The 57,671-nt window shown below is 61.1% G+C and carries 49 protein-coding genes, 1 other RNA gene and 1 riboswitch (2 of these 51 cut by a window edge); of the genes, 27 read left to right on the top strand and 23 right to left on the bottom strand.

Annotated features, from left to right (window positions below):
* From HDC32_RS15725 to HDC32_RS15715, 3 genes are all read right to left on the bottom strand, one after another.
* A protein-coding gene (locus HDC32_RS15725) for a TMEM165/GDT1 family protein (protein WP_092487038.1) crosses the window boundary here: on the bottom strand, positions 1-76 show its 5' portion. Its footprint begins 509 nt before the window's first position; the window shows 76 of its 585 coding nt (coding positions 1-76); the start codon lies at positions 74-76; its stop codon lies off the left edge, out of view.
* 89 nt (positions 77-165) lie between these two features.
* Positions 166-285: riboswitch (yybP-ykoY riboswitch) on the bottom strand.
* A gap of 51 nt (positions 286-336) precedes the next feature.
* Entirely contained in the window at positions 337-1,335 is a 999-nt protein-coding gene (locus tag HDC32_RS15720; protein ID WP_184744635.1) for a class I SAM-dependent methyltransferase, read from the bottom strand.
* 30 nt (positions 1,336-1,365) lie between these two features.
* On the bottom strand, positions 1,366-2,331 hold the full coding sequence (locus HDC32_RS15715; RefSeq protein WP_184744633.1) for a 2-hydroxyacid dehydrogenase: 966 nt from the start codon (positions 2,329-2,331) through the stop codon (positions 1,366-1,368).
* An 84-nt stretch (positions 2,332-2,415) separates the two neighbouring features.
* Between HDC32_RS15715 and HDC32_RS15710 the strand changes: the two genes are divergently transcribed.
* The 5 genes from HDC32_RS15710 to HDC32_RS15690 all read left to right on the top strand — a co-directional run bounded on the left by HDC32_RS15710 (position 2,416) and on the right by HDC32_RS15690 (position 11,433).
* Complete coding sequence (locus tag HDC32_RS15710; protein WP_131698398.1) at positions 2,416-3,048, top strand: LysE family translocator; 633 nt, start codon at positions 2,416-2,418, stop codon at positions 3,046-3,048.
* Positions 3,049-3,179: 131 nt separating this feature from the next.
* Positions 3,180-4,862: a fatty acid--CoA ligase gene (locus HDC32_RS15705; protein WP_131698397.1), complete on the top strand. Its 1,683-nt coding sequence runs from the start codon at positions 3,180-3,182 to the stop codon at positions 4,860-4,862.
* Between the two features lie 330 nt (positions 4,863-5,192).
* On the top strand, positions 5,193-7,067 hold the full coding sequence (locus tag HDC32_RS15700) for a DUF1302 domain-containing protein (protein WP_131698396.1): 1,875 nt from the start codon (positions 5,193-5,195) through the stop codon (positions 7,065-7,067).
* 29 nt (positions 7,068-7,096) lie between these two features.
* Positions 7,097-8,461 (top strand): DUF1329 domain-containing protein, encoded by a 1,365-nt coding sequence (locus HDC32_RS15695; RefSeq protein ID WP_131698395.1) that lies wholly within the window; start codon positions 7,097-7,099, stop codon positions 8,459-8,461.
* A 242-nt stretch (positions 8,462-8,703) separates the two neighbouring features.
* Entirely contained in the window at positions 8,704-11,433 is a 2,730-nt protein-coding gene (locus HDC32_RS15690; RefSeq protein WP_184744631.1) for a LuxR C-terminal-related transcriptional regulator, read from the top strand.
* A 12-nt stretch (positions 11,434-11,445) separates the two neighbouring features.
* Here HDC32_RS15690 and HDC32_RS15685 read toward each other — a convergent pair whose 3' ends face one another.
* Genes HDC32_RS15685 through HDC32_RS15670 form a run of 4 tightly spaced genes read right to left on the bottom strand, consistent with a single transcriptional unit; the run spans position 11,446 to position 14,891 of the window.
* A complete protein-coding gene (locus HDC32_RS15685) occupies positions 11,446-12,006 on the bottom strand; it encodes a membrane integrity-associated transporter subunit PqiC (RefSeq protein WP_131698393.1) in 561 nt (186 codons plus the stop codon).
* A 17-nt stretch (positions 12,007-12,023) separates the two neighbouring features.
* Entirely contained in the window at positions 12,024-13,679 is a 1,656-nt protein-coding gene (locus tag HDC32_RS15680; protein ID WP_131698392.1) for an intermembrane transport protein PqiB, read from the bottom strand.
* Positions 13,660-14,304 carry a paraquat-inducible protein A gene (locus tag HDC32_RS15675; protein ID WP_145335315.1) on the bottom strand — a complete coding sequence of 215 codons (645 nt, stop codon included), beginning with the start codon at positions 14,302-14,304 and terminating at the stop codon, positions 13,660-13,662. The genes HDC32_RS15680 and HDC32_RS15675 overlap by 20 nt, the downstream gene beginning before the upstream one ends.
* A complete protein-coding gene (locus HDC32_RS15670) occupies positions 14,301-14,891 on the bottom strand; it encodes a paraquat-inducible protein A (RefSeq protein WP_131698390.1) in 591 nt (196 codons plus the stop codon). Before HDC32_RS15670 ends, HDC32_RS15675 begins: the two co-directional genes overlap by 4 nt.
* A gap of 144 nt (positions 14,892-15,035) precedes the next feature.
* Between HDC32_RS15670 and HDC32_RS15665 the strand changes: the two genes are divergently transcribed.
* On the top strand, positions 15,036-15,680 hold the full coding sequence (locus HDC32_RS15665) for an MBL fold metallo-hydrolase (RefSeq protein WP_145335313.1): 645 nt from the start codon (positions 15,036-15,038) through the stop codon (positions 15,678-15,680).
* 215 nt (positions 15,681-15,895) lie between these two features.
* Entirely contained in the window at positions 15,896-16,669 is a 774-nt protein-coding gene (locus HDC32_RS15660) for an OmpA family protein (protein ID WP_131698388.1), read from the top strand.
* 68 nt (positions 16,670-16,737) lie between these two features.
* On the opposite strand, the gene HDC32_RS15655 is transcribed toward HDC32_RS15660, so the two are convergent.
* The 4 genes from HDC32_RS15655 to HDC32_RS15640 form a co-directional block, all read right to left on the bottom strand.
* A complete protein-coding gene (locus tag HDC32_RS15655; RefSeq protein WP_027604770.1) occupies positions 16,738-17,319 on the bottom strand; it encodes a BON domain-containing protein in 582 nt (193 codons plus the stop codon).
* Positions 17,316-17,909 (bottom strand): phosphoheptose isomerase, encoded by a 594-nt coding sequence (locus HDC32_RS15650; protein ID WP_007904374.1) that lies wholly within the window; start codon positions 17,907-17,909, stop codon positions 17,316-17,318. Before HDC32_RS15650 ends, HDC32_RS15655 begins: the two co-directional genes overlap by 4 nt.
* Positions 17,910-18,001: 92 nt before the next feature.
* The gene (locus HDC32_RS15645) at positions 18,002-18,373 is read right to left on the bottom strand and encodes a YraN family protein (protein WP_074843924.1); all 372 of its coding nucleotides are present in this window, start codon (positions 18,371-18,373) and stop codon (positions 18,002-18,004) included.
* Positions 18,373-20,184, bottom strand: coding sequence for a penicillin-binding protein activator (locus HDC32_RS15640; RefSeq protein ID WP_131698387.1), 1,812 nt, complete (start codon positions 20,182-20,184; stop codon positions 18,373-18,375). The genes HDC32_RS15645 and HDC32_RS15640 overlap by 1 nt, the downstream gene beginning before the upstream one ends.
* 209 nt (positions 20,185-20,393) lie before the next feature.
* Here HDC32_RS15640 and rsmI point away from each other — a divergent pair, with 209 nt between their 5' ends.
* The 18 genes from rsmI to lpxC all read left to right on the top strand — a co-directional run bounded on the left by rsmI (position 20,394) and on the right by lpxC (position 39,881).
* Complete coding sequence (rsmI, locus tag HDC32_RS15635; RefSeq protein WP_078731724.1) at positions 20,394-21,266, top strand: 16S rRNA (cytidine(1402)-2'-O)-methyltransferase; 873 nt, start codon at positions 20,394-20,396, stop codon at positions 21,264-21,266.
* A gap of 96 nt (positions 21,267-21,362) precedes the next feature.
* Positions 21,363-21,716, top strand: an RNA gene (gene rnpB / locus HDC32_RS15630) — RNase P RNA component class A.
* Positions 21,717-22,070: 354 nt separating this feature from the next.
* The gene (gene mraZ, locus HDC32_RS15625) at positions 22,071-22,526 is read left to right on the top strand and encodes a division/cell wall cluster transcriptional repressor MraZ (protein ID WP_003171868.1); all 456 of its coding nucleotides are present in this window, start codon (positions 22,071-22,073) and stop codon (positions 22,524-22,526) included.
* Positions 22,523-23,470, top strand: a complete 948-nt coding sequence (gene rsmH, locus HDC32_RS15620; RefSeq protein ID WP_010213048.1) for a 16S rRNA (cytosine(1402)-N(4))-methyltransferase RsmH — start codon at positions 22,523-22,525, stop codon at positions 23,468-23,470. The genes mraZ and rsmH overlap by 4 nt, the downstream gene beginning before the upstream one ends.
* Entirely contained in the window at positions 23,467-23,760 is a 294-nt protein-coding gene (ftsL, locus tag HDC32_RS15615; RefSeq protein WP_003216203.1) for a cell division protein FtsL, read from the top strand. Before rsmH ends, ftsL begins: the two co-directional genes overlap by 4 nt.
* On the top strand, positions 23,760-25,502 hold the full coding sequence (locus HDC32_RS15610) for a penicillin-binding protein 2 (RefSeq protein WP_167654876.1): 1,743 nt from the start codon (positions 23,760-23,762) through the stop codon (positions 25,500-25,502). Before ftsL ends, HDC32_RS15610 begins: the two co-directional genes overlap by 1 nt.
* Positions 25,502-26,965, top strand: coding sequence for a UDP-N-acetylmuramoyl-L-alanyl-D-glutamate--2,6-diaminopimelate ligase (locus tag HDC32_RS15605; RefSeq protein ID WP_167654743.1), 1,464 nt, complete (start codon positions 25,502-25,504; stop codon positions 26,963-26,965). Before HDC32_RS15610 ends, HDC32_RS15605 begins: the two co-directional genes overlap by 1 nt.
* Complete coding sequence (gene murF / locus HDC32_RS15600; RefSeq protein ID WP_184744629.1) at positions 26,958-28,328, top strand: UDP-N-acetylmuramoyl-tripeptide--D-alanyl-D-alanine ligase; 1,371 nt, start codon at positions 26,958-26,960, stop codon at positions 28,326-28,328. Before HDC32_RS15605 ends, murF begins: the two co-directional genes overlap by 8 nt.
* Entirely contained in the window at positions 28,328-29,410 is a 1,083-nt protein-coding gene (gene mraY, locus HDC32_RS15595; protein ID WP_003171875.1) for a phospho-N-acetylmuramoyl-pentapeptide-transferase, read from the top strand. The genes murF and mraY overlap by 1 nt, the downstream gene beginning before the upstream one ends.
* A 6-nt stretch (positions 29,411-29,416) precedes the next feature.
* Positions 29,417-30,763, top strand: coding sequence for a UDP-N-acetylmuramoyl-L-alanine--D-glutamate ligase (murD, locus tag HDC32_RS15590; RefSeq protein ID WP_184744627.1), 1,347 nt, complete (start codon positions 29,417-29,419; stop codon positions 30,761-30,763).
* Positions 30,760-31,983 carry a putative lipid II flippase FtsW gene (gene ftsW, locus HDC32_RS15585; RefSeq protein ID WP_053131437.1) on the top strand — a complete coding sequence of 408 codons (1,224 nt, stop codon included), beginning with the start codon at positions 30,760-30,762 and terminating at the stop codon, positions 31,981-31,983. The genes murD and ftsW overlap by 4 nt, the downstream gene beginning before the upstream one ends.
* Positions 31,973-33,043 (top strand): undecaprenyldiphospho-muramoylpentapeptide beta-N-acetylglucosaminyltransferase, encoded by a 1,071-nt coding sequence (gene murG, locus HDC32_RS15580; protein ID WP_184744625.1) that lies wholly within the window; start codon positions 31,973-31,975, stop codon positions 33,041-33,043. The genes ftsW and murG overlap by 11 nt, the downstream gene beginning before the upstream one ends.
* Positions 33,036-34,481: a UDP-N-acetylmuramate--L-alanine ligase gene (gene murC, locus HDC32_RS15575; RefSeq protein WP_184744623.1), complete on the top strand. Its 1,446-nt coding sequence runs from the start codon at positions 33,036-33,038 to the stop codon at positions 34,479-34,481. Before murG ends, murC begins: the two co-directional genes overlap by 8 nt.
* The gene (locus tag HDC32_RS15570; protein ID WP_012722298.1) at positions 34,478-35,434 is read left to right on the top strand and encodes a D-alanine--D-alanine ligase; all 957 of its coding nucleotides are present in this window, start codon (positions 34,478-34,480) and stop codon (positions 35,432-35,434) included. Before murC ends, HDC32_RS15570 begins: the two co-directional genes overlap by 4 nt.
* A gap of 4 nt (positions 35,435-35,438) precedes the next feature.
* The gene (locus tag HDC32_RS15565) at positions 35,439-36,308 is read left to right on the top strand and encodes a cell division protein FtsQ/DivIB (protein WP_131698380.1); all 870 of its coding nucleotides are present in this window, start codon (positions 35,439-35,441) and stop codon (positions 36,306-36,308) included.
* A gap of 15 nt (positions 36,309-36,323) precedes the next feature.
* Positions 36,324-37,586 (top strand): cell division protein FtsA, encoded by a 1,263-nt coding sequence (ftsA, locus tag HDC32_RS15560; protein WP_027604757.1) that lies wholly within the window; start codon positions 36,324-36,326, stop codon positions 37,584-37,586.
* Positions 37,587-37,660: 74 nt separating this feature from the next.
* Complete coding sequence (gene ftsZ / locus HDC32_RS15555) at positions 37,661-38,857, top strand: cell division protein FtsZ (protein ID WP_053131424.1); 1,197 nt, start codon at positions 37,661-37,663, stop codon at positions 38,855-38,857.
* Positions 38,858-38,969: 112 nt separating this feature from the next.
* A complete protein-coding gene (gene lpxC / locus HDC32_RS15550) occupies positions 38,970-39,881 on the top strand; it encodes a UDP-3-O-acyl-N-acetylglucosamine deacetylase (protein ID WP_003171886.1) in 912 nt (303 codons plus the stop codon).
* Between the two features lie 113 nt (positions 39,882-39,994).
* Here the strand turns inward: lpxC and HDC32_RS15545 are convergent, their stop codons facing one another.
* The 6 genes from HDC32_RS15545 to HDC32_RS15520 all read right to left on the bottom strand — a co-directional run bounded on the left by HDC32_RS15545 (position 39,995) and on the right by HDC32_RS15520 (position 49,512).
* The gene (locus HDC32_RS15545) at positions 39,995-41,488 is read right to left on the bottom strand and encodes a sensor domain-containing diguanylate cyclase (protein ID WP_184744621.1); all 1,494 of its coding nucleotides are present in this window, start codon (positions 41,486-41,488) and stop codon (positions 39,995-39,997) included.
* Between the two features lie 85 nt (positions 41,489-41,573).
* A complete protein-coding gene (locus HDC32_RS15540) occupies positions 41,574-42,902 on the bottom strand; it encodes an OprD family porin (protein WP_184744619.1) in 1,329 nt (442 codons plus the stop codon).
* A gap of 288 nt (positions 42,903-43,190) precedes the next feature.
* Positions 43,191-44,555, bottom strand: coding sequence for a heavy metal sensor histidine kinase (locus HDC32_RS15535; protein WP_145335297.1), 1,365 nt, complete (start codon positions 44,553-44,555; stop codon positions 43,191-43,193).
* Positions 44,545-45,222 carry a heavy metal response regulator transcription factor gene (locus HDC32_RS15530; RefSeq protein ID WP_027604753.1) on the bottom strand — a complete coding sequence of 226 codons (678 nt, stop codon included), beginning with the start codon at positions 45,220-45,222 and terminating at the stop codon, positions 44,545-44,547. The genes HDC32_RS15535 and HDC32_RS15530 overlap by 11 nt, the downstream gene beginning before the upstream one ends.
* Positions 45,223-45,253: 31 nt before the next feature.
* Positions 45,254-48,349, bottom strand: a complete 3,096-nt coding sequence (locus HDC32_RS15525; RefSeq protein ID WP_184744617.1) for a multidrug efflux RND transporter permease subunit — start codon at positions 48,347-48,349, stop codon at positions 45,254-45,256.
* Positions 48,346-49,512, bottom strand: a complete 1,167-nt coding sequence (locus HDC32_RS15520; protein ID WP_131698375.1) for an efflux RND transporter periplasmic adaptor subunit — start codon at positions 49,510-49,512, stop codon at positions 48,346-48,348. The genes HDC32_RS15525 and HDC32_RS15520 overlap by 4 nt, the downstream gene beginning before the upstream one ends.
* A 213-nt stretch (positions 49,513-49,725) precedes the next feature.
* On the opposite strand from HDC32_RS15520, the gene HDC32_RS15515 reads away from it, so the two are divergent.
* Positions 49,726-49,959: a hypothetical protein gene (locus HDC32_RS15515; RefSeq protein WP_131698374.1), complete on the top strand. Its 234-nt coding sequence runs from the start codon at positions 49,726-49,728 to the stop codon at positions 49,957-49,959.
* Between the two features lie 166 nt (positions 49,960-50,125).
* Positions 50,126-50,908 (top strand): transporter substrate-binding domain-containing protein, encoded by a 783-nt coding sequence (locus HDC32_RS15510; RefSeq protein WP_145335291.1) that lies wholly within the window; start codon positions 50,126-50,128, stop codon positions 50,906-50,908.
* Positions 50,909-50,938: 30 nt separating this feature from the next.
* On the opposite strand, the gene HDC32_RS15505 is transcribed toward HDC32_RS15510, so the two are convergent.
* The 6 genes from HDC32_RS15505 to HDC32_RS15480 all read right to left on the bottom strand — a co-directional run.
* Entirely contained in the window at positions 50,939-51,682 is a 744-nt protein-coding gene (locus HDC32_RS15505) for a YkgJ family cysteine cluster protein (RefSeq protein WP_184744615.1), read from the bottom strand.
* A 108-nt stretch (positions 51,683-51,790) separates the two neighbouring features.
* Positions 51,791-52,273 carry an N-acetyltransferase gene (locus HDC32_RS15500; RefSeq protein ID WP_184744613.1) on the bottom strand — a complete coding sequence of 161 codons (483 nt, stop codon included), beginning with the start codon at positions 52,271-52,273 and terminating at the stop codon, positions 51,791-51,793.
* Between the two features lie 3 nt (positions 52,274-52,276).
* Positions 52,277-53,179, bottom strand: a complete 903-nt coding sequence (locus tag HDC32_RS15495) for a chemotaxis protein CheV (protein WP_131698370.1) — start codon at positions 53,177-53,179, stop codon at positions 52,277-52,279.
* A 99-nt stretch (positions 53,180-53,278) separates the two neighbouring features.
* A complete protein-coding gene (locus tag HDC32_RS15490; protein WP_090409267.1) occupies positions 53,279-54,253 on the bottom strand; it encodes a 2-hydroxyacid dehydrogenase in 975 nt (324 codons plus the stop codon).
* A 213-nt stretch (positions 54,254-54,466) separates the two neighbouring features.
* On the bottom strand, positions 54,467-55,435 hold the full coding sequence (locus HDC32_RS15485) for a LysR family transcriptional regulator (RefSeq protein ID WP_027604744.1): 969 nt from the start codon (positions 55,433-55,435) through the stop codon (positions 54,467-54,469).
* A 96-nt stretch (positions 55,436-55,531) separates the two neighbouring features.
* Positions 55,532-57,671 carry the 3' portion of a hypothetical protein gene (locus HDC32_RS15480; protein WP_184744611.1) on the bottom strand. It continues 50 nt past the right edge of the window, so the window shows 2,140 of its 2,190 coding nt (coding positions 51-2,190); its start codon lies off the right edge, out of view — the gene reads right to left on this strand; it ends in the stop codon at positions 55,532-55,534.

Raw genomic sequence — 57,671 nt, 5'->3', positions numbered from 1 at the left:
GCGCGAGCAGTTGCGTCTTGTCGCCGATTTCGGCCAAGGCAACGATTGCGGTAGGAACGAGTAATGAATCCAGCATCAGGTAGGCTTCCAGGGGCGGGTCGACACGGCTATGACACGTACAGCCTTCCCGCCCCGGGTAAGGTGTGCGTGTCATAGGTCTTGTCAAACCCCGGTCCGTCTGTGCGGACTCCTGGGTCGCATACGCCATGGCCTGTTGACCAAGTATGTTGACGTATGCCGGACGAGCGTGGCGCTCGTGGGAGACTACTCCCCTAGGACGGAGCGGATTCTGCCTAGGCAAAATCCATTCGGCAAGCCTTCTTTTTCAAATAGCCATCAGCCTCGCTTGGCGCGGTAGATGCGAAAACCATTGCCCTCGGCCTTGACTGCACACACGCCCAGGTGCTCCTCGATCAACGGCTGGTACTTAAGGAAACTGTTGGCAACCAGGCGAAGTTCGCCACCTTTTGCCAGATGTTTCGCCGCTTTTCGCAGCAGGTTCTCTGTGGCGAAATAGTCGGTGTGCACGCCGACATGGAACGGTGGGTTGCTCAAGATTGCATTCAACCCCATCGGCGCGGCGTCGATGCCGTCACCGGTCAATACCTCCGCTTCCAGGCCGTTGGCGGCCAGGGTCAAGCGGCTGCTGGCGGCGGCGAAAGCATCCACATCCAGCATCGTCACGGTATTGTGCGGGTAGCGACGTTTGACCGCCGCCCCCAGTACACCAGCGCCGCAACCGAAGTCGAGCAAATGGCCGCTCGGCAGTTTGTCCAAGTGCTCCAGCAATAACTCGGTGCCGCGATCCAGACGGCCGTGGCTGAACACGCCCGGCAGGCTCACCACCTTCAGCGGTCCCTCCGCCAGGGGCACCTCAAACACCTGCGCCAGGCTCTCCAGCTCGACCGCTTGCGGCGCGTTGGCCACGGTGATTTGCCACAGCTGGCAATGCCGCGCGCTGTCGAGCTTGCGTGGTTTGCCGAAGGGAATCATCTGTTTGGCGGCACTTTCGATACCGCCTTTTTTCTCCCCCACCAGGAACAGCTCGGCGCCGGGCAGGCGTGCGGCCACGGCGTTGAGCAGGTAGTCGGTGAGCTCCTTGGATTTGGGCAGGAAGATCACCGCTGCATCAAACCCACGCTCGGGCACGTTCACGCCGAATTGGCTGCGCTCCGGGAAGCGTGCTTCGAGCGCCGCCTGGTCGCCGGCATGCCAGCACCAGCCGTGGGCGTTGGGCAGCCGACCCAGCAGGTCATCGGCGGGCAAGCCCACCAGCAGCAGGTTGCCTTGAAAAAGTTCGGCCTGACGAAGCAGTACTTCACTGCGCGGATCCATGGTCTGCTCCTTGAAAAGGGGCGCAGTTTATCAACTGACGACGCGCAGCGGGGCGCCGCTGAAAAAGCCCCGGGCGTTTTCTGCCAGTTGGCCGACGATACGCTGGCGCGCTTCACGGCTGCCCCAGGCATTGTGGGGCGTGACGATCAATCGAGGAATATCGCCGGCCAGCAACGGGTTGCCATTGACCGGAGGCTCAACACTCAGCACATCGGTCGCTGCGCCGCCCAGGTGGCCGCTGCGCAAGGCATCGACCAGGGCTTGTTCGTTGATCAAACCACCACGGGCGGTGTTGACGATAAACGCGCCGGGCTTGAGCAGCGCCAATTCACGGGCGCCGATGAAGTCACGGGTGTGTTCATTGAGCGGGCAGTGCAAGGTGAGTGCGTCCACCTGCGCCAGCAATTCATCCAGCGGCACGCGGTCGGCACGGGCAGGGCGCCCGGGAATCGCGCCGAGTAGCACGCGCATCCCGAAGGCTTCGGCCAGGCGCGCCACGGCACTGCCCAACTCGCCATGGCCCAGCAGGCCGAGGGTCTTGCCTTCCAGCTCGACAATCGGGTGGTCCAGCAGGCAGAACTGCTTGGCCTCCTGCCATTTGCCGGCAGTCACATCCCGCTGATAGTCCTTCAGCCGCGTCGCCAGGTGGAGCAACAGCATGATCGTGTGCTGCGCCACCGACGGTGTGCCGTAGCCCTGGCAGTTGCTCACGGTGATGCCATGGGCGCGGGCGGCTTCCAGGTCAATGTTGTTGGTGCCGGTGGCCGAAACCAAGATCAACTTGAGTTCCGGGCAGGCCGCCAGGGTTTCGCGATTGAGTGGGATTTTGTTACTGATCGCCACCTGCGCGCCTTGCAGGCGCTCGACCACATTCTGCGGCGTGGTGCCCGTCAACAGCTGCAAGTCGCTGAAACTGTCCCGCAACTCGCTGAGGTCGAGGTCGCCCAGATCCAGGGAGGGGTGATCAAGGAAGACGGCGCGGCGATTGTTCGTCATCAACTGTACCTTTTGCGACAGGGTTCGAAGGCGTAATCTGCCGAGCCTATCAGATGAAATAATCCGTTACTTAATGGAGTGAGTATGTACGCCGCCGAGTTTTTGACCGTAGCCCTGATTCACTTGCTGGCGGTGGCCAGCCCCGGCCCGGATTTCGCGGTGGTAGTGCGCGAGAGTGTGACCCACGGCCGCCGCGCCGGAACCTGGACTGCGTTGGGCGTGGGCTCGGCGATTTTCCTGCACGTGGGCTATTCGTTGCTCGGCATCGGCCTGATCGTGTCCCAGTCCATCGTGTTGTTCAACGCACTGAAATGGGCGGCGGCCGCCTACCTGCTGTACATCGGCTTCAAGGCCCTGCGCGCCAAACCAGCCAAGCCTGCCGCCGAGGGCGAGTTGCACCGCGAAGCGGGCGAGCGTACCCCGCGTGGCGCGTTTACCGCAGGCTTCGTCACCAACGGCCTGAACCCCAAGGCGACGTTGTTCTTCCTGTCGCTGTTCACCGTGGTGATCAACCCGCACACGCCGCTGGCGATCCAGGCCGGTTACGGCGTGTACCTGGCGGTGGCGACGGCGTTGTGGTTCTGCCTGGTGGCCATGCTGTTCAGCCAGCAACGCGTGCGCGCGGGTTTTGCGCGGATGGGGCATTGGTTTGATCGGACCATGGGAGCGGTGTTGATTGCGATTGGGGTGAAGTTGGCGTTTACCAGCGTGAAATAGGGCGGATGCTGGCGCAAAGCTAGCATTTGCGGCGGTCTGCAAATCATTCCTTTGGCTGATTTAGCTGAAACATAACCTCTCTACAGTGCAGGTCTTCAAGCCAAGACCGTGCAGTCATAAAAGGGATTCGTATGTTGCAGACCCGTGTTATTCCGCCCGCCGAAGGTGCGTATCAATACCCGCTGTTGATCAAGCGCCTGTTGATGTCCGGTACCCGTTACGAGAAGACCCGGGAAATCGTCTACCGCGACAAGCTGCGCTACACCTACCCGACCTTGATCGAGCGGGTCGCGCGCTTGGCTAACGTGCTCACCGAAGCCGGAGTCAAGGCCGGTGACACGGTGGCGGTGATGGATTGGGACAGTCATCGTTACCTGGAATGCATGTTCGCCATCCCGATGATCGGCGCGGTAATCCACACCATCAACGTGCGCCTGTCGCCGGAACAGATTCTCTACACCATGAACCACGCCGAGGACCGCTTCGTACTGGTCAACAGCGAGTTCGTGGGGCTCTACCAGGCCATTGCCGGGCAGCTCACCACCGTCGATAAGACCCTGCTGCTCACTGACGGCGAAGCCAAGACCGCCGAGCTGCCCAACCTGGTGGGTGAGTATGAAACCCTGTTGGCTGCCGCCAGCCCGAAGTACGACTTCCAGGACTTCGACGAACACTCCGTCGCCACCACCTTCTACACCACCGGCACCACCGGTAACCCCAAGGGCGTGTACTTCACTCATCGCCAGTTGGTGCTGCACACCATCGGCGTGGCGACCATCATGGGCAGCGTCGACAGCGTGCGCCTGCTGGGCACCAACGACGTGTACATGCCGATCACGCCGATGTTCCACGTGCATGCCTGGGGCCTGCCGTATGTGGCGACCATGCTCGGCCTGAAACAGGTCTACCCCGGCCGCTACGACCCGGAATACCTGGTGGAGCTGTGGCGCAAGGAGAAGGTCACCTTCTCCCACTGCGTGCCGACCATCCTGCAAATGGTGCTCAACGCCAAGGCCGCCCAAGGCGTGGATTTTGGCGGTTGGAAAATCGTCATCGGTGGCAGCGCCCTCAACCGTACGCTGTATGAGGCGGCAAAGGCCCGTGGGATTCAACTGACCGCCGCGTACGGCATGTCCGAGACCGGTCCGCTGGTGTCCTGCGCCCACCTCAACGAAGAACTGATGGCCGGCACCGAGGACGAGCGCATCACCTACCGCATCAAGGCCGGTGTGCCTGGGCCATTGGTGGAGGCGGCGATCATGGACGCTGAGGGTAACTTTCTGCCCGCCGACGGCGAGTCCCAGGGCGAGTTGGTCCTGCGCGCGCCGTGGCTGACCGAGGGTTATTACAACGAGCCGCAGAAGGGCGCCGAGCTGTGGGCGGGCGGCTGGATGCACACGGGCGACGTGGCCACCCTCGATGCATTTGGCGTGATCGATATTCGCGACCGCATCAAGGATGTGATCAAGACCGGCGGCGAGTGGATCTCCTCCCTGGCCCTCGAAGACTTGGTAAGCCGTCACCCGGCGGTACGCGAAGTAGCGGTGGTGGGCATCGCCGACCCGCAGTGGGGCGAGCGCCCGTTTGCGTTGTTGGTGGTGCGTGATGGCCATGAGATTGGGGCTCGCGAGCTCAAGGAACATCTCAAGCCTTTTGTCGAATTGGGCCATTTGAGCAAGTGGGCGATTCCGAGCCAGATTGCCGTTGTTACGGAAATTCCCAAGACCAGTGTCGGCAAGCTCGACAAAAAACGTATCCGCGTTGACATCATTGAATGGCAGGCCAACAACAGCACCTTCCTGTCCACCCTCTGAGCTGATTTGCCGTGCCCTCGTGGCACGGCGATGCTCTATCTCGCGCCTTCACTTGTGATTTGCCAATTTTCAGCCATCCTTGCCGCGTCGGCCTTCGCCGACATGGCGAAAGGACTGTGGCAGACGGGTTGGTGATGCAAATCACACTTTAGAGGGATCAAGCGGTACCCCCTGCTGGCTATAGTCCCACCCAGAGTTTTTCAAGGATGCGTCGCTTCGGGCCATGGAGGTTCAGTTGCCAGGCGGCATTGGAATCGTTGTATTCCGGCCGTTACAAGCATCACAGAAAGAACTCACTGCCATAACAATAATGCACATGGAGTAGCGTCGATGACCTCAGTAAACCAGTTCTGGCGCCGGGCAAGACTGCCCCTGGCCGTCAGTCTCGCCTCTACGCTCGCCGGGCCCGCATTCGGCGTCAGTTTCAATATCGGTGAAATCGAAGGGAGTTTTGACTCGTCGCTGTCTGTGGGGGCGAGCTGGTCGACAGCCAAGCCCAACCGTGACCTCATTGGCGTCAACAATGGTGGCAAGGGATTGTCCCAGACCTCCGATGACGGCCACTTGAACTTCAAGCGTGGGGAAACGTTTTCGAAGATATTCAAGGGTATCCACGATCTGGAACTGAAGTACGGCGATACCGGTGTGTTTGTGCGCGGCAAGTACTGGTATGACTTCGAACTCAAGGATGAAAGCCGTGAGTTCAAGGACATCAGCGATAACAACCGCAAAGAGGGCGCCAAGTCTTCTGGTGGGCAGATTCTTGATGCGTTTATCTACCACAACTATTCCATTGCCGATCAGCCCGGCAACGTGCGGTTCGGTAAGCAGGTAGTGAGCTGGGGTGAAAGCACCTTCATCGGCGGCGGCATCAACTCCGTCAACCCGATCGACGTGTCCGCATTCCGTCGTCCGGGTGCCGAAATCAAGGAAGGCTTGATTCCGGTCAACATGTTCTATGTGTCGCAAACCCTGACCGATAACTTGTCGGCAGAAGCGTTTTATCAGTTGGAATGGGACCAGACCGTTACGGATAACTGCGGGACGTTCTTCTCTCAGCCTGATGTTATTTCCGATGGCTGTACGGACAACCTCCGACTGCTCAGCAAACGTTCGTTCCTCGCGACTCAGCCTGGCGCGTTACCGCTGCTGAACAACTTTGGGGTCAACGTTAACGAAGAGGGCGTGCTGGTCAAGCGTGGGCCTGATCGTGATGCGCGCGACAGTGGTCAATTCGGCGTGGCGTTTCACTATAACTACGAACCGCTGGACACCGAGTTCGGCGCCTACTTCATGAACTATCACAGCCGGGCTCCGATTTTCAGTGCGCGGGGGGCGTCGGCTGCGACTTATGCAGCGGCCAACTCTCTGACACCTACGCCGGCGGTGGGCCTGCGTCCGCTCATTGTCGCGGGTAACTCCAGCTACTTTGTCGAGTACCCAGAGGATATCCGCCTTTATGGCTTGAGCTTCTCCACGACGTTACCTACCGGCACGGCATGGAGCGGAGAACTCAGCTACCGACCAAACGCTCCGGTGCAACTCAATACCACTGACATCCTCTACGCGGGCGTCACGCCGCTGATTGGTCTGGGCGCTGCTTCTCCGCTCAAGGGTGCTGCCGACACGGACCTGAACGGCTATCGCCGTAAGGAAATCACTCAGTTCCAGACAACCTTCACGCACTTTTTCGATCAGGTCATGGGTGCCAGTCGTCTTACGCTGGTCGGCGAAGTGGGCGTGACGCATGTGGGGGGCTTGGAAAGCCGCGACAAAGCGCGTTACGGGCGTGACCCTGTGTACGGCCCTGGACAAGGTGCTCTCTGTGCAACGCTTAACTCCGGCACGATCACCGGTGCCGGTCCTGGTGCCGATGCCAGCAACCGTACGGCTAACTGCAACAATGATGGCTTCACCACCTCCACTTCCTGGGGCTACCGTGGCCGCGCAATCTGGGAATACCCGGATGTCTTTGCCGGTGTGAATCTCAAACCCAACGTGGCGTGGTCCCATGACGTGAGCGGTTATTCGCCAGGTCCTGGTGGCAACTTTGAAGAGGGTCGCAAAGCGGTGAGCCTGGGGTTGGATGCTGAGTATCAGAACACCTACACAGCGAGCCTTGCCTATACCAACTTCTTTGGGGGCGACTTCAATACCTCGAGTGACCGCGACTTCGTCGCCCTGAGCTTCGGCGCGAACTTCTAAGCACACTGTATTTTCAGGAAGACCAGAACATGAAAATAACCAAAAGTCTGTTGCACGTGGGTGTGCTTGGACTGTCGATCCTGGCGAGCAATGTCATGGCGGCAGTGTCGGCGGATGAAGCCGCCAAGCTGGGCACGACCCTGACACCGATGGGTGCGGAAATGGCCGGTAACGCCGCCGGCACCATCCCGAAATGGTCGCCGATGCCGACCAACGCCGGCGCCGTGGATGCCAAAGGTTTCCTCGCCAACCCTTACGCCAGTGAGCAGCCGCAGTTCACCATCACCGCGCAGAACGTCGAGCAGTACAAAGACAAGCTGGCACCGGGGCAGTACGCGATGTTCAAGCGTTACCCGGAAACCTTCAAGATGCCGGTCTACCCAACTCATCGCGGCGCTACCGTGCCGGCCGATGTGTTCGCATCCATCAAGAAGAACGCCACCACCACCAACCTGGTGTCTGGCGGCAACGGCCTGGAGAACTTCGAAACCGCCATACCGTTCCCTATCCCGAAAAGCGGTGTGGAAGTGATCTGGAACCACATCACCCGTTATCGCGGGGGCAGCGTGACTCGTCTGGTGACCCAGGCCACGCCGCAAACCAACGGTTCCTACAGCTTGGTGTACTTCCGCGACCAGTTCGTGTTCCGCGACAAGATGAAGGACTTCGACCCGAAAAACCCAGGCAACATCCTGTTCTACTTCAAGCAGCAAGTGACCGCGCCGGCACGTCTGGCCGGTGGTGTGCTGCTGGTGCACGAAACCCTGGACCAGGTGAAGGAGCCGCGTTCGGCGTGGGTCTACAACGCCGGCCAGCGCCGTGTGCGCCGGGCACCGCAAGTGTCCTATGACGGGCCGGGTACCGCCGCCGATGGCCTGCGGACCTCCGACAACCTCGACATGTACAACGGTGCGCCGGACCGCTACGACTGGAAACTGGAAGGCAAGAAGGAAATCTACATCGCCTCCAACAGCTACAAGATCGACGATCCGAAGCTCAAGTACGCCGACATCATCAAGGCCGGCCACATCAACCAGGACCTGACACGCTACGAGCTGCGCCGTGTCTGGCACGTGGTCGCCACCTTGAAGGAAGGCCAGCGCCATATCTATGCCAAGCGTGACTTTTACATCGACGAAGACACCTGGCAAGCCGCAGTGATCGACCACTACGACGGCCGTGGCCAACTGTGGCGCGTTGCCGAGGCCCATGCCGAGAACTACTACGACAAGCAAGTACCGTGGTACGCCCTCGAAACCCTCTACGACCTGCAGTCCGGCCGTTACCTGGCACTGGGCATGAAGAACGAAGAGAAACAGGCCTATGACTTCGGCTTCACCGCCACCACCAGCGACTTCACCCCAGCGGCCCTGCGCCAGGAAGGTGTTCGCTAAATTCCACTAGCGCCTCAATGTGGGAGGGGGCTTACCCCCGATAGCGATGTGACAGTCAGCGCATGCATTGACTGATCCGCCTCTATCGGGAGCAAGCCCCCTCCCACTTTTTGTTTGTGGCGATATTTCTTGTCTCAGTTCTTTTTCAGGCAAATGTTGCAAAGATCTACAAACTCGCCGCTTTTACCGCTAGTCTGCGGTCATCTGCAATGCCGACAACAGCCTTCTACAAGAGCCCGGCGATGACTGATCTGTCCCGAATCCAAGGGCCCGCCAGTGCGGTAATCCCGACCCTGGAAGGCCGCTTCTACAGGCCTCCTCTACCCGACGGCTACGTGCTGCGCCCGCGGCTGTGTGAACGGCTGAGCGCCGGCCTGGAAGGGCGGTTGCTGCTGGTCAGCGCACCGGCTGGGTTCGGCAAGAGTTCGTTGGCGGTGGAGTTCTGCCAGGGCCTGCCGGCTCACTGGCAAAGCCTGTGGCTGGGCCTGAGCCCCCGGGACAACGAGCCCGGGCGTTTTCTTGAGCGTCTGCTCGAAGGGTTGCAGCACTACTTCCCGGCACTCGGCACCCAATCCCTGGGCCTGCTGAAAATGCGCCAGCGGCACCAACCCTTTGCATTTGAAGAATGGCTCGATGGTCTGCTCGATGAGCTGACCGTGCACCTGTCCACCTGTGCGCCTTTATTGCTGGTGCTGGATGACTACCATCTGGCCCAGGGACCGGTGCTGGACCGTTGCCTGCAATTTTTCCTCAACCATTTGCCCGATGGCCTGGTGCTGCTGGTCACCAGCCGCCAGCGCCCGGACTGGCATCTGGCGCGCTTGCGGTTGTCACGGCATTTGCTGGAGTTGCACGAGCAAGACCTGCGCCTGACCCATGCCGAATCCCAGGCCTTGCTGGATCGCCACAGCAATTCCTTGAGTGGTGAAGCCCTCGACAACCTCATCCGCCGCAGCGAAGGCTGGGTGGCCGGCCTGCGCTTTTGGTTGCTGGCGGCCTCCGAAGCCGGCAACGAGGACGCCCTGCCGCAAAGCCTGCACGGTGGGGAAGGGCTGATCCGCGACTACCTGCTGGAAGAAGTGATCGACTGCCTGCCGCCCGAAGTGCAAGCGTTCCTGTTCGACACCGCGCCCCAGGACCGTTTTTGCAGCGAGTTGTGCGATGCCGTGCGCGAAGCTCATGACAGCGCCGAGATCCTGCGTTACCTGCAAGCCCACCAGGTGTTCCTGGTGCCCTTGGACGAACAGGGGCATTGGTACCGTTATCACCATTTGTTCTCCGACCTGCTGCGCACCCGCCGCGCGAGCAGCAATGTATTGCCGGCCGCCAGCCTGCACCTGCGCGCGTGCCGTTGGTTCAACGCCCAGGGCTTGATCGACGAGGCGGTGGAGCAAGCATTGCGCGCCGGGCACCTCGACGTGGCGGCCAACCTGGTGCAGAACCTGTCCGAAGAACAACTGCTGGCCGAGCAGAATGTCGGCATGTTGCTGCGCTGGAAAATGGACTTGCCCGACAGCCTGCTGATCAGCACGCCGCGTCTGATTGTGCTGTACAGCTGGGCATTGGGGTTGGCCTGCCAGTTGGATGCGGCGGAGGAGTTATCCGCGTACCTCAGTCGCTTCCTGCCGGCGCCCTCGGCCACTGCACAGCGCTCGATGCTGGCCCAGTGGCTGGCGCTGAGCGGGATTATCGCCCGCGGCCGAGGTGAGCGTGAGTTGACTCAGCGCTATTGCAGCGAGGCGTTGGAAAGCCTGCCGCAACGGCGTTACGGCCAGCGCCTGGTGTGCCTGTCGACCCTGTCCAACCTGGCCATCGCTGATGGCGATTTGTGGCGTGCCCGTGGTCTGAACCGTGAATCCCTGGAACTGGCGCAGCGCGTCGGCAACCCATTGTTCGAAGCCCTGGCCCATTACGACCGTGCACGGGTACTACAGGCCCGTGGCGAAATCCTGCGCGCCCTCGATGAGGTGCGCCAGGGCCAGCAGCGCCTGCACGGCCTGGCACCGCAGCGACTGTATGCGGTGCGTGCGCGGCTGTCGCTCTACGAAGGCTACTTGCTGTTGGTGCGTAACCAGTCCGAAGCCGGCATCGCCCACCTGCGCGCGGGCGTGGCCGAGGCGCGGGCCTGTCGCGATATCAGCGTGCTGATCGGCCATTGCGTGATCGCCAGCTTCGAAGGGCGGCGCCATGACTTTCCCAGAGCCTTCGCCGAACTCGCCGAAGCCGAGCGTTTGATGCATATCTGGGATGTGCCGCCGATCTACTACCTGGCGATGATTACCCTGATCAAATGCGAACTGTGGCTGGCCCAAGGCCGCACCGACCTGGCGGATGCCTGGCTGACGCGGCTGGGCCAGACCTACAACGGCGAAAAAGCCGCCGCTGCACCGGAATTCCACCCGCACCTGCCGCAACATATCGGGCTGCAACAAGCCGCCCTCGATGCCGTGCGCCATCAGCCCCAGGCGGCGCTGGAGCGGCTTGAAGAATTGGCGCAACAGGCCCGCAACAGCGGGCGCCAGATGATTGCTCTGATGGCGCTGACCCAGCAGGCCCAGTTGCTGCTCGAGTGCGGTCAGGAAGCCAGGGCGCGGCCGGTGCTGGCCCAGGCGTTTGAGGCGGGCGCCGGGGGCGCGTTACAGCCGTTCCAACGCTTGTTGGACGGGTATCCGGACTGGATGCGCGAGCAATTGGGCAAAGACCCGCAAGGTCCGCTGCACCAGAGGCTGCTCGCACTTCTCCCGGCGGTTGTGACGCCCGAGGTCACGACCAGCCACGAAACCCTGAGCACGCGCGAGCTGGCGGTCTTGCAACTGATCGCCCAAGGCTGCTCTAACCAGGAGATCAGCAACCAGCTGTTTATCTCCCTGCACACCGTCAAGACCCACGCCAGCCACATCAACAGCAAACTTGGGGTGGAGCGGCGCACCCAGGCCGTGGCGCGAGCCAAGGCGATGGGCTTGCTGGCGTAAGTGCTGGGCGGTTTACGGTGCCGTCGGGCACTGGCCGGCTGACCTGTCGACCGCCTGCCTGACCTGAGCGGCAAAGCGCTTGATATTGTTTTGATGGGCGAGCACCACGTCATCGATGCTCGGCCCGGCGGGCGACTGCAATGTGGTCCGGCAGGTCAGCGGCGGGCGCTCGGTGCCGCCGGCCGGGCGTAGGCGCCATTTGACGTCGAGCAGCGCGTACTGGCCGGGTACGGAGTCAAAGCGCTGTACTTCAAGACGCAGCAACATCGATTGCCGAGGTTTGCTGTTGGCCAGTTGGTCCACCAGCGCACTCCTCAACTCATCCGCGAGGCTCGCGGCCCACCACTGGGTTTCCAGGATCGCCACGCCACTGTCGCCCTGGCGGATCACAATCTGCGGTCGGTCGACCTGGGGTGGAACGGTGATGCTTTCAATCCGGAGGGTGCCTGCGTCGGCTCCAGTGGCCGTATTCCAGTGCGCCGGGGTCAGCGTATGAAAGGTAATCGGAGTACTGCTGCACGCCGCCAGCAACATGAACATGCCGATCAAGGTGATTTTCAACGGAAACGTCATGGCGCTTGCTCCAGGGGTCATTTGCGCGGAGGTCCTTGCAGGTCCAGGGGCGCGGCGTTGTCGGGGCGACCGCGTATCAGCGATTCCGGGTGACGGCCCAGGTAGTCCGACAGTTCGCGCAGCGAGCGCGACATACGGCCCAGTTCATCCAGGGTCTGGGTCAGCTGCTCGCGCTGCGGTGAATCCTCGGCCAGGGTCGAGCTGGCCGATTGCAGCGTCTTGCTCACGTCAGCCAGGGTGTTCTGAACGCCGGGCAGGGTTTTGGCGTTGAATTGGGTCAGGCCTTTGCGCAGCTCGACCAGGTTGCTGTCGAGGTTGCCGGCAATGCGTTCGATCGGCAGTTGGTTGATCTTGTTGACGATGCTCTCGAGTTTTTCCTGCAACTGCTCCAGGTTGCCGGGAATGGTTGGAATGCTGACTGGGCGCAGGCTGGGGTCAAATTTGACCTTCTCGGCTTTCGGGTAGAAGTCCAGCGCGATGTATAACTGGCCGGTCAGCAAGTTGCCACTGCGCGCCTGGGCGCGCAGGCCATTTTCGATGAACGAACCGATCAGCCGTACGCCGGCGGCCTCGTCGTTGGGATTATGGTTCATGACCTTGAGCAGCTTGGTGTGGGCCTGCCCGAGCAACTGTGGATAGATCACGATGCCGACGTTGAGTGGGAAGCTGCGTTTATTGGCATCGAAGTCCAGGTTGATCGACACCACTTTGCCAAACTCGACACCGAGGAATTCCACTGGCGCACCGACCTTGAGCCCGCGCAAAGCCTGGTCGAATCGCAGGACCATGTATTGGCCCTCGCCGCTGGGTGGGGCGAGGGCGCTGTCTTGATCGTCGAAGAGCTCAAAGGTACGTGCTTCGTCGGCCGGTTTGTCGTTCGGGCTGTACGGCGGCGCCCGAAAGGCGATGCCACCGACCAGCATGGACGAGAGCGATTCGGTCTTCAGCGCAAAGCCATTGGCGCCCACGCTCAGGTCAACCCCGCTGGCATTCCAGAAACGCGTGTTTTCGGTGACATAGGCATCATTGGGCGCATGCACGAACACCTCGACATTGACACCCTTGCCTTCGGCATCCAGCTCGTAGGCCACCACCTGGCCGACCTCGATTTTGCGGTAGTACACCGGTGAGCCGATATCCAGCGAACCAAGGGTCTGCGTGTGCAGCGTGAAACGCTTGCCCGGTTCGCCGTAGGTGATGGGCGGCGGGTTTTCCAGGCCTTTGAACTGCTTGGCACGTGTCTCCGATTGGCCTATGTCGGCACCGATGTAGTCGCCGGAGAGCAGGGTGTCGATGCCGGATACACCGCCGGCGCCGATACGCGGGCGCACCACCCAGAACTGCGAGTCGGCGCGGGTGAAGCTTTCGGCCTGCTTGGCCAGTTGAACGGTGGCGTTGACGCTTTTCTGGTCGTCACTCAAGGCGACGTCGGTCACTTGGCCGATCACCACGTTGCGGTACTTGACCTCGGTTTTATTCGCGGTCAAACCGCTGCCGGTCTTGAAATTGAGGGTGATGGTCGGGCCCTGCTGGAGGACGCTGTGTACCACCAGCGAAATCCCCACCAGCACCGCGACGATCGGCACGATCCACACCAGCGAAACGCTGAAGCGCCGTGTCTTGATCGCAGGTGACCCTGGGGCTTGGGGGGTGTCAGTGGGATGTGACGTCATCCGAGGTCTCCTTGTTGTGCGGGTTTTCCCAGATCAGCCTCGGATCGAAGCTCATGGCGGCCAGCATGGTAAACACCACCACCAGGCCGAAAAACAGGATGCCCAGGCGCGGCTCGATGGTGCCCAGGGCCTGGAACTTCACCAGTGCGGCCACCAGCGCAACCACGATGACATCCAGCATGGACCAGTAACCAATCAGTTCGACGAAGCGGAACAGCTTCGAACGTTCCTTGCGTGCCCAAAGGCTATTGCGCTGCACGGTGACCAGCAGCAGGGTCAGGGACACAAACTTGATGCCGGGCACAGCGATGCTGGCGATGAAAATAATCAGCGCAATGTCCCACGCGCCATGCTGCCAGAACTCCAGGACCCCGCTCATGATGGTGCTGTCCGCCCCTGAGCCGAGCATGGTGGTGTTCATCACCGGCAGGAGGTTGGCCGGCACATAGAACGCCAGCGCGGTGAGCATGTAGGCCCAGGTGCGTGTCAGGGAACTGACCTTGCGCCGGTGCAAGGGCGCACCGCAGCGTTCGCATTCGGTCGGCCCGGCGCGCATGTCGCAGGACAATCCGCAGCTGTGACAGAGGCACAGATCGAGCTCACTGGCCGTCGGTGGTGTGTTCATACGGTGTCCCATAGGTCGCGCACATCACGTCCGGCAATGCGGATCAGCAACAGGCTGAGCACGGCCAGGGCAAACAGGCCGGTGCCGGGTATCACATCAAGCATGCCGGCCAGCTTGAACACCGCCACCATTGCCCCGAGCAGGCACACCTCCAGCATGCTCCAGGGCCGGAGCGCCTCCAGCCAACGCATGCACAGCCGGAACGCCGGTGAGCGCTTGCCCGCGAGGGCGAAACTCAAGACCCACGTCAATAGCAGCAACTGGAACACGGGCGCGATGATGATGGAAATGGCCGCCACCAGCGCGATAAAGGTGATCGGCCCCAGGCTCAGCGCTACTACCGAATCCCATAACGTGGCGCTGCTTTTCAGGCCTTGCAGGCTGATACTCATCACGGGATAGAAATTGGCGAAAGTCCACAGCACCGCAGCCGTCAGCGTCAGGGCGAGGCGCTGTTGCACCGACAGGCCGTTGTAGCGCTGGAGTACGCCAGCGCACCGTATGCAGTGGGCTTTTTGATGTCTGGCGAGCGTGACTTTTTCGTAAACACAGTCGCAGTGCTCGCAGATGATCAGTTGATTCGCCATGGAGATCGCTCCAACGCGGCACAGTGGCGGGGGGCTGGGTTGTTTTTCGATGGTGTGGGCAAGCTTAGCAGTCGCTGCTCTTCAGGTCTGGCACCTCGTCAACCATACTGTGCGGAATATGCCATAGAGCCCGCAGGAGCACCGATGAACATTGAAAAAGCCGCGTTGATCCGCGAAACCTTTCCGGTCGGCCCGTTGCAGTGCAACTGCACGATCATTGGCGACCCCATCACCAAAAAGGCCATCGTGGTCGACCCGGGTGGCAATCATGAATTGATCCTGGCACGTCTCGATGCACTGGGCCTGAAAGTGGTGAGCATCATCCACACCCATGCCCATCTCGATCACTTCCTGGCCTCGGGGCAATTGAAGGAGAAGACCGGTGCCACCCTGCACCTGCACAAGGAAGACCAGTTTCTCTGGGACAACCTGGAGATGCAGTGCCAGATGTTTGGTGTGCCCTACACTCCGGTGCCGTCGCCGGATCGCTGGCTGGCCGATGATGAAGAGTTGGCCTGTGGGTGCGGTGTGGCGCTGCATACACCGGGGCATACGCCAGGCTCGATGAGCTTCTGGTTTGCCGATGCCCAACTGCTGATTGCCGGGGACACGCTGTTTCGGCGCGGGGTAGGGCGTACGGATTTGTGGGGCGGGGACCAGGCGACGATCGTGCGTTCGATCAAGCAACGGCTCTACACGCTGGATGAGGGCGCGACGGTGGTGACCGGGCATGGCCCGGACACGCGCCTGGGTGACGAGATGCGTGAGAACCCGTTTGTGCGGGCGTGAAGCAATGGTTCAAACGGCAATCCGCTGTAGCAAAAACACAGGCCGCGTTCAGCATGTGTCTGCTACGGTTTCTGTAGCAACGCAAGTCCCGAACGTTTTGTTACAGGTCGGGGCGTGTACACGGAATTTTTACCGTTTGTCGCGTTCCAAACTCGGCACGGGTCCATTGCCAATGTCCTTTGCACCACAGAATGCAAAAAGTAGGAGCTCCCTTCATGTTCACTCCGCGTCGTCTGCTTGTTGTCGCTACCGCCGTAGCCTTGTTGTCCGGCTGCGCTTCACCTAATCCTTATGACGGCAGCAGCCAGGGACAGGCGAATAATGAATCCAGCGGTATGAGCAAGACCGCCAAGTATGGTGGCCTGGGTGCCCTGGCCGGTGCATTGGCGGGGGCTGCCATCGACCATAACAACCGTGGCAAGGGCGCGCTCATTGGTGCAGTGGTTGCGGGTGCCGGCGCCGCGGGCTATGGCTACTACGCCGACCAGCAGGAAAAGAAACTGCGCGAAAGCATGGCCAATACCGGGGTTGAAGTTCAGCGCCAGGGCGACCAGATCAAGCTGATCATGCCGGGTAACATCACCTTCGCCACCAACTCGGACGCGATCTCCAGCAGCTTTTACCAGCCGCTGAACAACTTGGCCAACTCCCTCAAGCAGTTCAACCAGAACACCATCCAGATCGTGGGTTACACCGATAGCACCGGCAGCCGCCAACTGAATATGGACCTGTCCCAGCGCCGTGCCCAGAGCGTGGCCAACTACCTGACTTCCCAAGGCGTCAACGGTGCGAACCTCAGCGCACGCGGTGCCGGCCCGGATAACCCGATTGCCAGCAACGCCGACGTCAATGGCCGTGCCCAGAACCGTCGGGTAGAAGTGAACCTCGGTCCGATCCCGGGCCAGCAGTACGGCCAACCTGGCGCGCAGCAACAAGTGCCGCAGCAGAACAACCAGTTCCAGGGCAACCCGTACCAGCAGTACCAATAAACGCTGCTCACTAAAAAGGGCGCCATGCAGTGAATGCATGGCGCCCTTTTTTATAGCTGCCGCTTACATCAATCGATGTATTCGAACACCTTCACGATCTTCTGCACGCCGGACACGCCCTGAACCAGGTTGGCTGCGCGCGTGGCTTCCGCCTGGGTCAGCAGGCCCATCAGGTAGACGATGCCGTTATCGGTAACGACTTTGATCCGCGAGCCGGGAATCGCGTTGTCGGTCAGCATCTGCGCCTTGATCTTGGTAGTCAGCAGGGCGTCGTTGCTGATGGCCAATAGGGTGATCGGGTCCATCACCTGCAATTCGTTGTGGACCTTCTTGACTCGTTGTACGGCCGAGGCGGCTTGTTCGGCCTGGGCCTTGAGGTCGGCGCGTGGCGTTTGGCCTGCGAGCAGTACCACGCCGTTGAAGCTGGTCACGACGATACGTGAAGCACCGTTGCCCAGGTCCGTGGCGGCTTTGGCAATGTTGACTTCGACCTTGGTTTCGATCAGCGAGTCGTCAATCTTGCTACCGAAGGTGCGGGTGCCCTTGTCATCCTGAATAGGGGTGTCACGTGTCGCAGTGATTGCCGTGCTGCAGCCGCTGATGCCGAGGCACAACGTAATGGCCAAAAGGCCGAGGCGGTTAACGGTCATTCTTCACTCCCAAACAGTTGGCTGTCGATCAGATCGCACAGGCAGTGGATCGCCAGCAGGTGGACTTCCTGAATACGTGCGGTGACATTGGCCGGGACGCGAATCTCCACATCTTCGGGCAGCAGCAGCGAGGCCATGCCGCCACCGTCGCGTCCGGTCAATGCTACGACAATCATTTCGCGATCATGTGCGGCCTGGATCGCTTGAATAATATTCGCCGAGTTGCCGCTGGTGGAAATCGCCAGCAGCACATCGCCTGGTTGGCCCAGGGCGCGGATCTGCTTGGAGAAAATTTCGTTGTAGCTGTAGTCGTTGGCGATCGAGGTGATCGTCGACGAATCGGTGGTCAAGGCGATGGCCGGCAGGCTCGGGCGCTCACGCTCGAAGCGGTTGAGCAGCTCCGACGAAAAATGCTGGGCATCGCCGGCCGAACCGCCGTTGCCGCACGAAAGCATTTTGCCCTCGTTGAGCAAGGCATTGACCATGACCTGACTGGCTTGCTCGATGTGCGGTGCAAGTACGTCCATCGCCTGTTGCTTGGTGTCGATGCTGGCCTGGAAAAGCTGGCGAATTCGGGATTGCATGTCCATCTGTGTGACCTTAAGTAGCGCGGCTGTTTGGCACAGAAATGTGCAGCCCGCAAAGCAAAGAGCAAAAGTGTGTGATGAAGGTGTCCGGCGAATCAGCTGTCGAAGGCATTTTGCAGCCAGTTCAGATCAACTTGACCAGACGGTGTGCTTTCCATGGCAACCACATCGAAACGGCAGGGGGCGTCGGCCCAGCGATGCTCTTTTTGCAGGAAAAACTGCGCAGCGAGTATCAGCTTCTGACGCTTGCGCCCGTCGATACTGGCGAGCGCGCCACCCCATTGTGCGTGTTTTCTGTAGCGGACTTCGACGAATACTACTGTATCGCCGTCAAGCATGACCAGATCAAGCTCGCCGCGTTTACACAACCAGTTCTGCGCCAGCAGGCGCAGACCCTGTTGTTGCAAGTGTTTCAGCGCTTGAAGTTCGGCATCCTTGCCGCTTTGTGCAGTGGACCGCTCCGGCATCAGCGCGGGGTGTCCGGCAGGCGTTGGATCTCGCCACCGACGAACTTCGCCCATGGCATCTGGCGATCGACGCGCTGGTTGGTGCTGATGCCCAGGTTGCCCGAGAGACCGTCAACCCGTGTATCCGGCAGCGCCTTCAACTGGCCCAGGCGCGGTGCCAGGCGGTAGGCGTCGACGCCCATCGCATACAGGCGGCCAAGGCTGCCATTGGCTTGCGGCCATTGTGCGGCAACCTGGTTGCGCAGCGGGTCGGTGGTGTTGAGCAGCCAAGGGGTTTCGCAGAACATCACGTTGGTCATGTCCAGGTACTGGTTCTTGTCGCCGCTGGCGCTGAACACATGGGACGTGGCGTACACCGGCACATCACCGGCGTACTGGAAGTTCAGGGTCGGCTTGATCTGCTGGGCCAACTGCGGGGTAACGGCCAGGAAGATGAACTCGATGTCCTGGCGACGTGACGGCTGTGCCGCTACGTCTGTGCCCACTGTGCTTTGCAGGCTCTTGGCGCGACCTTCGCTTTTACGCAGTTGGAACAGGTCGGCGATTTGCTGGGCGAGGGCGACCGGCTGGTCGACATACTCAACACCGACAACCGTGCCACCGTTGGCTTCCCAATCCTGGCGGAAGGCCTTGTAGACACGCTCGCCCCATTCGCCACGGGGCACCATGGCAGCAGCGCGATGCAGGCCATCGGCACGGGCGCGGCGCGACACTTCGCGGGCTTCGTCTTCAGCGGCCAGGCCGAACTGGAACAGTTGCGGTGGGCTCTGGTCGGTTTCGCTGTAGTTCAGCGCGAGGGTGGTGATCGGCAATTGAGGGCGCGCACTGAGTTGTTTGACCAGCGGCTTCTCCAGCGGGCCGACCACCAGTTGCACGCCGGCGGCCTGGGCCTTGGCGTAGAAGTCGTCGATGGAGGTCAGGCGCGAACTGTCATAGAACTCGATGGCCGGTGGCTTCTGCCCGGCTTGTTCAGCCTGGTAGTGCGCCGCCATGAAGCCTTCGCGCAGCGCCTTGCCGACGGAGGCCAGTGGGCCTTCCTGCGGCAGTAGCAGGGCGATCTTGTTTAAGGGCTGGCTGGCCAGCTCCTTGAGCTTGGTCAGCGGGGTTGGCAGTTGCACGGCAGCCGGGTGGCCTGGGTTCTGTGCGCGCCAGGTGTCGATAGCGGCCTGTTGTTGCTCGAGCGTACCGGCGCCCTTGACCGCCTGGGCCAGGGTGATCCAGCCGTCCAGGGTCGGGTTGCCGCTGGCTTGCAGTTGTTCTGCAGGCAGTGCGGCAATCAAGGTCCAGATGGCGTCGTGATTGCTTTTGGCGGCATCGCCGCTGAGCAGTGACGCCATGGCAACGCGCTCGCGAGCAGCGGCCAGGGTCTGGCCATCGGCTTCATAAGCGCGGGCGTGCACGGTGCCGGTGCGGATCTGCTGTTCGGTCGGCAGCTCCTTCAGGCTTTGCAGGCTCGGATGGTTCAAGGCGGTCAACGCGGCCTTGGGCTGGTTGCGCGTCATGGCCAATTCGGCGGCCAGGGTGCTGGCAAAGACTTGCGCGGCTGGCTTGAGGACATCCAGGGACACTTGCGCAAGAATCTGCGACGAGCGGCCGGGGTTGTTCTGGCGGTAGGCCATGTCTGCCGCACTCAGGCGCAGCAATGCGGCCTTTTCTGGTGTCTTGGCGGTGGTGGCCTGTTCGAGCAGTTGCTCGATACTGGCGTCCGGGGTCCGTGGAAGGTCGCCAAGGCTGGACGAGGGCGAGCTGGCGCAAGCGGCCAGTAAGGCAGCGAGGCAGAGGGCGGAGAGCAGCCGCAGGCAAGCGATCATGTAAGTGTTCCTGATACCGATCAAATTAGCGTGGAATTGTACCCAAGCACTGGCCCAGGCGCGATGTTACTGGCGTGAAACCTTTGATTTAGGTCGTGCAAATGTTGCTGTTGGCAATTGATGGCAGAAAAGGCATCGGCCGTGATGGCATATTTTCAAGGCGCCTACGCGCTACAATATGGCTTTTGCCAACCATCGAGGTGTGCGCTTTGACTGCTCCAGGTCCTTTGAATTCCACTGCAGGCTCGCTTTTTGTCGTGGCGACGCCCATTGGCAACCTGGACGACATCAGTGCCCGAGCACTGAAAGTGTTGCGCGAGGTTAAATTGATCGCGGCCGAAGACACCCGGCACTCCCAGCGCTTGATGCAGCATTTTGGTATCAGCACACCACTGGCGGCCTGCCACGAACACAATGAGCGCGAAGAAGGCAGCCGCTTTATTGTCCGCCTGTTGGCCGGTGACGATGTCGCACTGATCTCCGATGCGGGGACGCCGCTGATCTCCGATCCGGGCTATCACCTGGTTCGCCAGGCGCGGGCCGCAGGTATCAATGTAGTACCTGTTCCCGGGGCGTGCGCGCTGATAGCGGCGTTGTCGGCGGCGGGCCTGCCCTCGGATCGCTTTATCTTCGAAGGTTTCCTGCCGGCCAAGGCGGTGGGGCGCCGTGCCCGTCTCCAGGCGGTAAAGGAAGAACCGCGCACCCTGATCTTCTACGAAGCCCCGCACCGTATCCTCGAATGCCTGCAGGACATGGAGCTGGTGTTTGGTGGCGAGCGTCTTGCGTTGCTGGCGCGTGAACTGACCAAGACGTTCGAAACCCTCAAGGGCTTGCCGCTGGAAGAACTGCGCGCGTTTGTCGAAGGCGACAGCAATCAGCAGCGTGGAGAGTGCGTGGTGCTGGTGGCAGGCTGGACAGCACCGGAGGCGGAAGACGCAGTCGGCAGCGAGGCCATGCGTGTCCTCGACCTGTTGCTCAAGGAGATGCCCCTCAAGCGCGCGGCGGCGTTGGCGGCGGAAATTACCGGTGTACGCAAGAATGTGCTGTATCAAGTTGCGCTGGATAAACAGAAAGCCGAATAGTTCCGGGGTTAAACCGGTATTCCGTCCGAACGTGATGGCAATGCTGCACTTTTAATACTTGTCCTGAGGCCGCCGTGCCGTTAACCTGCGCGGCGGAGAGTCGATTGGACAGTCGCTGCCCTCTATGAAAATTAGGGGGGGGAGGAAAGTCCGGGCTCCATAGGGCGAAGTGCCAGGTAATGCCTGGGGGGCGTGAGCCTACGGAAAGTGCCACAGAAAATAACCGCCTAAGCATTTCGGTGCCGGTAAGGGTGAAAAGGTGCGGTAAGAGCGCACCGCACGACTGGCAACAGTTCGTGGCTAGGTAAACCCCACTTGGAGCAAGACCAAATAGGGTCCCAAGGCGTGGCCCGCGCTGGGACCGGGTAGGTTGCTAAAGATGTCCAGTGATGGCCATCGTAGACGAATGACTGTTCAAGACAGAACCCGGCTTATAGATCGACTCTCCACCTTTTTCCTTCTGTGCGAATCTCGGACAGAAAACCGGTAGTAACGCAAGAAACCCTCCCTGCCAAATCATTGGCAGATGCATCTTCGTAATACCAAAAAAATCTTACTCTTAATAAATTACTTTAACTTTGAGCTGTAGCTCTTTGAGCTATTTGTGCTTATCGAGCCAAAAACACCGCCGAACTCTGGTTTCTCCTCCTTTTACGCTCCTAAATCTCCGATCTGTAAGGCTTTTCCTTGAATCCGCGCCTTGACGGTGTGGTGGGCGCATTCCTATAGTGTGCGCAAGTGGCGGAAAGTGGCACAAAGTGGGTTTTTTGAACGTAAAACGCTAAAATTTGGAGAAACGCATCTGTGTTTCGCGGAGCTAACGCTATCAGTCTCGATGCAAAAGGCCGTCTCGCCATGCCGAGCCGGTATCGTGACGAGCTGATTTCGCGAAGTTCCGGGCAGTTGATCATCACCATTGATGCCGTTGACCCTTGTTTATGTGTTTACCCCCTCGATGAGTGGGAGTTGATTGAGACCAAGTTGCGTGCCCTGCCTTCATTGCGTGAAGAAAACCGCCGCCTGCAGCGTTTGCTGATTGGTAATGCCGTCGACCTCGAGCTCGATGGCAGTGGTCGTTTCCTGGTGCCCCCGCGTTTGCGCGAGTACGCCAAGCTGGATAAGCGCGCGATGCTGGTCGGCCAACTGAACAAGTTCCAATTGTGGGACGAAGATGCCTGGGATGCTGTTTCTGCAGCTGACCTGGCTGCTATTCAACAACCGGGCGCCATGCCTGATGAACTGCGTGATTTGATCCTGTGACTATTGATAGCGGCTTTAACCACATCACCGTACTGCTTGACGAAGCCGTTGAGGCTCTCGCCGTACGCGCGGATGGCTGCTATTTGGACGGTACCTTCGGCAGGGGCGGGCATAGCCGGTTGATACTCAGCCAGCTCGGGCCCGACGGCAAGCTCCTCGGGTTTGACAAAGACCCCCAAGCGATTGCCACCGGGCAAGCGCTAGCGGCCGAAGACGGCCGCTTTGTCGTTGTGCAGCGCAGCTTTGCCGAGCTGGGTGCCGAAGTCGCCGAGCGCGGCATGGCGGGCAAGGTGGCCGGGGTTTTGCTCGACCTGGGCGTGTCTTCGCCGCAGCTCGATGACCCGGAGCGCGGGTTCAGCTTCATGAACGACGGCCCCCTCGACATGCGCATGGACCCTACCCGTGGCGTCAGTGCCGCGCAGTTCATTGCCACCGCGCCGGTGGAAGAAATTGCCCGCGTGTTCAAGGAGTACGGTGAAGAACGCTTCGCCGGCCGCATGGCCCGTGCCGTGGTGGAGCGCCGCGAAATCCAGCCGTTCGAGCGCACCGCCGACCTGGCCGAAGTGCTTAAAGTCGCCAACCCAGCGTGGGAAAAGGGCAAAAACCCGGCGACCCGTGCGTTCCAGGGCCTGCGTATTCACGTCAACAACGAATTGGGCGACCTGGAGGCTGGCCTTGAGGCTGCCCTTGAGGCGCTGGAAGTGGGCGGTCGCCTGGTGGTGATCAGTTTCCACTCCCTGGAAGACCGCATCGTCAAGCTGTTCATGCGCCGCCTGGTCAAGGGCGAGTCCGATAACCTGCCGCGCAACCTGCCGGTACGTTTCGAAGCCTTTGTGCCGAAAATCAAAATCCATGGCAAAGCGCAGTTCGCTTCCGAAGCCGAACTCAAGGCCAACCCACGTTCCCGTAGCGCCGTCATGCGCGTTGCGGAGAAGCTGCGGTGAGCAAGCTTTTCGCCAAGCCCCTCCCGGGCGGCAGCTTCTTTATGTTGCTGCTGTTTGTCGGCGTGCTGGTGTCCGCAATTGCGGTGTCCTACAGCGCCCACTACAACCGTCAACTGCTCAATACCCTCTATGGGGAATTGAGCGTGCGTGACAAAGCGCAGGCGGAGTGGGGCCGGTTGATCCTCGAGCAAAGCACCTGGACGGCCCATAGCCGTATCGAAGTGCTGGCCACCGAACAGCTGAAAATGCACATCCCGGGCGCGGCCGAAGTTCGCATGGTGGCGCCATGATGAAACTTGAAGGTGCACTCTACCCATGGCGCTTCCGCCTGATGCTCGGCTTGCTGGCATTGATGGTGGGGGCGATTACCTGGCGGATCATCGACCTGCAAGTGGTCGATCGTGACTTCCTGATCGGCCAGGGCGATGCCCGTAGCCTGCGTCATATTCCGATCCCTGCGCACCGCGGCCTGATCACCGACCGTAACGGCGAGCCGTTGGCGGTGAGTACGCCGGTGACCACCCTGTGGGCCAACGCCAAGGAATTGCAGGTTGCCAAGGACAAGTGGCCGCAACTGGCTGCCGCCCTGGGCCAGGACCCGAAAGCCTTGGCCGAGCGCCTTGAAGCCCAGGCAAATAAAGAATTTATCTACCTCGTTCGCGGCCTTACCCCCGAGCAAGGCCAGCAAGTGCTCGACCTTAAAGTCCCCGGTGTCTACGGCATCGAGGAATTCCGTCGTTTCTACCCGGCCGGTGAAACCACTGCCCATATGGTGGGTTTTACCGACATCGATGATCACGGTCGTGAAGGCGTGGAACTCGCCTACGATGAATGGCTCGCCGGGGTTCCCGGCAAACGACAAGTCATCAAGGATCGGCGCGGCAGACTGATCAAGGATGTCCAGGTCACCAAGAACGCCAAGGCCGGTAAGCCCTTGGCGTTGTCGATTGACCTGCGCCTGCAATATCTGGCCAACCGCGAGCTGCGTAACGCGATCATCGAGAACGGCGCAAAGGCCGGTAGCCTGGTGATCATGGACGTGAAGACCGGCGAGATCCTCGCCATGGTCAACCAGCCGACCTACAACCCGAACAACCGTCGCAACCTGCAACCGGCGATGATGCGTAACCGCGCAATGATCGACGTGTTCGAGCCGGGTTCGACCATGAAAGCCATCTCCATGAGTGCCGCCCTGGAAACCGGTCGCTGGAAGCCCAGCGACAAGGTCGAGGTGTATCCGGGTACTTTGCAGCTGGGTAAATACACCATTCGTGACGTGTCCCGTACTGAAGGTCCGGTGCTGGATTTGACAGGTATCCTGATCAACTCCAGTAACGTGGGCATGAGTAAGGTCGCCTTCGATATCGGTGGTGAAACCATCTACCACCTCGCGCAGAAGATCGGCCTGGGGCAACCCACCGGCCTGGATTTTCCAGGTGAGCGCGTCGGCAACCTGCCCAACTACCGCGAATGGAAAAAAGCCGAGACCGCCACGCTTTCCTACGGCTACGGCCTGTCGGTGACCGCGATCCAACTGGCCCATGCCTTCTCCGTGCTGGCCAACAACGGTCGCATGGTGCCGCTGAGCCTGATCCACGTCGATGAGGCGCCGAAAGCAACCCAGGTGATCCCTGAAAACGTCGCCAAGACCATGCAAGGCATGCTGCAACAAGTGATCGAAGCGCCGCGCGGTGTATTCCGCGCCCAGGTGCCGGCGTATCACGTGGCGGGCAAGTCCGGTACCGCGCGTAAAACGTCGGTCGGCACCAAGGGCTATGCCGAAAACTCCTACCGCTCGCTGTTCGCCGGATTCGGCCCGATGAGCGACCCGCGCTACGCCATCGTCGTTGTGATCGATGAGCCGAGCAAAGCCGGTTACTTCGGTGGCCTGGTATCGGCGCCGGTGTTCAGCAAAGTGATGTCCGGCACCCTGCGCCTGATGAACATCACGCCGGATAACCTGCCGCCGACCCAACAAGCGAATGCCGGACCACCGGCCGCTGCAGTAAAAGCCAATGGAGGGCGCGGCTGATGTCTCTTAGCCTGAACAAGATTTTTGCCCACGCCGGCCGCGATCTGCTGATTCGCGAGTTGACCCTGGACAGCCGTAACGTGCGCGCTGGCGACCTGTTCCTGGCGGTGCCGGGCGGCAAGTACGATGGCCGTGCGCACATCGCCGACGCCTTGCAGCGCGGCGCGGCTGCCGTGGCGTATGAAGTGGAAGGCGCCACCGTGCTGCCGATCACCGACGTGCCGCTGATTCCGGTCAAGGGTCTGGCCAAGCAGCTGTCCGATATTGCCGGGCGCTTTTATGGTGACCCTAGCCGTCACCTCAATCTGGTGGGCGTGACGGGCACCAACGGCAAGACCAGCGTGACCCAGTTGGTTGCCCAAGCCCTTGATCTGCTGGGCCAGCACTGCGGCATTGTCGGCACCCTGGGCACCGGTTTTTATGGCGCGCTGCAAAGCGGCCTGCACACCACGCCGAACCCTATCGCCGTGCAAGCGACCCTGGCCGACCTGAAGAAGGCCGGTGCCAAGGCGGTTGCCATGGAAGTGTCGTCCCACGGCCTGGACCAGGGCCGCGTCACCGCCCTGGCCTTTGATGTGGCGGTGATGACCAACCTGTCCCGCGATCACCTGGATTATCACGGCACCATGGAGGCGTACGCCGCCGCCAAGGCCAAGCTGTTTGCCTGGAATGACCTCAAGTGCCGGGTGGTCAATCTGGATGACGCCTTTGGTCGCCAACTGGCCGCCCAAGACAGCGAAGCGCGCCTGATCACCTACAGCCTGGAAGACTCCAGGGCGTACCTGTATTGCCGTGAAGCCCAATTCAATGACGAAGGCGTGCGCGCCACGCTGGTGACGCCTCAGGGCGAGCACCACTTGCGCAGCACCCTGCTCGGGCGTTTCAACCTGAGCAACGTACTCGCCGCCATCGGCGCGTTGCTCGGCCTGGATTACGCCCTCGACGAAATCCTCAAGGTACTGCCGAAGCTGGACGGCCCGGCCGGTCGCATGCAGCGCCTGGGTGGGGGTACTCAACCGTTGGTGGTGGTCGATTACGCCCATACCCCGGACGCCCTGGAAAAAGTCCTCGAAGCCTTGCGCCCTCACGCCAAGGGCAAATTGCTTTGCCTGTTCGGCTGCGGTGGTGATCGTGATCGCGGCAAGCGTCCGTTGATGGCCGAGATCGTCGAGCGTCTGGCCGATGGTGTAGTGGTCACCGATGACAACCCACGCAGCGAAGATCCGAGCCGGATTTTCGATGATATCCGCACCGGCTTCAAAGACGCGTCCAAGGCCACCTTCGTTGCCGGTCGCGGCGTGGCAATTGCCCAGTTGATCGCCAGTGCCGGCGCTGACGACGTGGTCGTGTTGGCCGGTAAAGGGCACGAGGATTACCAGGAAATCAACGGCGAGCGTCATGCCTTCTCCGATCTGGTCGAGGCCGATCACGCCTTGACCGCCTGGGAGGTCGCCCATGCTTAAGGCGATGACGTTCAGCGAACTGACTCAAGCCCTGTCGGCACGCTTACTGTCGAGCGATTGCAGCTTCAGCGGCGTGAGCATCGACAGCCGTGCTATCAAACTGGGGCAACTGTTTGTCGCCCTGGCCGGCCCGCGTTTCGACGGTCACGACTACCTGAACGAAGTCGCCGCCAAAGGTGCCGTAGGTGCCTTGGTACAGCGCGAAGTGGCCGATGCCACCTTGCCGCAACTGCTGGTCGCCGATACTCGCCTGGCCCTCGGCCAATTGGGGGCGCTGAACCGCGCCGCTTTCGATAAGCCCGTTGCCGCCATCACCGGCTCCAGCGGCAAGACCACGGTCAAGGAACTGCTCGCCGGTGTCCTGCGTACGCGCGGCCCCGTGTTGGCGACCCGTGGCAACCTGAACAATGATTTCGGCGCTCCGCTGACCCTGCTCGAACTGGCCCCGGAACATACGGCGGCGGTGATCGAACTGGGGGCTTCGCGCATCGGCGAAATCGCCTACACCGTGGCGCTGACCAAGCCCCACGTTGCAATTATCAACAACGCCGGTACTGCCCACGTTGGCGAGTTCGGCGGCCCGGAAAAAATCGTTGAGGCCAAGGGTGAAATCCTTGAGGGCCTCGATGCATCGGGCACCGCAGTCTTGAACCTGGACGACAAGGCCTTCGAGACCTGGCGTGTACGCGCCGCCGGTCGCAAGGTCCTGACGTTTGCGGTGCTTAACGCAGCGGCTGATTTCCATGCCTCCAACATCACCGTCGATGCCCGTGGCTGCCCGTCCTTCACCTTGCACACCCCGCAAGGTGACGAACACGTACAACTGAATTTGTTGGGCAACCATAACGTCGCCAATGCCTTGGCCGCCGCCGCTGCCGCCCATGCCTTGGGCGTGTCGCTGTTCGGCATCGCCACAGGCCTGGGCGCGGTGCAACCGGTCAAGGGTCGTACCGTGGCGCAGTTGGCAACCAACGGCATGCGTGTGATTGATGACACCTACAACGCCAACCCATCCTCCATTAATGCCGCTGTAGACCTGCTCAAGGGTTTTGACGGTCGCAAGGTGCTGGTACTGGGTGATATCGGCGAATTGGGCGACTGGGCTGAACAAGGCCACCGCGAAGTCGGCGCGTATGCCGCAGGCAAAGTCGACGCCCTCTACGCCGTTGGCACGAACATGGCCCATGCGGTAAGCGCCTTCGGCCCCGGTGCGCGACATTTCGCAACCCAGGCCGAGTTGATCCAGGCGCTGGGCGTGGCAGAACAAGACAAACACACAACCATTTTGATCAAGGGATCGCGCAGCGCGGTGATGGAAAACGTCGTCGCGGCCTTGTGTGGCTCAAGTACGGAGAAACATTAATGCTGCTGCTGCTGGCTGAGTATCTGCAACAGTTCCACAAAGGCTTCGCGGTCTTTCAGTACCTGACCCTGCGCGGGATCCTGGGTGTGCTGACCGCGCTGTCTTTGTCGCTGTTTTTGGGGCCGTGGATGATCCGCACCCTGCAGAACCTGCAAATTGGTCAATCGGTTCGTAATGACGGCCCGCAGTCGCACCTGTCCAAGTCCGGCACCCCGACCATGGGCGGCGCGCTGATCCTCTCGTCCATCGGTATCAGCACCTTGCTGTGGGCTGACCTGCACAACCGCTACGTGTGGGTGGTGTTGCTGGTGACCCTGCTGTTCGGCGCCATCGGCTGGGTCGATGACTACCGCAAAGTGATCGAGAAAAACTCCAAGGGGCTGCCAAGCCGCTGGAAGTATTTCTGGCAGTCGGTGTTCGGCCTGGCCGCCGCGATCTTCCTCTACACCACCGCGCCAAGCGCCGTGGAAACCACCTTGATCATCCCGATGCTCAAGGACGCCAGCATCCCACTGGGCATCGGCTTCGTGGTGCTGACCTACTTCGTGATCGTCGGCTCAAGCAACGCGGTGAACCTGACCGACGGCCTCGACGGCCTGGCGATCATGCCGACGGTGATGGTAGGCGGCGCGCTGGGCATTTTCTGCTACCTGTCGGGTAACGTGAAATTCGCTGAGTACCTGCTGATCCCTTACGTGCCGGGCGCGGGTGAGCTGATCGTGTTCTGCGGTGCCCTGATCGGTGCCGGGCTGGGGTTCCTGTGGTTCAACACCTACCCCGCACAAGTCTTCATGGGTGACGTCGGCGCACTGGCGCTGGGCGCCGCCCTGGGCACCATCGCGGTGATCGTTCGCCAGGAAATCGTGCTGTTCATCATGGGCGGTGTCTTCGTGATGGAAACCCTGTCGGTGGTCATCCAGGTGGCGTCCTTCAAGTTGACCGGGCGCCGCGTGTTCCGCATGGCGCCGATTCACCACCACTTTGAACTCAAGGGCTGGCCTGAGCCGCGTGTGATTGTCCGTTTCTGGATCATCACCGTGATTCTGGTCCTGGTCGGCCTTGCCACCCTGAAACTGAGGTAGAAACGAGTGTCCCTGATCGCTTCAGACCACTTCCGCATCGTTGTCGGCCTCGGCAAGAGCGGCATGTCCCTGGTTCGCTTCCTGGCGAACCGGGGCACGTCGTTTGCCGTGGCCGATACGCGGGAAAATCCACCGGAGCTGGTCACGCTGCGCCGTGACTACCCGCACGTGGAAGTGCGTTGTGGCGAGTTGGATGTCGAGTTTCTGTGCCGCGCTGATGAGCTCTACGTGAGCCCCGGCCTGGCCCTGGCGACTCCGGCCCTGCAAGCCGCAGCGGCGCGTGGCGTGAAGCTGTCCGGCGACATCGACCTGTTCGCACGTAATGCGAAGGCGCCGATCGTGGCCATCAGCGGTTCCAACGCGAAAAGCACCGTGACCACCCTGGTCGGCGAGATGGCGATGGCGGCCGGCAAGCGCGTGGCCGTGGGCGGTAATCTCGGCACGCCGGCGTTGGACCTGCTCAGCGACGACATCGAGCTGTACGTGATGGAGCTGTCGAGCTTCCAACTGGAAACCACCCACGACCTGGGCGCTGAAGTGGCCACCGTGTTGAACGTCAGCGAAGACCACATGGACCGCTACAGCGGCCTGCCGGCGTACCACCTGGCCAAGCACCGGATCTTCCGCGGCGCCAAGCAATTTGTTGTCAATCGCCAGGACGCGCTGAGCCGTCCGCTGATGGGCGATGGCATGCCGTGCTGGACCTTCGGCCTTAGCAAACCCGACTTCAAGGCCTTCGGCATTCGTGAAGAGAACGGCGAGAAATACCTGGCCTTCGAATTCCAGAACCTGATGCCGGTGCGCGAGCTGAAAATTCGTGGCGCCCATAACCAGTCCAACGCCTTGGCCGCATTGGCGTTGGGGCATGCCGTGGGTTTGCCGTTCGACGCCATGCTGTCGAGCCTGCGCACCTTCGGCGGCCTTGAGCATCGTTGCCAGTGGGTACGCGACCTTAATGGTGTCAGTTACTACAACGACTCCAAAGCCACCAACGTGGGGGCCGCATTGGCCGCCATCGAAGGCCTGGGTGCCGATATCGACGGCAAACTTGTGCTGATCGCCGGTGGCGACGGCAAGGGTGCCGATTTCAAAGACCTCAAGGCACCGGCGGCTGCGCATTGCCGCGCCGTGGTGTTGATGGGCCGCGACTCCGATTTGATCGCCGCCGCGCTTGGCGACGCCGTGCCACAGGTGCGTGCCACCTCCCTGGGCGACGCCATTGCCCAGTGCCAAGCCCTGGCCCAACCAGGCGATGCGGTACTGCTGTCGCCGGCGTGCGCCAGTTTCGACATGTTCAAGAACTACGAAGAGCGTGGCCAGTTGTTCGCCCGCGCCGTGGAGGGCTTGGCATGAGCATTGATTTCAGAAACATCATCAAGCCGTACCCGTCGCCGATTATCACCGGGCGTGGCATCGACCTTGATTTCCCAATGCTCGCCGGTTGCCTCGCGCTGCTGGGCCTGGGCCTGGTGATGATCACCTCGGCCTCTTCCGAAGTGGCCGCCGTGCAGTCGGGCAACACCCTGTACATGATGATCCGTCACCTGGTGTACCTGATCATCGGCCTGGGCACGTGCATCGTGACCATGATGATCCCGATTGCCACCTGGCAGCGCCTGGGTTGGCTGATGCTGATCGGCGCGTTCGGCTTGCTGATCATGGTGATCCTGCCCGGCATCGGCCGTGAGGTGAACGGCTCCATGCGCTGGATCGGTTTCGGCGCGTTCAACGTGCAGCCGTCGGAAATCGCCAAGGTCTTCGTGGTGATCTACCTGGCCGGTTACCTGGTGCGTCGCCAGAAAGAAGTGCGCGAAAGCTGGATGGGCTTCTTCAAGCCATTTATCGTGCTGCTGCCCATGGCCGGCCTGTTGCTGATGGAACCCGACTTCGGCGCGACCGTCGTGATGATGGGCGCGGCGGCGGCGATGCTGTTCCTCGGTGGCGTGGGCTTGTTCCGCTTCAGCTTGATGGTGGTGCTGGCGGTGGCTGCGGTGACCATCCTGGTGCAGGCGCAACCCTACCGGATGGCGCGTCTGATCACCTTTACCGACCCTTGGTCCGACCAGTTCGGCTCCGGCTACCAATTGACTCAGGCATTGATCGCCTTCGGTCGCGGCGAATGGCTGGGCGTCGGCCTGGGCAACAGCGTGCAGAAGCAGTTCTACCTGCCGGAAGCGCACACCGACTTCGTGTTCTCCGTACTCGCCGAAGAACTCGGCGTGGTGGGGTCGCTGTGCACCGTCGCGCTGTTCGTATTCGTGTGTGTCCGCGGCATGTACATCGGCTTGTGGGCCGAAAGGGCTAAACAGTATTTCGCCGCTTACGTGGCGTACGGCTTGTCGTTCCTGTGGATCGGCCAGTTCCTGATCAACATCGGGGTGAACGTCGGCCTGCTGCCGACCAAGGGCCTGACCTTGCCGTTCCTCAGTTACGGCGGCAGTTCGTTGGTGATCTGCTGCGCCTGTCTTGGCTTGTTGCTGCGCATCGAGTGGGAGAGTCGAACCCACCTGGGCAGCGAAGAGATGGAGTTCAGCGAAAGCGACTTCGCCGAGGAGCCGACCCATGGGCGCTAACGTGCTGATCATGGCCGGCGGCACCGGGGGCCATGTGTTCCCGGCCCTGGCGTGCGCGCGGGAATTCCAGAACCGTGGCTACACCGTGCACTGGCTGGGTACACCGCGCGGCATCGAAAACGAGTTGGTACCGAATGCCGGTCTGTCGTTGCATCTGATCAACGTCACGGGCCTGCGCGGCAAGGGCAAATTGTCCCTGCTCAAGGCACCGTTCGTGTTGCTCAAGGCGGTGTGGCAGGCGCGCAAGGTCATCCGTGACTTGCAGCCGGTGTGCGTGCTCGGCTTCGGTGGTTATGTGACTGGCCCGGGTGGCGTCGCCGCCAGACTTGCTGGCGTGCCGGTGATCGTGCACGAGCAGAACGCCGTGGCCGGTACCGCCAACCGTTTGCTGGTGCCGTTGGCTGCGCGGGTGTGTGAAGCGTTTCCCAACACCTTCAGTGTGTCGGAAAAGCGCCGTACCACCGGCAACCCGGTGCGCACCGAGCTGTTTATGGACATCGCCCGCGAAGCACTCGCAGGGCGTAAGGCGCACCTGCTGATCCTGGGCGGAAGCCTGGGCGCCGAGCCGCTGAATAAATTGCTGCCGGAAGCCGTGGCGCAACTCCCTGTGGAATTGCGCCCGGAGATTTTCCACCAGGCCGGCAAGAACCACGATGAAGTCACCGCCACGCGTTATCGCGACGCGGGTGTGGAGGCCAATGTGCAGCCCTTCATCAAAGACATGGCCCATGCCTATGGCTGGGCCGACCTGGTGGTCTGTCGCGCGGGTGCGCTGACCGTCAGTGAACTGGCCGCCGCCGGTCTGCCGTCCTTGCTGGTGCCTTTGCCCCACGCCATCGACGATCACCAGACCCGCAACGCCGAATATTTGGCCGGGGAGGGCGCTGCCTTCCTGCTGCCGCAAAGAACGACTGGCGCCGCCGATTTGGCCGCACGCCTGACTGAGGTTTTGATGCAACCGGAACGACTCAACAACATGGCGAGCACTGCAAGCCGCCTGGCCAAACCTGACGCAACCCGCACCGTGGTCGATATCTGCCTGGAGGTGGCCCATGGTTGAGAATCAGAAAGCCATGCCACAACCGGAAATGCGCCGCATCCGTCGCATCCACTTCGTCGGTATCGGCGGCGTGGGCATGTGCGGTATCGCCGAAGTGTTGCTGAACCTGGGCTACCAGGTGTCCGGCTCGGACTTGAAAGAGTCGCCGGTCACCGAGCGCCTGAAGTCCTTTGGCGCGCAGATCTTTATCGGCCACCGCGCCGAGAACGCCGCCGACGCTGACGTGCTGGTGGTGTCGAGCGCCGTGAACACCTCCAACCCGGAAGTGGCCACCGCCCTCGAGCGCCGCATTCCCGTGGTGCCACGCGCCGAGATGCTCGCCGAGCTGATGCGCTATCGCCACGGCATCGCCGTCGCCGGTACCCATGGCAAGACCACCACCACCAGCCTGATCGCTTCGGTGTTCGCCGCCGGTGGCCTGGACCCGACCTTCGTGATCGGTGGCCGCCTGAATGCAGCCGGTACCAATGCCCAGCTCGGTACCAGCCGCTACCTGATCGCCGAAGCCGATGAAAGCGACGCCAGCTTCCTGCACCTGCAACCGCTGGTCGCCGTCGTCACCAACATCGACGAAGATCACATGGCTACCTACGACGGTGACTTCAACAAGTTGAAGAAAACCTTCGTCGAGTTCCTGCATAACCTGCCGTTCTACGGTTTGGCCGTGGTGTGCCTGGACGACCCGGTGGTGCGTGAAATCCTGCCGCAGGTCAAGCGTCCGACCGTGACCTACGGCTTCAGCGAAGACGCTGACGTGCGCGCAATCAATGTGCGCCAGGAAGGCATGCAGACCTACTTCACCGTGCTGCGTCCCGACCGTGAGCCGCTGGATGTGTCGGTGAACATGCCGGGCAACCACAACGTGTTGAATTCCCTGGCGACCATCTGCATCGCCTCCGATGAGGGCGTCAGCGATGAGGCCATCGTCGAAGGCCTGTCGCGCTTTGCTGGTGTCGGCAGGCGCTTCCAGGTCTACGGCCAACTGCCGGTGGAAGGCGGTGACGTGATGCTGGTGGACGACTACGGCCACCACCCGACCGAAGTCGCCGCAGTCATCAAGGCCGTACGGGGTGGTTGGCCGGAGCGTCGCCTGGTGATGATTTACCAGCCGCACCGCTACAGCCGCACCCGCGATTTGTACGACGATTTCGTCAATGTATTGGCCGATGCCAACGTACTGTTGTTGATGGAAGTCTATCCGGCCGGTGAAGAACCGATCCCGGGCGCCGACAGCCGCAAGCTGTGCAACAGCATTCGCCAGCGCGGCCAGTTGGACCCCATCTACATCGAGCGCGGTGTGGACCTGGCTCCGATCGTCAAACCGCTGCTGCGTGCTGGCGACATCCTGCTGTGCCAGGGTGCCGGTGATATCGGTGGCCTTGCCCCTAAACTATTGGCGAGCTCGCTGTTTGCCGCCGAAAAGGGGAGGTCGAAATGACCACTGACTACGGCTCCCTGTTCTCCACCATCACGCCTGCCGATTTCGGCCGCGTGGCCGTGCTGTTCGGCGGCAAGAGCGCCGAGCGCGAAGTGTCGCTCAAGTCCGGCAATGCCGTGCTCGAAGCGCTGCAAAGCGCCGGTGTGAATGCGTTCGGTATCGACGTGGGCGATGACTTCCTCGCCCGCCTGCAGGCCGAGAAGATCGACCGTGCCTTCATCATTCTGCACGGCCGTGGCGGTGAAGACGGCAGCATGCAGGGCCTGTTGGAGTGCGCCGGTATTCCTTATACCGGCAGCGGCATCCTTGCTTCGGCACTGGCCATGGACAAGTTGCGCACCAAGCAGGTGTGGCACAGCCTGGGCATTCCAACGCCGCGTCACAGTGTTCTGTGCAGTGAAGACGATTGTATTTCTGCAGCCAAGGAACTGGGCCTGCCTTTGATCGTCAAACCAGCCCATGAAGGCTCCAGTATCGGCATGGCTAAAGTGAACTCGGCCGCCGAATTGATCGACGCATGGAAAGCGGCAAGTACCTACGATTCGCAAGTGTTGGTGGAACAGTGGATCCAGGGTCCCGAGTACACCATCGCCACCCTGCGTGGCCAGGTATTGCCGCCTATCGCATTGGGCACACCCCACACCTTTTACGACTACGACGCCAAGTACGTGGCTTCCGATACTCAGTACCGGATCCCGTGCGGCCTGGACGCAACCAAAGAACAGGAATTGATGGACCTCACGGCGAAAGCCTGTGAGGCGTTGGGTATTGCCGGTTGGGCACGGGCAGACGTGATGCAGGATGACCAAGGGAATTTCTGGTTCCTGGAAGTCAACACTGCGCCGGGTATGACCGACCACAGCCTGGTACCTATGGCCGCTCGCGCAGCCGGCCTGGATTTCCAGCAGTTGGTGCTGGCAATTCTTGCCGCCAGCATTGAGCCAAGAGGCTAAGGACATGAAAGGCGCATCGCTTCGTCATCAGCCCCCACAAGCACCGAGCCGCAAGCCGGTGCCACGGGGTGCCAGTCGAATGGTGGCTAAAGAGCCGATGTCGGCGCGCCTGCCGAAAGCCAACTTTGGTTTCCTCAAGGCGCTGTTCTGGCCGGTGTTGCTGGTGGTGTTGGGCTTCGGCACTTACGAAGGTGCACAGCGTCTATTGCCCTATGCCGATCGGCCAATCACCAAGATCAGCGTGCAGGGCGACTTGAGCTACATCAGCCAGCAAGCGGTGCAGCAGCGTATTGGTCCATTCCTGGCCGCGAGCTTCTTCACCATCGACTTGGCCGGCATGCGCCGGGAGCTGGAACAGATGCCGTGGATCGCCCACGCCGAAGTCCGCCGCGTATGGCCGGACCAGGTGACGATCCGCCTGGAAGAACAACTGCCCGTGGCCCGTTGGGGCGAAGAGGCGCTGTTGAACAACCAGGGCCAGGCGTTCACCCCGCGTGAGCTGGCCAACTACGAGCACCTGCCGCAGCTGTTCGGGCCGCAGCGGGCGCAGCAGCAAGTGATGCAGCAGTACCAGGCCCTGAGCCAGATGCTGCGGCCAATGGGCTTCTCCATTGCACGCCTGGAATTGCGTGAACGGGGCAGCTGGTTTTTGACGACCGGGGCAGGCAGTTCCGGCCCGGGCATCCAGTTGTTGCTGGGACGCGACCGCTTGGTGGAAAAGATGCGCCGCTTCATCGCCATCTATGACAAGACCTTGAAAGAACAGATTACGAACATTGCGAGCGTCGACCTGCGTTACGCCAACGGCCTTGCCGTCGGCTGGCGTGAACCGGCTGCGCCCACGGCAGCGCAACCCGCTGTCGCGAAGAATTAAGAAGAGGCAGGACCCATGGCAAACGTGCAAAGCGGCAAAATGATCGTCGGTCTCGATATCGGCACCTCCAAGGTGGTGGCGCTGGTAGGCGAGGTCGGGGAAGACGGCACGATCGAAATCGTCGGTATTGGCACGCATCCGTCCCGTGGCCTGAAGAAGGGCGTGGTGGTCAACATCGAGTCCACCGTGCAATCGATCCAGCGCGCCATCGAAGAAGCGCAGCTGATGGCCGGTTGCCGGATTCACTCGGCGTTCGTCGGCGTGGCGGGCAACCATATCCGCAGCCTGAACTCCCACGGCATCGTGGCGATTCGCGACCGTGAAGTCAGCGCAGCCGACCTTGAGCGCGTCCTCGACGCCGCCCAGGCCGTGGCGATCCCGGCTGACCAGCGCGTGCTGCACACCCTGCCGCAGGACTACGTGATCGATAACCAGGAGGGCGTTCGTGAGCCCCTGGGCATGTCGGGCGTACGTTTGGAAGCCAAGGTCCACGTGGTGACCTGTGCCGTCAATGCCGCGCAGAACATTGAAAAATGCGTGCGCCGCTGCGGCCTGGAAATCGACGACATCATTCTCGAACAACTGGCTTCGGCCTACTCGGTACTGACCGACGACGAAAAAGAACTGGGCGTTTGCCTGGTGGACATCGGCGGCGGCACCACCGACATCGCGATCTTCACCGAGGGTGCGATTCGTCACACCGCGGTGATCCCGATTGCCGGCGACCAAGTCACCAACGATATCGCCATGGCGCTGCGTACGCCGACCCAGTACGCCGAAGAAATCAAGATCCGCTACGCCTGCGCCCTGGCCAAGCTGGCTGGTGCAGGTGAAACCATCAAGGTGCCAAGCGTGGGCGACCGTCCACCGCGCGAGCTGTCGCGCCAGGCCCTGGCCGAAGTGGTCGAGCCGCGCTACGACGAGCTGTTCACCCTGATCCAGGCTGAACTGCGTCGCAGCGGCTACGAAGATTTGATCCCGGCCGGCATCGTGCTGACCGGTGGCACCTCGAAGATGGAAGGCGCGGTCGAACTGGCCGAGGAAATCTTCCACATGCCGGTACGCCTGGGTGTTCCCCATGGCGTGAAAGGCCTGGGCGACGTGGTGCGCAACCCGATTTATTCCACCGGTGTGGGCTTGCTGTTGTACGGGCTGCAGAAGCAGACCGACGGCATTTCCCTGTCGGGCCCGAGCAACCGTGACAGCTACCGCAGCGACGACGAGGCCAAGGCGCCGTTGTTCGAGCGGTTGCAGGCTTGGGTAAAAGGCAATTTCTAAAGATTTACCGCAACACCGCAGCACCGAAACAAGCAGTAGGCGAAAAAACTAGAGAAAATGAAAGGAGAGGGAACATGTTCGAACTCGTAGACAACATCCCCGCCAGCCCGGTCATCAAAGTGATCGGTGTCGGCGGTGGCGGCGGCAACGCTGTCAACCATATGGTCAAGAGCAACATTGAAGGCGTTGAATTCATCTGCGCCAACACTGATGCCCAGGCGCTGAAAAGCATCGGCGCGCGGACCATCCTGCAATTGGGCACAGCCGTGACCAAGGGCCTCGGCGCTGGCGCCAATCCGGAAGTCGGCCGTCAAGCCGCCCTGGAAGACCGCGAGCGTATTGCCGAAGTGCTGCAGGGCACCAACATGGTGTTCATCACCACTGGCATGGGCGGCGGTACCGGTACCGGTGCAGCGCCGATCATTGCCGAAGTGGCCAAGGAAATGGGGATTCTGACGGTCGCTGTCGTGACTCGTCCGTTCCCGTTCGAAGGCCGCAAGCGCATGCAGATCGCCGACGAAGGTATCCGTCTGCTGTCTGAAAGCGTCGACTCGTTGATCACCATTCCCAACGAGAAGCTGCTGACCATCCTGGGCAAGGACGCAAGCCTGCTGTCCGCGTTCGCCAAGGCTGACGATGTACTGGCCGGTGCCGTTCGCGGTATCTCCGACATCATCAAGCGTCCAGGCATGATCAACGTCGACTTTGCCGACGTACGTACTGTCATGAGCGAAATGGGCATGGCAATGATGGGCACTGGCTGCGCCAGCGGTCCGAATCGTGCACGTGAAGCCACCGAAGCGGCCATCCGCAACCCGTTGCTGGAAGACGTGAACCTGCAAGGCGCACGCGGCATCCTGGTGAATATCACCGCCGGTCCTGACCTGTCCCTGGGTGAGTACTCCGACGTGGGTAGCATCATCGAAGCCTTCGCTTCCGAGCACGCCATGGTCAAAGTCGGTACCGTTATCGACCCGGACATGCGCGACGAACTGCACGTGACCGTGGTTGCTACCGGCCTGGGCGCAAAAATCGAGAAGCCTGTGAAGGTCATCGACAATACCGTTCATACCAGCCACGCCAGCCAAGCGGCTGCCGCTCCAGCGCCTTCGCGCCAGGAACTGCCGTCGGTGAACTACCGTGACCTGGACCGTCCGACCGTGATGCGCAACCAGGCTCAGGCCGGTGCTGCGGCGTCCCGTAGCCCGAATCCGCAAGATGATCTGGACTATCTGGATATCCCGGCATTCCTGCGTCGTCAGGCCGATTAATGGAATGTATCAGGGCTATGAAGGTGATTGGTGTTCAGCAAAGGTCTGGTCTGCTATTATCGCCAGCCTTTGTTGATACCAGTTCGCAATTTGCGCTGAAGCGGTCCAAGCCATGATTAAACAACGCACCCTGAAGAATATTATTCGTGCCACAGGTGTAGGTCTGCACTCCGGGGAGAAGGTATACCTGACCCTCAAGCCTGCACCTGTCGATACCGGCATCGTGTTTGTGCGTGCCGACCTGGACCCTGTGGTGCAGATTCCTGCTCGCGCGGAAAATGTTGGCGAAACCACGATGTCGACCACGTTGGTCAACGGTGACGTCAAAGTGGACACGGTGGAGCACTTGCTCTCGGCCATGGCCGGTTTGGGCATCGATAACGCCTACGTCGAGCTCTCCGCGTCCGAAGTCCCTATCATGGATGGCAGCGCTGGACCCTTCGTATTCTTGATTCAATCTGCCGGCCTGGAAGAACAGGACGCAGCCAAGAAGTTCATACGCATTCTGCGGGAAGTGACAGTAGAAGACGGCGACAAGCGCGCCACCTTCGTCCCGTTCGAAGGCTTTAAAGTGAGCTTTGAGATCGATTTCGATCACCCGGTATTCCGTGACCGCACCCAAAGTGCAAGCGTGGATTTTTCCAGCACTTCGTTCGTAAAAGAAGTCAGCCGCGCCCGTACTTTTGGTTTCATGAGTGACATCGAGTACCTGCGCAAGCACAACCTCGCACTCGGCGGCAGCGTTGAAAACGCCATTGTGGTCGACGCGGATGGTGTACTGAACGAAGACGGCCTTCGCTATGAAGACGAATTCGTGAAGCACAAGATCCTCGATGCAATCGGTGACCTCTACCTGCTGGGCAATAGCCTGATAGGCGAGTTCAAAGGCTTCAAGTCGGGCCACGCCCTTAACAACCAGCTGCTGCGCAAGTTGATTGAGCAGACAGACGCTTGGGAAGTCGTGACCTTCGAAGATGCCAGCACCGCACCGATCTCTTACATGCGTCCCGTTGCGGCGGTGTAAGTAACAACTCTCTTTCTTTAGTTTTTAAAGGCTGCCTTCGGGTGGCCTTTTTTATTGTCTGGACACTTCCCTTGCCGGGCAAGCCCGCTCGCCACGAGGGCCGCTTGCGCTATTCAGGCTGCCGAGGCATCCACAATCCGATTGCGCCCCGTGTGCTTGGCCTCATACAACGCCCGGTCCGCACTGAGCAGCAACGCCTCCAGGGACATACGGCTGCGCTTGTCCCAGGTGCTCATGCCGATGCTCGCCGTAATCGGCCGCTCATCCCCGGCCATCCTTGGCAAATGCTCGATGCTGCTGCGGATATGCTCGGCGATGACCCAGGCACCCTTCGCGTCCGTATGGGGCAGCACCACCGCGAATTCCTCGCCGCCATAGCGCGCCGCGAGATCAGCCGGGCGGCGGATATTGGCGCCTATCACCTGAGCCACAATGCGCAATGCCGCGTCTCCACCGTGATGGCCATGGCGGTCATTGAAGGCTTTGAAGTGGTCGACGTCGATCATCAGCACGGTCAGTGGTTCGAGCGAGCGTTGCGCGCGGTCCCATTCAAGGCGCAGGCGTTCATCCAGGATGCGACGGTTGGCCAAGCCGGTCAGCGCGTCGATGGCTGCCAGTTCTGACAGCACACGTTCCGCGCGATAGCGGCGTCGCAGTTCGCGGCGCAGCATCCAGGTCAGCCATAACAAACCGATACACAGGATGCCGGTGGCGCCACTGGTCAGTAGCGCAGCGCGTTTCCAGGGGGCGAATACATCCTGGCTGGACAGTGCCACCACCACAATCAGCGGTAGCTCACCCACATTGGTGAAGGTGTACAGACGCTCCTTGCCGCTGATGGCAGAGATGGCCTGGAAGGTGCCACTGCCTTCATGCAGTATCCTCTTGAAATTCGGTCGATCGCTCAGGTCCTTGTCGATCATGTCGCTTTCGAGCAGCGGCTGCTGGGCCAATAAAAAGCCTTTTTTATTAAGCAGGTTGACGCTGCTGCTGTTGCCGATGGTGACGGTGTTGAACAACTGGTCGAAATACGCCAGGCGCATGGTCGCGACCGCAACGCCAGCAAACTCACCGTTAGGCCCCGACACACGCCGGCTGAATGCCATGCGCCAGACCTGGTCGCAGTCGCAATGAATCTTGAACGGCCGGCTGATATACAAGCCGGCCTGGGCGTCCTTGGTATGCACCTGGAAGTAATCGCGGTTGGCAAAATTGCGCGGGGTGGGCTGCAGGGTGGAAGAATCGGCGATCACCGCGCCATTGGCATCCAACAACAGCACTTCACCTTTGAAAGGCGCGGCGGTGGACAGGTCAAACTGCACCAGGTGCTGGATATTCGCAGAAACCTGGGACAGATCCTCACGTTGCCTGGCAGCAATCAACCCCTTGAGGGCCAGGTCGTAGAGTTCGACGTTACGCAGCACGTCGGCATTGATCAACTGGGCAATATTGGTGGTTGAACGCGTCGCGGCCTGCAGGGTGCTGGCGTGTTCGCGAATCAGCAACACCGCGACGATGACCACGATCAGGGCGACGGTAAGGCCACTGCCCAGAAGCAGTAATAGCTCTGGGTGTGCCGGTAGGTTTCGAACGCGGGGTGGACTCATCGGGCAAACTTCAGCGGGACAATACTGGCAGTTTAGTTGTACCCGATGAAAATTAAATACTCGGTAAAAAAGAAAGATCCGAGTGTCAGAACACGTTGATCGGATAGTCGACGATCACCCGGTATTCATCCACATCCCGATCCACCGCCGAGTAGCCATTGCTGCCACGATTGGTCGCCCATTGCAGGCGCACCGCCAAGTCCTTGGCCTTGCCGCCCTGCACCACATACTTCAAATCGATATCCCGTTCCCAGTGTTTGGCGTCCTTGCCATCGGCGCTGTACCAGGCACTGTAGCCACGGCTTTGCGGGTCGACCTTGGTCAGGTCGGTCTTACCGCTGATGTAGGACACCGCCGAGGTCAGGCCGGGCATGCCGAGGCCGGCAAAGTCGTAGGCGTACTTGAGCTTCCACGAGCGTTCGTTGGGGCCGTTGAAGTCCGAGTATTGCTGGGAGTTGTCCAGGTACACGCTGTCGCCCTGGCTGATGTAGTCGAACGGCGTGTTGCCGTTGACCCGCTGGTAGGCGGCGGTGACGCTGTGGTGACCCACGCCGACGGTGAAATGCAGGCTATAGGTGTTGTTGTCGATATCACCGAGCAGCGACTGTCCGGTGTCCTGGGTGTGGTAGTAGTGCAGGCCCGGGTTGAGGCTGACCAGGTCGTTCAACGCGTAGGTGTAGTCCAGGTCGTAGTAGTACTGGTGCCACACGTCCTTGAGTTCGGAAGCGTACAGGTTGCTGGTCACTCCCGGGATGCCGCTGAACGACACGCCCGCCCAATTCATGTGCTGGCTGTCAGCGTTACTGGGCAATACGCCATAGCTGGTGCCGATGCGTCGGTGGCCGCTCTGGTTGTAGAGCTTGGTGAAGCTGGCCTGGCCGCCTTCGAGCAACCAGCCGTCGAAGCTGTGGTTAGTCAGGCTCACACCCCGGAAGGTCTGCGGCAGCATGCGCGTCATGCCGCCGGCGATCACCGGGTTGTTGAGGAACAGGTCACCGGCCTTCAACTCGGTATCGAAGGCGCGCATCTTCAAGGTACCCCCTGCGGTGGAGAACGAACCGGGCGCTTTACCGCTGCCGTCAGTGCTGCCGTAGGGAAGGATGCTGGAACCGTCGGTGCCGCCACCGCCGTCGAGCTTGAGGCCGAGCATGGCGTGGGCGTCCAGACCGAAGCCGACGGTGCCCTGGGTGTAGCCGGATTCGAAGGTGCCAATAAAACCTTGGCCCCACTCCTTGCTGTCATCGGTGTGGATGTCGCGACGGTCGCGGTTCATGTAATAGTTGCGGGTGTTGATGTTGAGGTGCGAGCCTTCGACGAATCCGTCGGCGGGAGTGGTGTCTGCCGCGTGGGCAAGGGGAACGATCGTTGCTGCAATCGCGAGGAATAACGGGGTGAGCGTCAGCGAGTTCTTCACCGGTACAGCTCCTTTGGTCAATCGAAAACGGCCAATGTCGTGGGGGTGTGCCTGGCCTTTTTTTACGGCAAAAAAAAGCCGCTGAAGTCAGCGGCTTTAAGACAGATTCCCAGTGTAGAGCCCTGGAAATAAGTCGAGGGAAATTCGGGTAAGCGGGTCAGCTGCCTTTGCCGTCGCGCTCATCGATGCGTCAAATTAACGCAGGCGAGCGCTGCGATACAGAGTGTAACAAGATAATGACTGTTGCCCAAATCGCAACAGTGATGCTGAAGGCCATGTGAGAGGTGTCTAGACCGGCAAGGTAATGCCGAAGGTATTGCCACTGACGTCGCTGCGCACGAACACATCGCCGCCATGCATCAGCGCAATTGCCTTGACGATGGCCAGGCCCAAACCGTGGTTCGCCCCGCTGTTGCTGCGCGACGCATCCACCCGATAGAAGCGTTCGAACAAGCGTGGCAGGTGTTCGCTGGCGATCACCTCGCCAGGGTTGGTCACGCCGATGGCGACCTGATGCTCCAGCACATCAATGTTCACGTCGATCACCTGCCCGGGCGCGGTGTGCTGCACCGCATTGCTCAGCAGGTTGATCAGGGCGCGGCGCAAGTGGGCTTTTTCGATCTGCACCTGGGCGTCGCCGTGGACCTGCACCCGGACCTGGGCGTCTTCGAGGATGAAGTCCAGGTAGTCGAGGGTGGTGGCGACCTCGTCGGCCAATGAGCTTTCAATCAGCTTGGTGGCCTTGCTGCCCTGGTCGGCGCTGGCGAGGAACAGCATGTCGTTGATGATCGAACGCAGGCGTTCCAGTTCCTCGAGGTTGGATTGCAGCACCTCGAAGTAATGCTCGGCCGAACGCCCGCGCGTCAGGGCAACCTGGGTCTGGCCGATCAGGTTGGTCAACGGCGAACGCAGTTCGTGGGCGACGTCGGCGTTGAACGACTCCAGTCGCGAGTAAGCCTGTTCCACGCGGTCTAGGGTGGCGTTGAATGAGTTGACGAACTGACTCAGCTCCGGCGGCAGCGGCGACAGTTGCAGGCGCCCGGAGAGCTTCGGCGGCGCCAGCTTCTGCGCTTCATCCGAAAGTTTGCTCAGCGGCTTGAGGCCAATGCGCGAAACCCAGAACCCCAGCAGCGCTGCCAGCACCACGCCGACCAGCGCCAGACTGACCAAAGCCACCAGCAGATGGTGCTGGGTGGCACGGAAGTTTTCGGTGTCGATGGCGATCATGAAACGCAACGGCGGGCGTAGGTCCTTGGCCGGGAACTGGCTCACCAGCACTTTGAATGGGTAGTCGCGCCCCGGCAGGCGCAGATCGCGCTTACCCGTTGGGCCTTCGGCGAAGGCGCGGATCTGCGCGTCGGGGTTGCCATACTCGTAGTTCGGATCGCTGCTGACGACCCAGAAGCGAATACGCTTGTCTTCCTCACCCAATAATTTGAGCTTGGCTTGAATCTTCACCCAATGGTCCGGTGTGCCGAAGCGGTTCACGGAGGATTCCAACACGCTGTAGCGCGCATCCAGCTCCGCCCCGGGTAGCAAGCCCAGGCTGCGGTCTACCTGCTGATACAGCGCGCCGCCGATCAACAGGAATATCAGCGCCGCCACCAGGGTGAACATGCTGCTGAGGCGCAGGGCAATGGAGTTAGCCGACACTGCGATTCTCCAGTACATAACCCATGCCGCGAATGGTGTGCAGCAGCTTGTGTTCGAACGGCCCGTCAAGCTTGGCGCGCAGGCGCTTGATCGCCACTTCCACGACGTTGGCGTCGCTGTCGAAGTTGATGTCCCAGACCATTTCTGCGATCGATGTCTTGGAGAGGATCTCGCCCTGGCGCCGCGCCAATACGCTGAGCAGCGAGAACTCCTTGGCGGTCAGGTCCAGACGCACGCCGTTGCGGCTGGCCTTGCGGCTGATCAAGTCGATCCACAGGTCGGCGACGGTCACTTGCACGGGCTCGTGGCCGCCGCTGCGGCGGGTCAGGGCTTGCAGGCGCGCCACCAGTTCAAGGAATGAAAACGGTTTGCCGAGGTAATCGTCGGCACCTTCGCGTAGCCCGCGGATACGGTCTTCCACGCGCTCACGGGCGGTGAGCATGATCACCGGCGTTTGCTTGCGCGCACGTAATGCGCGCAACACGCCAAAGCCGTCGAGGCCAGGCAGCATCACGTCGAGCACGATCACCGCGTAATCGTTCTCCAGCGCCAGGTGCAGGCCCTCGACGCCCTCGCGCGCCACGTCGACGGCGTAGCCTTGCTCCGTCAGGCCACGGTGCAGGTAGTCGGCGGTTTTTTCTTCATCTTCAACAATCAGTACGCGCATGAGCCTTTTGCTCCAGGGCGGTGCCTTGGCCTCAGTGTGTGGTCGCCAGCTCGGCAGCTGGTTTGGGCCGGTGGAAAAATTTCTCAAGGTACAAGTATATGACCGGTGTGGTGAACAGCGTCAGCGCCTGGCTCACCAGCAAGCCGCCTACCACCGCAATGCCCAGGGGCTGGCGCATTTCCGCGCCGGGGCCGGCGCCGAGCATCAGCGGTACCGCACCGAGCAGGGCGGCGAGGGTGGTCATGATGATCGGGCGGAACCGCGTGACGCAGGCTTCGTAGATCGCATCTTCCGGCGACATGCCCCTGACGCGCTGGGCCTCCAGGGCAAAGTCGATCATCAGGATGCCGTTCTTCTTCACGATGCCGATCAGCAACACCAGGCCGATCAGCGCCATGATCGAAAAGTCCCGGCCCATCAGCGACAGCATGATCAGTGCGCCCAACCCCGCCGAGGGCAAGGTGGAGATAATCGTCAGCGGGTGCACGAAGCTCTCATACAACACACCCAGAATGATGTAGACCGCCACCAGCGCCGCGAGTATCAGCCAGGGCTGGCTGGCCAGCGAACTCTGGAACGCCTGGGCCGCGCCCTGGAAGTTGCCGATGATGGTGGTCGGCATGCCGATTTCATTCTTGGCCTGGTTGAGCATGATCACCGCGTCACCCAGCGCCACACCGGGTGCCAGGTTGAACGACAGGTTGGCGGCGGGGAACATACCGTCATGGCTGATGGACAAGGGCCCCACGGTCGGTGGGTCGACCTTGGCCACCGCCGACAACGGCACCATCTCGTTGGTCAACGGCGAGCGCAGGTAGAAGTAGTTCAGGCTTTCGGCCTTGCCGCGCTGTTGGGTGTCCAGCTCCAGCACTACCTGATACTGGTTGATCTCGGTCTGGAACTCGTTGATCTGGCGCTGACCGAAAGCGTCGTACAGCGCCTGGTCGACATCGGTAGCGGTCAGGCCAAAGCGCGCGGCGGCCTGCCGGTCGATGCTGATATGGGTAATGCTGCCGCCCAGTTGCAGGTCGTTGGACAGGTCGCGAAACGCCGGGTTGGCGCGCAGTTTTTCGGTCAGGCGCTGGGTCCAGGTGTTGAGTGTCGGGCCGTCATTGCTCTTGAGTACGTACTGGTACTGGGCACGGCTGGGGCCGGAGCTGAGGTTGATGTCCTGGCCGGCGCGCAGGTACAGCACGATGCCCGGCACTTTTGCGAGCTTGGGCCGGATGCGGTCGATAAACTGGCTGGCGGACACGTCGCGATCACCCCGGTCTTTCAAGGCGATCCAGAAGCGGCCATTGGCGATGGTCTGGTTGCTGCCGGTCACACCCACCGAATGGGAAAACGCCTGCACCGCGGGGTCATCCTTGACGATCTCGGCCAGGGCCTTGTGCTTGGCCACCATGTCCGGGTACGAAACATCGGCCGCCGCTTCGCTGGTGCCGAGCACAAAGCCGGTGTCCTGTACCGGAAAGAAGCCCTTGGGGATAAACACGTAGCCGACCACGGCCAGGGCCAGGGTCACCACGAAAATGGCGGCCATGGTGCGTTGATGGGCCAGCGCGCGGCGCAGGTTGCGCGCATAGCCGGCCAGCAGGCGCTCGCTGAAGCCGGGTTTATCGTGGGCGGGATGGGTCGGGGCACGCATGAACAGCGCCGCCAATGTCGGCGCCAGGGTCAACGAGACCACCACCGAAATCAGGATGGTCGAGGTGGCCGTCAGCGCGAATTCCTTGAACAACCGTCCGACCACACCGCCCATGAACAGCAGCGGAATAAACGCCGCCACCAGCGAGAAGCTGATGGACACCACGGTAAAGCCAATCTCGCCGGCGCCCTTGATCGCCGCTTCGCGCTTGTCGAGCCCCGCCTCAAGGTGGCGGTGAATGTTCTCCACCACCACGATGGCATCGTCCACCACAAAGCCCACGGCGATCACGATCGCCACCAGGGTCAGGTTGTTCAGGCTGAAGCCCATCAAGTACATCAGCGCAAAGCTGGCGACCAGCGACACGCCGAGCACGCTGGACACAATCAGCGTCGCCGACAACTGGCGCAGGAACAGCGCCATCACCGCCACCACCAGCAGGATGGCGATCAGCAGGGTCACTTCCACTTCATGCAGGGACGCGCGGATGGTCTTGGTGCGGTCAGACAATACGCTGACCTGCACCGAGGCCGGCAGCATGCCTTGCAGGCGCGGCAGCTCGGCCTGGATGCGGTCCACCGTCTCGACAATGTTGGCGCCTGGCTGGCGCGAAATCACCAGGTTGACCCCCGGAGTGTCGCCGGACCAGGCCTGCACGTAGGCGTTTTCCGAACCGTTGATGACTTTGGCAATATCGCGCAGTTGCACCGGTGCGCCGTCCTTGTAGGACACGATCAACTGGGCGTAGTCCTCCGGATGGAACAGTTGGTCGTTGGTCGACAGGGTCGACACGCTGTTTTCGCCGTAGATCGCACCCTTGGCCAGGTTGAGGCTCGATTGCTGGATGGCCAGGCGTATATCGGCCAGGGTCAGGCCGATGGCCGCGAGTTTGTCGGGGGAGGCCTGTACGCGGATCGCCGGGCGTTGCTGGCCGGTGATGTTGATCTGGCCGACGCCGTCGATCTGGCTGATCTGCCGCGCCAGCAGGGTTTCCACATAGTCACTCAGTTCGGTGCTGGGCATGCTGTCGGAGCTGACACTGAGGATCAGTACCGGGCTGTCCGCCGGGTTGACCTTCTTCCAGGTGGGCAGGCTTGGCATGTCGCTGGGCAGCTTGCCGGATGTGGTGTTGATCGCCGCCTGCACTTCTTGCGCGGCGGTGTCGATGCTCTTGTCGAGGGTGAATTGCAGCGTCAACAGGCTTGAGCCCAAGGCACTGCTGGAGGTCATCTGGGTCATGCCGGGGATGGCGCTGAACTGCACTTCCAGCGGCGTCGCCACCGAGGAGGCCATGGTGTCCGGGCTGGCGCCGGGCAGTTGTGCGGCGACCTGGATCGTCGGAAATTCCGCCTCCGGCAGTGGCGCGATGGCCAGGCGCGGGAAGGCAATGATCCCGAGCAGCACCAGGGCGAAGGTCAGCAGCAGGGTGGCGACCGGGTGGTCGACGCACCAGGCCGAGGGTGAACGGCTGCCGTTCATGGCTGCACCTTGGCGTCGACGGTCTGGATCACCTGCGGGGGTTCCTTGAGCACCTCCACCTGGGCACCGGCCTTGAGCCGCGACTGGCCATCACTGACCAGCACGTCACCGGCCTGCACGCCCTTGATGATGTTCACGTCACTGTTTTGATAGGTGACTTGCACCGGCACCACCTCAACCTTGTCGCCATTGACCCGGTACACGAAGTGCGAATCCAGGCCGCGTTGCACCACGGTCGGCGGCACCACCAAGGCATTTTTGTCGAGGGCCGTCTGGATCTTGATGGTCACCAGTTGCCCCGGCCACAGGCGTTGCGAGGCGTTGTTGAACTCGGCCTTGGCGCGCAGGGTGCCGGTGGTGGAGCTGATCTGGTTGTCGATCAGGCTCAAGTGGCCTTCTCCCAGTAAATCACCGGTCTGGCCGTCGGTGTCGGCACCCAGGTAGGCGTCGACGCTGGCCTGGGTAGGTGCGGCGATCAGGCCTTGCAGGGTCGGCAGCATCTGTTGCGGCAGAGAGAACTCAACGGCAATCGGGTCGATCTGGGTCACGGAGAACAGGCCCTGGGTATCGCTGGTACGCAGGAAGTTGCCTTCATCCACATTGCGAATACCGACGCGGCCACTGACGGGGGAGCGAATCTGGGTATAGGAAAGCTGGACCTGGGCCGCATCGATCGCGGCCTGGTTACCTTGGGCGGTGGCCTTGAGTTGGTTGACCAGCGCTTGTTGCTGGTCGTAGGTCTGCTTGGACACGCCGTCGTCGACGCTCAATTCCTTGTAGCGCTTGAGGTTGACCAGCGCCACCTGCAACTGCGCCTGGCTCTCGCCCAGTTGTGCCTTGGCCTGGTCGAGGCTGGCGCGGATCGAGCGATCATCGATTCTGGCCAGCAAGTCGCCGGCCTTGACCAACTGGCCTTCCTTGACCAGCAATTGGGTGAGAATGCCGTCGACTTGTGGGCGAATGACCACGCTGTGCAAGGACAACACCGTGCCGATGCCGCTGACAAAGCGTGGAATGTCCTGCTGCGCTACGCTCACCACCCGCACCGGGATCGCGGTCGGTGCCGCCAGTCTGGCCTTGGCTGGGCGGGTCAGCGCCCAGGCTGCAACCGCCACGACCACGAGGACACCCACGATCAGGGCAGTTTTTCGTTGAATGTGCATGGGTGAGGCGCCGGGGCAAAGGATGGGGAGAGTGAGCGGTCTTTATAGCCCTTCAACCCGGTCAGCACGGTGACGGCTAACTGACAGCGCTGTCAGCAAACTCCGACCATTCGTACAGGTGGTGGTTAAAGATCTGAAGCTCGCAGGTATACTGCGCGCCAGTGTGGCCCGCAAGCCGGCCTCGCATCATTTTTTGCACGCTCCGGAGCTTTCATGACTTCCCCGACACAACCCCCTGTTGAAGCGACCGACATCGTCGATCCGGCCAACGCCGAAGGCGTTGAAAAAGCCGAGATCCCGGCGTTCAAGTTTCCGTTCAAGCCGGGTGAGCTGGCTGGGGCCAGGAATGCGGCCCAACCGTGGTACAAAAACGGCGCCAAGAACGGCCATACCAAGTCGCCAGGCATGGCACCGCCGGGTACGCGTCGTTCGATGGGTAAACGCTGAGGTTAACAAGTCGCACGTTGTGTCGACTATTGCCTACAGTTTCTGCTGAAATTTCTGATTGTAGGTCTACGACCGTTTCTTGAAAGCTTGCACAGCCTTTGCTCTGCCCCAGTGGTTTCAGGGGGGAGTGGGGTGATGCTGGTCTTTCCGGAAAAGGACGTCTCCCTTGGCCCTGATACACATTTGTGTAGTGCTTGCCCTGTTGCTTTTGGCTGATGCCTCTGCGGCTGATGATCAACCACGTCGCGAAATCCGTTTTGCTGTTGCCGCCCAATTCCCCCCCTTCCAGAGCCGCGACCCGCAAGGGCAGTTGATAGGCTTGAATATCGAGCTGGGCAACGCCCTGTGCGTGCAGTTGAATGCACGCTGCATTTGGGTCGACCAGGTGCTTGCCGAAGACTTCACCTCCCTTGAAGCCAGAAAATTCGACGCGATCATGGGGATGGCACCTACGTCGCAACGGCGGCGCTGGGTGAGCTTCACCGATAACCTCTACCCCTTCACCACGCGTCTGGTGGCCCGCAGCACGTCAGGCTTGCAGCCGCGTGCAAAGTCGCTCAAGGGCAAGCGCGTCGGCGTGTTGCTGGGGAGCAATCGTGAGGCTTTTGCGCGGTCGGCGTGGGCACCCAAGGGCGTCATCGTCAAGAGTTTCTGGCTCAATAGTGAACTGGTCCGCAGCCTAATAGCCGACGAAATTGACGCGACCCTGCAAGGCACCGTCGAAATTCGTGAAGCTCTGCTCGACACTGAAGACGGTCAGGATTTCGACTTCGTCGGCCCTGCCATTTCGTCGACGTTACTGGGTGATGGCGTGGCCATCGCGGTGCGCAAGCCCGACACGGCATTGCGCAACGAACTCAACTGCGCCCTTGAACAGCTGAAGCAGAATGGCGAGTACCAGCGGATCATCCAGCCCTACCGCCTTGACGCCGTTCCTGCCGAGCAGTGATCGACCGCCGCGCGATGTGGCCAGTGAGGTTTAGGCGGCCCGCAGCGAAATAAACGCATAGTTGGCCGGCACCTCGGTGGCAATCTGCGCGCCGGCGTCCAGCAACTGCTCGGCGATGTCCATCCCCGATACATGAAACACCCATTCATTGGCCACGGCAGGCCGGTCGACTGCCCGCTCAATCGCCTGGGCAAATGCGCCCATGTCCGGCAGGTAGGCGGTAAACCCATCCCCCTTGAGCGCCGTGGTGCGAATGCCGAGCAACGCGCACACGGCCTCCTTGGTCTGCACGTCGTCTCGGTCGGCTTGGCGTGAGCGCTGGATCAGTTCCACCAGTTCCTGATCGATCAATTCACCACCGACGATCAACGCCGGGCCCTGTTCCCAGGATTCCGGCGGGCAATCCTTGGCGGCGGGGTTGAGCGGGATATGCGGGTTGATCTCCATCGGGTAGATGCGGCACACCAACGGGCGACGCTCATAGATGCGGCACAGGTTGTCTGCGTCAAGATTCCGGCAGCGCCCGGCGTTGTAGGCGGCAAAGGTGATGGCCACAAACGCCTCGGTGTTGCCGCTGGGTACCACCACCGAACGGCGCTCGGCATGTTCGCGCTGCTGCTGAGGCAGGCCCAGGCCATTTCCGAGGAAACCCTCTACCAGAACAATGACGTTACCGCCGTCCGCCGCCCACATACGGGCTTCCGCGAGGGTCAGGGGGACGTGATGGTCGGTGCAGCATTTGCCGCAGCCGACGCAGGAAAAATGGGTGTTCATGGCGGATCTGTCACCAGGCTATGTCAGAGGGTACGCAATAACGGTGACGGGTTTTTACCTCTGTCCACCGTTGTACTGCTCTGGAAGCAAGTTATGCGCCAGCGCCTGTCAGTCGTCGGCGACCACATCCCGCAGCACAAAGACCATGCCCGCGCTTTCGTACAGTTGTCGCGCACGCAGATTGCTCTCCAGCACCTTGAGGTCGACATAAGGTTCGCCGCGCTGCTTGAACACCTGGAAGCAGTGCAGCAACAACGCCCGGCCCAAGCCTTGGCCTTGAGCGCAAGGATGCACGGACAGGTTCTTGATAAATGCGCTGGTCCAGCACTGCGCCACACCGAGAATGCCATCGCCGTTGCTGGCCACCAGGCATAGCGTAGGATCGAATTCGGCATCGCTGACGAACAGATGCTGCCAGGCTTTCAGAGGGGGAACGCGGCCACCACCTTGTTCCTGGGTCATGCGCAGCACCGCATGGATCGCCGGGGCCCGCTCGTCGCGGTAATGATCCAACTGTGTATGGGCCGGCCATTGCGGCGCAGGCAGGCTGCCGGTGAGGTCGCGGCGCAGCAGTTGGAAATACTTCGCCACCGGTTACAGCCCCTGTTGCGCCACGGTCTGGGCGGCGACCACCAGGCACTTGGTCAGTTCGGGCGAGGAAAACTTGGTCAGCACGGCGTTGGCACCGGCCAGACGCGCCTTTTCGCTGTTCATCGCGCTGTCCAGGGAGGTGTGCAGCAACACGTAAAGATCCTGGAAGTCCGGGGTTTCGCGCAGGGTGCGGGTCAGGGCATAACCATCCATTTCGGACATCTCGATGTCCGACACCACCACATTGATCTGCGCGGCCGTACCTTGCAGCTCCAGCAGCACATCGATGGCTTCCTTGGCGCTGCGCGCGGTGTGGCAGGTCAGGCCGAGGTTGCGCAAGGTATGCACCGACTGCTGCAAGGCGACCTGGCTGTCATCCACCACCAGGATCCGCGCATTGCCGAGCACTTCCGCCTCTTCCATGGTCAGGTCGGTGGGCGCCGCTTCAATCGGCGCCGGGGCGATACCGTGGATGACTTTTTCGATGTCCAGCACCTGCACCAGCCCGCCTTCCACCTGGGTTACCCCGGTGATAAACGCCCGGTTGCCGCCGGAGCCGTAGGGTGGCGGGCGGATATCGGTGGTCAGGCAGTGCACGATCTTGCTCACGGCCTGCACATGCAGGCCCTGCTTGGAACGGCTCACGTCGGTGACGATCAGGCAGCCGCCGTCCGGGTCTTCCAGGGGCATTTCCCCCAGGGCGCGACTCAGGTCGATCACCGCCAATGAATTGCCTCGTAGGGTGGCGATGCCTTTGACGTTCGGATGGGACTCCGGAAGCTTGGTCAGCGGCGGGCAAGGGATGATTTCACTGACTTTCAGCAGGTTGATGGCCATGAGTTTGCCGCTGCGCAAGGTAAAGAGCAGAAGCGAGAGTGAGTCTGCGCGGGCTTTGGTGGTGGACATAAAAACCTTCTGTGGATCAGGGATGACGAACTTCTATTGAAGGTTATCGACTCGGGAGAGCCAGGCTTTAACCCGATTTTGTTTCGGGTTGGGCCCGTCTCAGCCCTTCCACACCTGCGGGTTCACCAGATCCTGCGGACGCTGGCCCAGCAGGGCGCTGCGCAGGTTGTCCAACGCGCGGTTGGCCATGGCTTCGCGGGTTTCATGGGTCGCCGAGCCGATGTGCGGCAGGGTCACCGCATTGCTCAACTGGAACAGTGGCGACTCGGCCAACGGCTCCTGTTCATACACATCCAGCCCGGCGCCGCGAATGGTCTGGTTTTGCAGGGCCTGGATCAGCGCCGGTTCGTCGACCACCGGACCACGGGAGATATTGATCAGAATCGCGCTGGACTTCATCAACCCCAATTCGCGGGTGCTGATCAGGTGGCGGGTCTTGTCGCTCAACGGCACCACCAGGCACACGAAATCCGCCTCGGCCAGCAACTGGTCCAGGCTGCGGAACTGCGCGCCCAGCTCCTGTTCCAGCGCGGTCTTGCGGCTGTTGCCGCTGTACAGGATCGGCATATTGAAGCCCAGGCGTCCACGACGGGCCACGGCCGCGCCGATATTGCCCATACCGACGATGCCGAGGGTCTTGCCATGCACGTCACAGCCAAACAGCGGCGCGCCGACGCTGGCTTTCCATTGTCCGGCCTTGGTCCAGGCGTCCAGCTCGGCCACCCGACGCGCGCTGCTCATCAGCAGGGCGAAGGCCAGGTCAGCGGTGCTTTCGGTGAGTACGTCCGGGGTGTTGGTGAGCATGATCCCGCGCTCGTTGAAGTACGGCACGTCGTAGTTGTCGTATCCCACCGACACACTGGACACCACCTCCAGCTTGCTCGCGCCTTCGAGCTGCGCGCGGCCCAGCTTGCGACCCACGCCGATCAAACCGTGGGCGTGGGGCAGGGCTTCATTGAATTGAGCGTTGATATCGCCCAGCTTGGGGTTGGGCGCGATTACGTCGAAATCCTGTTGCAGGCGTTCGATCATTTCCGGGGTGACACGGCTGAAGGCGAGGACGGTCTTTTTCATTGCAGGCGGGCTCATCGACTACGGAAGAATGCCAAGCAAGCTAACATTCCTTGCCACTGTTGTCAGGACACTGCAGACCTAAAGTGGGCAGGGAAAAATGTGGGAGGGGGCTTGCTCCCGATAGCGGTGCGTCAGTCGCCAGATGTATTGACCGATCCACTGCCATCGGGAGCAAGCCCCCTCCCACATTTGACCTGTATCGCCTGGTAGAAATCAGTTCGCCAGCCGCGCACCGCTCAGGCTGCCGCTCAATTCATACGCCACCAGCTCTGCCTGGTGCGCCGCCAGGATCTCAGGCAGCGAGCCGCGCAGGTATTCCACCCAGGTCTTGATCTTCGCATCCAGGTACTGGCGCGAGGGGTAGATGGCGTACAGGTTCAGTTCCTGGGAACGGTAGGTGGGCATGACCCGCACCAATGTGCCGTTGCGCAGGCCTTCGATGGCCGCATACACCGGCAACAGGCCGACGCCCATGCCGCTGGTGATCGCGGTTTTCATCGCGTCGGCCGAGTTGACCAGGAACGGCGATGTATTGATCGCCACGCTCTCCTGGCCTTCGGGGCCGTTGAAGGTCCACTTGTCCAACTGGATCACCGGGCTGACCAGGCGCAGGCAGGCGTGGTTGAGCAAGTCCTGGGGCCGTTGCGCGCAGCCCTTGGCCTTGACGTAGTCCGGCGAGGCGCAGGCGATGCTGTAGGTGATGCCCAGGCGTTGGGAGACGAAGCCCGAGTCCGGCAGTTCGCTGGCCAGCACGATGGACACGTCGTAGCCCTCGTCCAACAGGTCCGGCACGCGGTTGGCCAGGGTCAGGTCGAAGGTCACGTCCGGGTGGGTGCGGCGGTAGCGGGCAATTGCGTCGATGACGAAATGCTGGCCGATACCGGTCATGGTGTGCACTTTCAGCTGCCCGGCGGGGCGAGCGTGGGCATCGCTGGCTTCGGCTTCGGCTTCTTCGACGTAGGCCAGGATCTGCTCGCAGCGCAGCAGGTAGCGTTTACCGGCCTCGGTGAGGGCAATACGACGGGTGGTGCGGTTGAGCAAGCGGGTTTGCAGATGGGCCTCAAGGTTGGAGACCGCGCGCGAGACGTTGGCGGTAGTGGTGTCCAGTTGCGCGGCGGCGGCGGTGAAACTGCCGGCTTCGGCCACGCAACTGAAGGCGCGCATGTTTTGCAAAGTGTCCATGGAGAGTTCTCAGGGGAGATGCCAAATTGTGACATGAAGTTGCGCGCAGGTGTGCATCCGCTGGGCGCGCTCCGCCTGGACATTGTTGGCGCAGGCTCAGGATAAGGTCCAGGCCTGACTGACTTTCGCCTCATAGTGCGGCAGGTATTCCCGCAGCAGGTGATTGAATGCCTCCCGTGCACTGGCGCGGTGTTCGGCGGTAGGCGCTTCAAGGGCGGCGTTGGCCCGCCGGGTCAGGTCTTCAGCCGCCCGTTCGAGTGCCGGGCTGATGCGTTTGATCGCGTCGAGATCGGCCGCCAGCGTTGTACCGTGTGACGGCCGGCCGAGGGCGTTGAGCAACGCGTGAAAGTCATCGGCGTGGCGCTGTACATAATTGTCCCAACCTGGCTTCTCATCAGGGTTTCCCAGATAGCGGCGAGCGATGGGTAAAACATGATCCAACGAGTCGGTGCCCAGTTGTTCGGTACGCAAGGTTTGCCGTGTGCGCAGAGACTGCACATCAATGCCGCTGAACTGCTCAACGGGCTTGGGCAGTCCCAGGTTGCGCTGTTTGTTCATCGTATGGCGCGTGAGTAATACCACGGGTTCGCCGTGCTTGATTTTTACCAGCACATGGGTAGACGAAGGTCTGGCAGGATCGAGCAGTGATTCACTGATCGAACGGACCAGCTTTTCCCAGTCGAACGCCTGGTCTCCGATGGATGACAATGCGTGCCGCAGCGTTTTTTGTACCACCGCCACGGACTTGAGCGCTGCGATGTCGATCGTCAGGTAATCGCCACTCAGATGCGGGTCATCACTCTTGCGATGGCTGAATTCGATGGACACCCCTTTACCGCCTGCCTCGGCCCGTGACGAAGCCGTGACCCCTGCTGAGCCTGACAGTGTTTGCGTCTGGGCTGTCAGCGTGTAGGTCCTTAACGCTTCGGGGCGAAGCAGCACAGGGTTGCGCTGGATCAGCGCGCGTATTTCGCGGTCCAGGTGCGTGTCCAGGCGTGAGTCGGTCTTGAGCAGTACATACCGTTCCAGCAGTGACCTGGCCTGTCGGTTGCTTGTGTGCAGGGCGGCGTTCAACTCGGACGCCGGCACAGGCTTGCTGACGCTCCGGGTGAATTGCCGGCTGCTGGAAATGACATGGTTTTTCATGTCATTCAACAGGGCCGTGGGGCTGTCATCGGGACGCTTGAGAGAGACCAGTTGCTGCTTCGCCAGCACCGTGGACATTTCGTGCAAGCCGAGAATATCCAGTGCTTTATGTTGCCGGGTGCGCTGCAAAGTAAGTTCGATCGTGGTGTGCACATTCAGGAAATTGAAGAAGTCGACCGCCACCTTGCCTCGCATAGTCAGTGCGATGCCCCTTTCGGTCATGACTGGTTGGGAGGGGGGATGCAGGCAGGGCAGTTCAACGTCGACCAGGCCTGCGCGGGCAAGCGTGTCCCTGACATAGGGTTGGCTCTGTGCTGAGTAAGCGCAGTGCCTTTGCAGGTTGCAGCTGTCACTCACCAGGTTGCGCAAGTTATTGGCGGTGCGCCCGATGCTCTCGCTCAGCGACGTGCGTACAGAATGGCTGCGGGCATCGGCGTAGTGCTCCAGGCTCGAGTATTCGCGAGACGATACATAGCCAAGGCCAAGTTGGGCGCGAGACCGGGACTCGCTCGGTTGTGACAGCGTTGATTTCAATTTGCCCTGCAGGGCAATGATGCGCGTGCTCTTGATCCGCTGATCTGCCGTGGTTGCCAAGCGAGAGTCGGCAGCCAGATGCGGCCCGGCACTGATCTGTCGCGTCGATTCCAGGGCAATGTCGTAGCCGATATGACGATGGTTGATCCGTTCGCCGCCGTCGCGGATATAGCTCAGCGACTGCAGCAGATTGTGCGTGAGGCGCTGGTGGTTGCCCTCGCTGACGGCTGCGCGAAACTGCCATTTGAGCGCACGACACAGTGTGTAATCGGCCTCCATCTCCGGGTTTTGACGAGATCGATGACGGCTGAGCACGTGTTCGGCTTTTTTGAAAAACGCGTACAAGTCAGGTAACGCCTCAACCGACACTTCCAGGCTTGGTGGGCCGTTGGACAGTCTGTAGTGGAGCGCCTCTATTGCCAACTGGTCGCGAGGGTAGCCTGCAAGAGCGGTCAGCTTTTCCAGAATCTTGTCGGCGATCCAGTGCACATCCCTTTGTAGAGGCAGCATCCCGGGACGCAGAGCCACAGGATCGAGGTGCAGCTGCCTGCGCAGA

It is taken from the genome of Pseudomonas sp. JAI120 (genome assembly GCF_014207255.1).
Classification (GTDB): Bacteria; Pseudomonadota; Gammaproteobacteria; order Pseudomonadales; family Pseudomonadaceae; genus Aquipseudomonas.
This window is presented reverse-complemented; position numbering and strand designations above follow the sequence as displayed.

What these genes read in the sequence shown, in the direction of transcription:
- HDC32_RS15720 (WP_184744635.1), bottom strand. Translation starts at nt 1,335, where the DNA reads ATGGATCCGCGCAGTGAAGTACTGCTTCGTCAGGCCGAACTTTTTCAA.
- HDC32_RS15715 (WP_184744633.1), bottom strand. Translation starts at nt 2,331, where the DNA reads ATGACGAACAATCGCCGCGCCGTCTTCCTTGATCACCCCTCCCTGGAT.
- HDC32_RS15710 (WP_131698398.1), top strand. Translation starts at nt 2,416, where the DNA reads ATGTACGCCGCCGAGTTTTTGACCGTAGCCCTGATTCACTTGCTGGCG.
- HDC32_RS15705 (WP_131698397.1), top strand. Translation starts at nt 3,180, where the DNA reads ATGTTGCAGACCCGTGTTATTCCGCCCGCCGAAGGTGCGTATCAATAC.
- HDC32_RS15700 (WP_131698396.1), top strand. Translation starts at nt 5,193, where the DNA reads ATGACCTCAGTAAACCAGTTCTGGCGCCGGGCAAGACTGCCCCTGGCC.
- HDC32_RS15695 (WP_131698395.1), top strand. Translation starts at nt 7,097, where the DNA reads ATGAAAATAACCAAAAGTCTGTTGCACGTGGGTGTGCTTGGACTGTCG.
- HDC32_RS15690 (WP_184744631.1), top strand. Translation starts at nt 8,704, where the DNA reads ATGACTGATCTGTCCCGAATCCAAGGGCCCGCCAGTGCGGTAATCCCG.
- HDC32_RS15685 (WP_131698393.1), bottom strand. Translation starts at nt 12,006, where the DNA reads ATGACGTTTCCGTTGAAAATCACCTTGATCGGCATGTTCATGTTGCTG.
- HDC32_RS15680 (WP_131698392.1), bottom strand. Translation starts at nt 13,679, where the DNA reads ATGACGTCACATCCCACTGACACCCCCCAAGCCCCAGGGTCACCTGCG.
- HDC32_RS15675 (WP_145335315.1), bottom strand. Translation starts at nt 14,304, where the DNA reads ATGAACACACCACCGACGGCCAGTGAGCTCGATCTGTGCCTCTGTCAC.
- HDC32_RS15670 (WP_131698390.1), bottom strand. Translation starts at nt 14,891, where the DNA reads ATGGCGAATCAACTGATCATCTGCGAGCACTGCGACTGTGTTTACGAA.
- HDC32_RS15665 (WP_145335313.1), top strand. Translation starts at nt 15,036, where the DNA reads ATGAACATTGAAAAAGCCGCGTTGATCCGCGAAACCTTTCCGGTCGGC.
- HDC32_RS15660 (WP_131698388.1), top strand. Translation starts at nt 15,896, where the DNA reads ATGTTCACTCCGCGTCGTCTGCTTGTTGTCGCTACCGCCGTAGCCTTG.
- HDC32_RS15655 (WP_027604770.1), bottom strand. Translation starts at nt 17,319, where the DNA reads ATGACCGTTAACCGCCTCGGCCTTTTGGCCATTACGTTGTGCCTCGGC.
- HDC32_RS15650 (WP_007904374.1), bottom strand. Translation starts at nt 17,909, where the DNA reads ATGGACATGCAATCCCGAATTCGCCAGCTTTTCCAGGCCAGCATCGAC.
- HDC32_RS15645 (WP_074843924.1), bottom strand. Translation starts at nt 18,373, where the DNA reads ATGCCGGAGCGGTCCACTGCACAAAGCGGCAAGGATGCCGAACTTCAA.
- HDC32_RS15640 (WP_131698387.1), bottom strand. Translation starts at nt 20,184, where the DNA reads ATGATCGCTTGCCTGCGGCTGCTCTCCGCCCTCTGCCTCGCTGCCTTA.
- HDC32_RS15610 (WP_167654876.1), top strand. Translation starts at nt 23,760, where the DNA reads ATGAAACTTGAAGGTGCACTCTACCCATGGCGCTTCCGCCTGATGCTC.
- HDC32_RS15605 (WP_167654743.1), top strand. Translation starts at nt 25,502, where the DNA reads ATGTCTCTTAGCCTGAACAAGATTTTTGCCCACGCCGGCCGCGATCTG.
- murF (WP_184744629.1), top strand. Translation starts at nt 26,958, where the DNA reads ATGCTTAAGGCGATGACGTTCAGCGAACTGACTCAAGCCCTGTCGGCA.
- mraY (WP_003171875.1), top strand. Translation starts at nt 28,328, where the DNA reads ATGCTGCTGCTGCTGGCTGAGTATCTGCAACAGTTCCACAAAGGCTTC.
- ftsW (WP_053131437.1), top strand. Translation starts at nt 30,760, where the DNA reads ATGAGCATTGATTTCAGAAACATCATCAAGCCGTACCCGTCGCCGATT.
- murG (WP_184744625.1), top strand. Translation starts at nt 31,973, where the DNA reads ATGGGCGCTAACGTGCTGATCATGGCCGGCGGCACCGGGGGCCATGTG.
- murC (WP_184744623.1), top strand. Translation starts at nt 33,036, where the DNA reads ATGGTTGAGAATCAGAAAGCCATGCCACAACCGGAAATGCGCCGCATC.
- HDC32_RS15570 (WP_012722298.1), top strand. Translation starts at nt 34,478, where the DNA reads ATGACCACTGACTACGGCTCCCTGTTCTCCACCATCACGCCTGCCGAT.
- HDC32_RS15565 (WP_131698380.1), top strand. Translation starts at nt 35,439, where the DNA reads ATGAAAGGCGCATCGCTTCGTCATCAGCCCCCACAAGCACCGAGCCGC.
- ftsA (WP_027604757.1), top strand. Translation starts at nt 36,324, where the DNA reads ATGGCAAACGTGCAAAGCGGCAAAATGATCGTCGGTCTCGATATCGGC.
- ftsZ (WP_053131424.1), top strand. Translation starts at nt 37,661, where the DNA reads ATGTTCGAACTCGTAGACAACATCCCCGCCAGCCCGGTCATCAAAGTG.
- lpxC (WP_003171886.1), top strand. Translation starts at nt 38,970, where the DNA reads ATGATTAAACAACGCACCCTGAAGAATATTATTCGTGCCACAGGTGTA.
- HDC32_RS15545 (WP_184744621.1), bottom strand. Translation starts at nt 41,488, where the DNA reads ATGAGTCCACCCCGCGTTCGAAACCTACCGGCACACCCAGAGCTATTA.
- HDC32_RS15530 (WP_027604753.1), bottom strand. Translation starts at nt 45,222, where the DNA reads ATGCGCGTACTGATTGTTGAAGATGAAGAAAAAACCGCCGACTACCTG.
- HDC32_RS15525 (WP_184744617.1), bottom strand. Translation starts at nt 48,349, where the DNA reads ATGAACGGCAGCCGTTCACCCTCGGCCTGGTGCGTCGACCACCCGGTC.
- HDC32_RS15520 (WP_131698375.1), bottom strand. Translation starts at nt 49,512, where the DNA reads ATGCACATTCAACGAAAAACTGCCCTGATCGTGGGTGTCCTCGTGGTC.
- HDC32_RS15515 (WP_131698374.1), top strand. Translation starts at nt 49,726, where the DNA reads ATGACTTCCCCGACACAACCCCCTGTTGAAGCGACCGACATCGTCGAT.
- HDC32_RS15505 (WP_184744615.1), bottom strand. Translation starts at nt 51,682, where the DNA reads ATGAACACCCATTTTTCCTGCGTCGGCTGCGGCAAATGCTGCACCGAC.
- HDC32_RS15495 (WP_131698370.1), bottom strand. Translation starts at nt 53,179, where the DNA reads ATGTCCACCACCAAAGCCCGCGCAGACTCACTCTCGCTTCTGCTCTTT.
- HDC32_RS15490 (WP_090409267.1), bottom strand. Translation starts at nt 54,253, where the DNA reads ATGAAAAAGACCGTCCTCGCCTTCAGCCGTGTCACCCCGGAAATGATC.
- HDC32_RS15485 (WP_027604744.1), bottom strand. Translation starts at nt 55,435, where the DNA reads ATGGACACTTTGCAAAACATGCGCGCCTTCAGTTGCGTGGCCGAAGCC.